This window comes from Micromonospora sp. NPDC003197, assembly GCF_053590565.1.
The window spans coordinates 282770-339291 of the sequence record NZ_JBSFTE010000003.1; the positions used below are offsets into that span (position 1 = coordinate 282770).

At 68.7% G+C, this 56522-nt stretch carries 55 protein-coding genes and 3 tRNA genes (2 of these 58 running past the window's edge); 30 read left to right on the top strand and 28 right to left on the bottom strand.

The window, feature by feature from the left end:
• The 3 genes from ACWDV4_RS05340 to ACWDV4_RS05350 form a co-directional block, all read left to right on the top strand.
• Positions 1-6, top strand: partial view of an Lrp/AsnC family transcriptional regulator gene (locus tag ACWDV4_RS05340; protein WP_449975032.1) — the 3' end only. 537 nt of this gene lie to the left of the window's left edge; the window shows 6 of its 543 coding nt (coding positions 538-543); its start codon lies off the left edge, out of view; it ends in the stop codon at positions 4-6.
• A gap of 35 nt (positions 7-41) precedes the next feature.
• A complete protein-coding gene (locus ACWDV4_RS05345) occupies positions 42-1469 on the top strand; it encodes an outer membrane protein assembly factor BamB family protein (RefSeq protein WP_449975034.1) in 1428 nt (475 codons plus the stop codon).
• 66 nt (positions 1470-1535) lie between these two features.
• On the top strand, positions 1536-3206 hold the full coding sequence (locus tag ACWDV4_RS05350) for a fumarate hydratase (protein WP_449975036.1): 1671 nt from the start codon (positions 1536-1538) through the stop codon (positions 3204-3206).
• Positions 3207-3303: 97 nt separating this feature from the next.
• On the opposite strand, the gene ACWDV4_RS05355 is transcribed toward ACWDV4_RS05350, so the two are convergent.
• Positions 3304-3495: a hypothetical protein gene (locus tag ACWDV4_RS05355; RefSeq protein WP_449975038.1), complete on the bottom strand. Its 192-nt coding sequence runs from the start codon at positions 3493-3495 to the stop codon at positions 3304-3306.
• A gap of 288 nt (positions 3496-3783) precedes the next feature.
• Here ACWDV4_RS05355 and ACWDV4_RS05360 point away from each other — a divergent pair, with 288 nt between their 5' ends.
• The 4 genes from ACWDV4_RS05360 to ACWDV4_RS05375 all read left to right on the top strand — a co-directional run bounded on the left by ACWDV4_RS05360 (position 3784) and on the right by ACWDV4_RS05375 (position 9216).
• Positions 3784-4509 (top strand): XRE family transcriptional regulator, encoded by a 726-nt coding sequence (locus ACWDV4_RS05360; RefSeq protein ID WP_449975163.1) that lies wholly within the window; start codon positions 3784-3786, stop codon positions 4507-4509.
• Between the two features lie 184 nt (positions 4510-4693).
• Positions 4694-5869, top strand: coding sequence for a Fic family protein (locus tag ACWDV4_RS05365; protein WP_449975039.1), 1176 nt, complete (start codon positions 4694-4696; stop codon positions 5867-5869).
• 116 nt (positions 5870-5985) lie between these two features.
• On the top strand, positions 5986-7386 hold the full coding sequence (locus ACWDV4_RS05370) for a class II fumarate hydratase (protein WP_449975041.1): 1401 nt from the start codon (positions 5986-5988) through the stop codon (positions 7384-7386).
• A gap of 117 nt (positions 7387-7503) precedes the next feature.
• Entirely contained in the window at positions 7504-9216 is a 1713-nt protein-coding gene (locus ACWDV4_RS05375; protein ID WP_449975043.1) for a S8 family serine peptidase, read from the top strand.
• A 111-nt stretch (positions 9217-9327) separates the two neighbouring features.
• On the opposite strand, the gene ACWDV4_RS05380 is transcribed toward ACWDV4_RS05375, so the two are convergent.
• Positions 9328-9975, bottom strand: a complete 648-nt coding sequence (locus ACWDV4_RS05380; protein ID WP_449975044.1) for an IclR family transcriptional regulator — start codon at positions 9973-9975, stop codon at positions 9328-9330.
• 61 nt (positions 9976-10036) lie between these two features.
• Here ACWDV4_RS05380 and cysS point away from each other — a divergent pair, with 61 nt between their 5' ends.
• From cysS to ACWDV4_RS05395, 3 genes are all read left to right on the top strand, one after another.
• Complete coding sequence (gene cysS, locus ACWDV4_RS05385) at positions 10037-11479, top strand: cysteine--tRNA ligase (protein ID WP_449975046.1); 1443 nt, start codon at positions 10037-10039, stop codon at positions 11477-11479.
• Positions 11479-12654, top strand: a complete 1176-nt coding sequence (rlmB, locus tag ACWDV4_RS05390; RefSeq protein WP_449975048.1) for a 23S rRNA (guanosine(2251)-2'-O)-methyltransferase RlmB — start codon at positions 11479-11481, stop codon at positions 12652-12654. The genes cysS and rlmB overlap by 1 nt, the downstream gene beginning before the upstream one ends.
• 132 nt (positions 12655-12786) lie before the next feature.
• Positions 12787-15444 carry an Hsp70 family protein gene (locus tag ACWDV4_RS05395; RefSeq protein WP_449975050.1) on the top strand — a complete coding sequence of 886 codons (2658 nt, stop codon included), beginning with the start codon at positions 12787-12789 and terminating at the stop codon, positions 15442-15444.
• An 85-nt stretch (positions 15445-15529) separates the two neighbouring features.
• Here the strand turns inward: ACWDV4_RS05395 and ACWDV4_RS05400 are convergent, their stop codons facing one another.
• Positions 15530-16621, bottom strand: a complete 1092-nt coding sequence (locus tag ACWDV4_RS05400; protein ID WP_449975051.1) for an ABC transporter ATP-binding protein — start codon at positions 16619-16621, stop codon at positions 15530-15532.
• A gap of 367 nt (positions 16622-16988) precedes the next feature.
• Between ACWDV4_RS05400 and ACWDV4_RS05405 the strand changes: the two genes are divergently transcribed.
• A tRNA-Thr gene (locus ACWDV4_RS05405) sits at positions 16989-17065 on the top strand.
• A 74-nt stretch (positions 17066-17139) separates the two neighbouring features.
• On the opposite strand, the gene ACWDV4_RS05410 is transcribed toward ACWDV4_RS05405, so the two are convergent.
• The 6 genes from ACWDV4_RS05410 to ACWDV4_RS05435 form a co-directional block, all read right to left on the bottom strand.
• On the bottom strand, positions 17140-17373 hold the full coding sequence (locus ACWDV4_RS05410; protein ID WP_449975053.1) for a tyrosine-type recombinase/integrase: 234 nt from the start codon (positions 17371-17373) through the stop codon (positions 17140-17142).
• Between the two features lie 34 nt (positions 17374-17407).
• On the bottom strand, positions 17408-17971 hold the full coding sequence (locus ACWDV4_RS05415; protein WP_449975055.1) for a dihydrofolate reductase family protein: 564 nt from the start codon (positions 17969-17971) through the stop codon (positions 17408-17410).
• Entirely contained in the window at positions 17959-18465 is a 507-nt protein-coding gene (locus ACWDV4_RS05420) for an SRPBCC family protein (protein ID WP_449975057.1), read from the bottom strand. The genes ACWDV4_RS05415 and ACWDV4_RS05420 overlap by 13 nt, the downstream gene beginning before the upstream one ends.
• Entirely contained in the window at positions 18462-18836 is a 375-nt protein-coding gene (locus tag ACWDV4_RS05425; RefSeq protein WP_449975059.1) for an ArsR/SmtB family transcription factor, read from the bottom strand. Before ACWDV4_RS05425 ends, ACWDV4_RS05420 begins: the two co-directional genes overlap by 4 nt.
• Positions 18837-19132: 296 nt before the next feature.
• On the bottom strand, positions 19133-19330 hold the full coding sequence (locus ACWDV4_RS05430; protein WP_449975060.1) for a hypothetical protein: 198 nt from the start codon (positions 19328-19330) through the stop codon (positions 19133-19135).
• 612 nt (positions 19331-19942) lie between these two features.
• Positions 19943-20545 carry a hypothetical protein gene (locus ACWDV4_RS05435; RefSeq protein ID WP_449975061.1) on the bottom strand — a complete coding sequence of 201 codons (603 nt, stop codon included), beginning with the start codon at positions 20543-20545 and terminating at the stop codon, positions 19943-19945.
• Positions 20546-20643: 98 nt separating this feature from the next.
• Here ACWDV4_RS05435 and ACWDV4_RS05440 point away from each other — a divergent pair, with 98 nt between their 5' ends.
• Positions 20644-21057, top strand: a complete 414-nt coding sequence (locus ACWDV4_RS05440; protein ID WP_449975062.1) for an ASCH domain-containing protein — start codon at positions 20644-20646, stop codon at positions 21055-21057.
• A gap of 176 nt (positions 21058-21233) precedes the next feature.
• Complete coding sequence (locus tag ACWDV4_RS05445; protein ID WP_449975064.1) at positions 21234-23459, top strand: S8 family serine peptidase; 2226 nt, start codon at positions 21234-21236, stop codon at positions 23457-23459.
• A gap of 35 nt (positions 23460-23494) precedes the next feature.
• Here the strand turns inward: ACWDV4_RS05445 and ACWDV4_RS05450 are convergent, their stop codons facing one another.
• The gene (locus ACWDV4_RS05450; protein ID WP_449975065.1) at positions 23495-24109 is read right to left on the bottom strand and encodes a CGNR zinc finger domain-containing protein; all 615 of its coding nucleotides are present in this window, start codon (positions 24107-24109) and stop codon (positions 23495-23497) included.
• Positions 24110-24215: 106 nt separating this feature from the next.
• Here ACWDV4_RS05450 and ACWDV4_RS05455 point away from each other — a divergent pair, with 106 nt between their 5' ends.
• The 3 genes from ACWDV4_RS05455 (at position 24216) to ACWDV4_RS05465 (ending at position 26880) form a co-directional block, all read left to right on the top strand.
• Positions 24216-24956, top strand: a complete 741-nt coding sequence (locus tag ACWDV4_RS05455) for a metallophosphoesterase (RefSeq protein WP_449975066.1) — start codon at positions 24216-24218, stop codon at positions 24954-24956.
• A 33-nt stretch (positions 24957-24989) separates the two neighbouring features.
• The gene (locus ACWDV4_RS05460; protein ID WP_449975067.1) at positions 24990-25664 is read left to right on the top strand and encodes a LysE family translocator; all 675 of its coding nucleotides are present in this window, start codon (positions 24990-24992) and stop codon (positions 25662-25664) included.
• A 91-nt stretch (positions 25665-25755) separates the two neighbouring features.
• Positions 25756-26880, top strand: a complete 1125-nt coding sequence (locus ACWDV4_RS05465) for a hypothetical protein (RefSeq protein WP_449975068.1) — start codon at positions 25756-25758, stop codon at positions 26878-26880.
• A gap of 45 nt (positions 26881-26925) precedes the next feature.
• Here ACWDV4_RS05465 and ACWDV4_RS05470 read toward each other — a convergent pair whose 3' ends face one another.
• The gene (locus ACWDV4_RS05470; protein ID WP_449975069.1) at positions 26926-27384 is read right to left on the bottom strand and encodes an NAD(P)-dependent oxidoreductase; all 459 of its coding nucleotides are present in this window, start codon (positions 27382-27384) and stop codon (positions 26926-26928) included.
• Positions 27385-27458: 74 nt separating this feature from the next.
• On the opposite strand from ACWDV4_RS05470, the gene ACWDV4_RS05475 reads away from it, so the two are divergent.
• Both ACWDV4_RS05475 and ACWDV4_RS05480 read left to right on the top strand, forming a co-directional pair.
• The gene (locus ACWDV4_RS05475; protein WP_449975070.1) at positions 27459-28046 is read left to right on the top strand and encodes a TetR/AcrR family transcriptional regulator; all 588 of its coding nucleotides are present in this window, start codon (positions 27459-27461) and stop codon (positions 28044-28046) included.
• Positions 28043-28882, top strand: coding sequence for an alpha/beta fold hydrolase (locus ACWDV4_RS05480; RefSeq protein ID WP_449975071.1), 840 nt, complete (start codon positions 28043-28045; stop codon positions 28880-28882). Before ACWDV4_RS05475 ends, ACWDV4_RS05480 begins: the two co-directional genes overlap by 4 nt.
• A gap of 37 nt (positions 28883-28919) precedes the next feature.
• Here the strand turns inward: ACWDV4_RS05480 and ACWDV4_RS05485 are convergent.
• The 4 genes from ACWDV4_RS05485 to ACWDV4_RS05500 all read right to left on the bottom strand — a co-directional run bounded on the left by ACWDV4_RS05485 (position 28920) and on the right by ACWDV4_RS05500 (position 30639).
• A tRNA-Arg gene (locus tag ACWDV4_RS05485) sits at positions 28920-28992 on the bottom strand.
• 76 nt (positions 28993-29068) lie between these two features.
• Positions 29069-29140: transfer RNA gene (locus ACWDV4_RS05490), tRNA-Gln, on the bottom strand.
• Between the two features lie 147 nt (positions 29141-29287).
• Positions 29288-29731 (bottom strand): HNH endonuclease, encoded by a 444-nt coding sequence (locus ACWDV4_RS05495; RefSeq protein ID WP_449975073.1) that lies wholly within the window; start codon positions 29729-29731, stop codon positions 29288-29290.
• A 419-nt stretch (positions 29732-30150) separates the two neighbouring features.
• On the bottom strand, positions 30151-30639 hold the full coding sequence (locus ACWDV4_RS05500; RefSeq protein WP_449975075.1) for an MSMEG_6728 family protein: 489 nt from the start codon (positions 30637-30639) through the stop codon (positions 30151-30153).
• 94 nt (positions 30640-30733) lie between these two features.
• Here ACWDV4_RS05500 and ACWDV4_RS05505 point away from each other — a divergent pair, with 94 nt between their 5' ends.
• Positions 30734-32551, top strand: a complete 1818-nt coding sequence (locus ACWDV4_RS05505; RefSeq protein WP_449975077.1) for a potassium channel family protein — start codon at positions 30734-30736, stop codon at positions 32549-32551.
• A 62-nt stretch (positions 32552-32613) separates the two neighbouring features.
• Here ACWDV4_RS05505 and ACWDV4_RS05510 read toward each other — a convergent pair whose 3' ends face one another.
• Positions 32614-33840: a DUF4032 domain-containing protein gene (locus tag ACWDV4_RS05510; protein WP_449975079.1), complete on the bottom strand. Its 1227-nt coding sequence runs from the start codon at positions 33838-33840 to the stop codon at positions 32614-32616.
• Positions 33841-33966: 126 nt separating this feature from the next.
• Between ACWDV4_RS05510 and ACWDV4_RS05515 the strand changes: the two genes are divergently transcribed.
• A complete protein-coding gene (locus ACWDV4_RS05515) occupies positions 33967-34740 on the top strand; it encodes a phosphatase PAP2 family protein (RefSeq protein ID WP_449975164.1) in 774 nt (257 codons plus the stop codon).
• A 10-nt stretch (positions 34741-34750) separates the two neighbouring features.
• On the opposite strand, the gene nagA is transcribed toward ACWDV4_RS05515, so the two are convergent.
• Genes nagA through ACWDV4_RS05530 form a run of 3 tightly spaced genes read right to left on the bottom strand, consistent with a single transcriptional unit; the run spans position 34751 to position 37730 of the window.
• Positions 34751-35857: an N-acetylglucosamine-6-phosphate deacetylase gene (gene nagA, locus ACWDV4_RS05520; RefSeq protein WP_449975080.1), complete on the bottom strand. Its 1107-nt coding sequence runs from the start codon at positions 35855-35857 to the stop codon at positions 34751-34753.
• Complete coding sequence (locus ACWDV4_RS05525; RefSeq protein WP_449975082.1) at positions 35854-36804, bottom strand: ROK family protein; 951 nt, start codon at positions 36802-36804, stop codon at positions 35854-35856. The genes nagA and ACWDV4_RS05525 overlap by 4 nt, the downstream gene beginning before the upstream one ends.
• Positions 36801-37730: an SIS domain-containing protein gene (locus tag ACWDV4_RS05530; protein WP_449975084.1), complete on the bottom strand. Its 930-nt coding sequence runs from the start codon at positions 37728-37730 to the stop codon at positions 36801-36803. Before ACWDV4_RS05530 ends, ACWDV4_RS05525 begins: the two co-directional genes overlap by 4 nt.
• 187 nt (positions 37731-37917) lie before the next feature.
• Between ACWDV4_RS05530 and ACWDV4_RS05535 the strand changes: the two genes are divergently transcribed.
• The 4 genes from ACWDV4_RS05535 (at position 37918) to ACWDV4_RS05550 (ending at position 41793) form a co-directional block, all read left to right on the top strand.
• Positions 37918-38703, top strand: coding sequence for a DeoR/GlpR family DNA-binding transcription regulator (locus ACWDV4_RS05535; RefSeq protein WP_449975165.1), 786 nt, complete (start codon positions 37918-37920; stop codon positions 38701-38703).
• Between the two features lie 184 nt (positions 38704-38887).
• Positions 38888-39916 (top strand): ATP-binding cassette domain-containing protein, encoded by a 1029-nt coding sequence (locus tag ACWDV4_RS05540; RefSeq protein WP_449975085.1) that lies wholly within the window; start codon positions 38888-38890, stop codon positions 39914-39916.
• On the top strand, positions 39913-40923 hold the full coding sequence (locus tag ACWDV4_RS05545; RefSeq protein ID WP_449975086.1) for an ABC transporter permease subunit: 1011 nt from the start codon (positions 39913-39915) through the stop codon (positions 40921-40923). The genes ACWDV4_RS05540 and ACWDV4_RS05545 overlap by 4 nt, the downstream gene beginning before the upstream one ends.
• A 474-nt stretch (positions 40924-41397) precedes the next feature.
• Entirely contained in the window at positions 41398-41793 is a 396-nt protein-coding gene (locus tag ACWDV4_RS05550) for a DUF3263 domain-containing protein (RefSeq protein WP_449975088.1), read from the top strand.
• Positions 41794-41808: 15 nt separating this feature from the next.
• Here ACWDV4_RS05550 and ACWDV4_RS05555 read toward each other — a convergent pair whose 3' ends face one another.
• Positions 41809-42021 carry a hypothetical protein gene (locus tag ACWDV4_RS05555; protein WP_449975089.1) on the bottom strand — a complete coding sequence of 71 codons (213 nt, stop codon included), beginning with the start codon at positions 42019-42021 and terminating at the stop codon, positions 41809-41811.
• 225 nt (positions 42022-42246) lie between these two features.
• On the opposite strand from ACWDV4_RS05555, the gene ACWDV4_RS05560 reads away from it, so the two are divergent.
• On the top strand, positions 42247-42651 hold the full coding sequence (locus tag ACWDV4_RS05560) for a hypothetical protein (protein WP_449975090.1): 405 nt from the start codon (positions 42247-42249) through the stop codon (positions 42649-42651).
• A 184-nt stretch (positions 42652-42835) separates the two neighbouring features.
• Here the strand turns inward: ACWDV4_RS05560 and ACWDV4_RS05565 are convergent, their stop codons facing one another.
• Genes ACWDV4_RS05565 through ACWDV4_RS05575 form a run of 3 tightly spaced genes read right to left on the bottom strand, consistent with a single transcriptional unit; the run spans position 42836 to position 46927 of the window.
• On the bottom strand, positions 42836-43081 hold the full coding sequence (locus ACWDV4_RS05565) for a hypothetical protein (RefSeq protein ID WP_449975091.1): 246 nt from the start codon (positions 43079-43081) through the stop codon (positions 42836-42838).
• 12 nt (positions 43082-43093) lie between these two features.
• Complete coding sequence (locus tag ACWDV4_RS05570) at positions 43094-43819, bottom strand: helix-turn-helix transcriptional regulator (RefSeq protein WP_449975093.1); 726 nt, start codon at positions 43817-43819, stop codon at positions 43094-43096.
• Positions 43820-43828: 9 nt separating this feature from the next.
• Positions 43829-46927 (bottom strand): BTAD domain-containing putative transcriptional regulator, encoded by a 3099-nt coding sequence (locus ACWDV4_RS05575; RefSeq protein WP_449975095.1) that lies wholly within the window; start codon positions 46925-46927, stop codon positions 43829-43831.
• 207 nt (positions 46928-47134) lie between these two features.
• Here ACWDV4_RS05575 and ACWDV4_RS05580 point away from each other — a divergent pair, with 207 nt between their 5' ends.
• From ACWDV4_RS05580 to ACWDV4_RS05590, 3 genes are all read left to right on the top strand, one after another.
• Complete coding sequence (locus tag ACWDV4_RS05580; protein WP_449975097.1) at positions 47135-47347, top strand: hypothetical protein; 213 nt, start codon at positions 47135-47137, stop codon at positions 47345-47347.
• A 194-nt stretch (positions 47348-47541) separates the two neighbouring features.
• On the top strand, positions 47542-47838 hold the full coding sequence (locus tag ACWDV4_RS05585) for a helix-turn-helix domain-containing protein (RefSeq protein WP_449975099.1): 297 nt from the start codon (positions 47542-47544) through the stop codon (positions 47836-47838).
• Positions 47835-48698, top strand: a complete 864-nt coding sequence (locus ACWDV4_RS05590; protein ID WP_449975101.1) for a hypothetical protein — start codon at positions 47835-47837, stop codon at positions 48696-48698. Before ACWDV4_RS05585 ends, ACWDV4_RS05590 begins: the two co-directional genes overlap by 4 nt.
• Before the next feature lie 71 nt (positions 48699-48769).
• Here the strand turns inward: ACWDV4_RS05590 and ACWDV4_RS05595 are convergent, their stop codons facing one another.
• From ACWDV4_RS05595 to ACWDV4_RS05605, 3 genes are all read right to left on the bottom strand, one after another.
• The gene (locus tag ACWDV4_RS05595; RefSeq protein ID WP_449975103.1) at positions 48770-49597 is read right to left on the bottom strand and encodes a MetQ/NlpA family ABC transporter substrate-binding protein; all 828 of its coding nucleotides are present in this window, start codon (positions 49595-49597) and stop codon (positions 48770-48772) included.
• 88 nt (positions 49598-49685) lie between these two features.
• On the bottom strand, positions 49686-50342 hold the full coding sequence (locus ACWDV4_RS05600; protein ID WP_449975104.1) for a methionine ABC transporter permease: 657 nt from the start codon (positions 50340-50342) through the stop codon (positions 49686-49688).
• Positions 50339-51319, bottom strand: coding sequence for a methionine ABC transporter ATP-binding protein (locus tag ACWDV4_RS05605; protein WP_449975106.1), 981 nt, complete (start codon positions 51317-51319; stop codon positions 50339-50341). Before ACWDV4_RS05605 ends, ACWDV4_RS05600 begins: the two co-directional genes overlap by 4 nt.
• Before the next feature lie 239 nt (positions 51320-51558).
• On the opposite strand from ACWDV4_RS05605, the gene ACWDV4_RS05610 reads away from it, so the two are divergent.
• The gene (locus ACWDV4_RS05610) at positions 51559-52053 is read left to right on the top strand and encodes a GNAT family N-acetyltransferase (RefSeq protein ID WP_449975108.1); all 495 of its coding nucleotides are present in this window, start codon (positions 51559-51561) and stop codon (positions 52051-52053) included.
• A 252-nt stretch (positions 52054-52305) separates the two neighbouring features.
• Here the strand turns inward: ACWDV4_RS05610 and ACWDV4_RS05615 are convergent, their stop codons facing one another.
• Positions 52306-53370 carry a hypothetical protein gene (locus ACWDV4_RS05615; protein ID WP_449975110.1) on the bottom strand — a complete coding sequence of 355 codons (1065 nt, stop codon included), beginning with the start codon at positions 53368-53370 and terminating at the stop codon, positions 52306-52308.
• 125 nt (positions 53371-53495) lie between these two features.
• The gene (locus ACWDV4_RS05620) at positions 53496-55838 is read right to left on the bottom strand and encodes an AAA family ATPase (protein ID WP_449975111.1); all 2343 of its coding nucleotides are present in this window, start codon (positions 55836-55838) and stop codon (positions 53496-53498) included.
• Positions 55839-56015: 177 nt separating this feature from the next.
• Here ACWDV4_RS05620 and ACWDV4_RS05625 point away from each other — a divergent pair, with 177 nt between their 5' ends.
• Positions 56016-56522 carry the 5' portion of an alpha/beta fold hydrolase gene (locus tag ACWDV4_RS05625; protein ID WP_449975113.1) on the top strand. The gene runs 2307 nt beyond the window's last position, so the window shows 507 of its 2814 coding nt (coding positions 1-507); the start codon lies at positions 56016-56018; its stop codon lies off the right edge, out of view.

Here is a 56522-nt window from a genome sequence, read left to right on the forward strand (position 1 = left end):
CCTTAGCGCTTACAGACCTGAGCCGTCGTTACGGTGACCGGGTGGCGAAGGGGAGCGCCAAAAGCCGGCGCGTGAAGGGCTTTCTCGCCCTCGCGTTGGTGGCGCTTGTCGCCCTGGCCGCGACCGGCGTCTGGAACCCGTTTCCGGACGTCTGGCAGTGGGTCAACCGTAGCGAGCCGCTCTCCGAGCCGGATGGCGTCTGGCAGCAGCGGGTGGACGGCACCCCGAAGAGCGTCACGATCGCCGGCAACACCGTCGTGGTCGAACACCGTACGTCGGTGGAGGCGCGCAGCCTCGCCACCGGCGTACGCCTGTGGGACCGCAAGGCGGACTGGGTCGCGGTGGCCGGTGGCGAGCGAGACCCGGTCATCGCCGTCGGAAAGCTGCTGGTCAAAGGTTACGAGCTGATCGACCCGGAGACCGGTGCGGTACGCCGCAAGGACAACCGGGCGATCGCCGTCTGGACGTACCGCAACGCCCTGCTCGACGCCCGGTGCCCAGAGGCCCGGGAATGCACCCTGACCGCCTGGGACCCCCGGGGGGAGAAGCCGCTCTGGACGGCCTTCCTGCCCGGAGTCAGCGCCGGATTCTTTGCCGACAACCCGGAGCTGCTGGGCACCCGACGACTCACCACCGACGGCGTGCACCCGGAGGCCGGTGGTCCGGAGCTGATGCCGGGGCTGGTGGCCTTTCCCGTCGACGGCCGGGTGCACGTCGTCGAGACCGCCACCGGGCGGCTGGTGCAGGACCTCAAGGTCGACAGCGACGCCCGGCTCGTGGCGGTCGGCGGCCGGGTACTGCGCATCCAAGCCCGATCCGCAGACGGCACCTGCTATTTCACCGTCACCGCACAGGACCCGATCACCGGTCAGGAGGTCTGGCGACGGGCCGGGATCAACCTGCGTACCGCCAACGGGTCCGGCTGCGTACAGCGGGAGGATCCGCAGGGCGGCCGGAGCGTCATCGTCGGCGTCGGTCCGGACACCCGGGAGGCGGTCGTCGACGGGTACAACGGACGCTACCTCTGGGTGGGGGCGGAGGGCGAGAAACTGCTCGCCGTCGACGACCGGTACGCGCTGGCCCGAAGCGCGGACAAGGCGGCGGTCACCGGACGTACGCTGCCCAGCGGGCGGTCCCAATGGACCCGACCCATCAACCCCGACGGCGGGGCGGCGCTCGCCCGCGAGGTGGCGGTGATCGTGGACCGGAAACCGAACCGCATCGTCGTCCTGGATCCCCGTACCGGCCACGAGCTGCTGAACCTCCGTTCGTCGGCGGAGGTGCTCGCGGTGGGTCCGGCCGGTCTGGTCATCGGCGAGGGTCGGGACATCAGCTACGTACGGTTCGGCGCTCCGCTGGCCCCACCCGGCGGCACCGATTCCGCCCCCGAAGTGCCCGATGACGGTGCACCGCCGGACGGAAGCGGCACCGATGGCGGTGGTAAGGACGGCGGCGGCAAGGACGGCTGAGAGCACCGTCCCAGGAGTGACCGGCGGGTACGACTCCGCCAGCACCCTGCCCTAGGCTTTGCGGTTATGAGTAGTGCCGCCGACTTCTCCTACGCCCCTCTGCTGCCAACGGGTGGCGACCAGACCGAATATCGCCTGGTCACCGACGAGGGTGTCGACGTAGTACATGGTCCGGGTGGCCGGCGGTTCCTCACCGTGGAACCCGCCGCGCTGACCGCGCTGACCGCCGAGGCGATGCACGACATCGCGCACTACCTGCGTCCGGCGCACCTGGCCCAACTCCGGGCCATCATCGACGATCCGGCCGCGTCGCCGAATGACCGGTTCGTGGCGCTCGACCTGCTCCGCAACGCCAACATCGCGGCCGGTGGCGTACTGCCGATGTGCCAGGACACCGGCACCGCGATCGTGATGGGCAAGCGCGGCCGGCACGTACTCACCGACGGCATGGACGCGGAAGCGATCAGCCGAGGCGTCTACCAGGCGTACACCCGGCTCAACCTGCGCTACTCGCAGCTCGCCCCGATCACCATGTGGGAGGAGCGCAACACCGGCAGCAACCTGCCCGCGCAGGTGGAGCTCTACGCCGAGGACCCGGACGGGCACCCCGATGCGTACAAGTTCCTCTTCATGGCCAAGGGCGGCGGTTCGGCCAACAAGTCGTACCTCTACCAGGAGACCAAGGCACTGCTGAACCCCACGCGGATGATGCAGTTCCTGGAGGAGAAGCTGCGGCTGATCGGCACCTCGGCCTGCCCGCCGTACCACCTGGCGATCGTCATCGGTGGCACCTCGGCCGAGTTCGCGCTCAAGACCGCCAAGTACGCCAGCGCGAAGTACCTCGACAACCTGCCCACCTCCGGTTCGATGCAGGCACACGGCTTCCGGGACCTGGAGCTGGAGGCACAGGTCCTGGAGCTGACCCGCCAGTTCGGCATCGGCGCGCAGTTCGGCGGACGATACTTCTGCCACGACGTACGGGTGGTCCGGTTGCCCCGGCACGGTGCCTCCTGCCCGGTGGCGATCGCCGTCTCCTGCTCGGCCGATCGGCAGGCGGTTGCGAAGATCACCCCGTCCGGGGTGTGGCTGGAGCGCCTCGAAACCGACCCGGCCCGCTTCCTGCCGGACGTCACCGACGCCCAACTGGACCATTCCGCCGAGGTGGTACGCGTCGACCTCAACCGGCCGATGGACGAGATCCGGGCCGAGCTGTCGAAGTACCCGGTGAAGACCCGACTGTCGCTGACCGGCCCGCTGGTGGTGGCCCGGGACATCGCCCACGCCAAGATCGCCGAACGGTTGGACGCCGGCGAGCCGATGCCGCAGTACCTGCGTGACCACGCGGTCTACTACGCCGGTCCGGCCAAGACCCCCGAGGGCTACGCCTCCGGCTCGTTCGGGCCGACCACCGCCGGCCGGATGGACGCGTACGTGGAGAAGTTCCAGGCGGCCGGCGGCTCGCAGGTGATGCTCGCCAAGGGCAACCGCTCGGCGCAGGTGACTCGCTCCTGCCAGCAGCACGGCGGCTTCTACCTCGGCTCCATCGGCGGCCCGGCCGCCCGGCTGGCCCAGGACTGCATCAAACACGTCGAGGTCCTGGAATACCCGGAGCTGGGCATGGAGGCGGTCTGGAAAATTGAGGTCGAGGACTTTCCCGCCTTCATCGTGGTCGACGACAAGGGCAACGACTTCTTCGCCGAGGTCACCAAGCCGGTCCTGACCGTCGGCCGCCGCTGAGCGTACCTGCGTACTTGCCGGAGCCCTCGGTCATCGTGCCGGGGGCTCCACCATGTTCGGAGGTTGCCGACGCTGGTGTCGGACCGGTGTGTTCGGGTCACCTCCAGCAGTAGTCCGACTCGTACCCGTACAGCGCCGTCACGCCGTTCCCCCGGTCGAGAGCGGAGAGGGTAAGAGCCTGTACGGGGACCGTGACTCGCTGCCACGTCGAGCCGCTACCCGCGTCCATCAACACCTCGACCGTCCCTTTGCTCGGTAAATCGCGCGGGCCGACCACCAGGATCGTCATGAGATTCGCCTTCCGCTCGGGCACTGCCTGCCTGAGATTCGTTCCCCTTGGGCAGTCCGCGCGTTGTGGTCTGTCGGCAACCACCACAGGGGATGGGTCGTAGCTCCGGCCTGGGTGTTTGGGGCATGACCAAACCGAGCGCTGGGTACACGATGTCGCCGAAATATCGCCCAGTGCGACGACAATCGAGACGACATTTCGGCGACATCCACAGCGACATTTCGACGTCATTGGCGATAGGCTCACCAAGTGGAGATCACGCCAAACGCAACGCTGCGGGCCGTGCGAATGGGCCTGCTGATGAGCCAAGACGACTTCGCGCGAGCGCTTCGAGAGGCTGGCGACCGGGCCGGCGTGCCCAACGACGCATCCAAGCGTCTGGTCCAGCGCTGGGAGGCCGGGGTCATCACGACGCCTCGGCCGGCGTACGCGCGCGCCCTGGAGGCTGCCACCGGCTTACCGATCAGCGCGCTGGGCTTCAGCGTGGCCGTCCCCCAGGTTCACGTCTCAGACGATGGGCAGGGCGGCCACGACGTGGAGTCCACCGAGTCGGCCAGACCAGTGTCGAACGGTGGGCCGGCCCCTCGTACCGCCCCGGCCGGCAACTACTCAGGTGTGTGGCTGTCCCGGTACCAGTACTTCAGTTCGGGGCGAGACGACATGTTCACCGGCCTGCACTATGCGGTCATGCTTCAGCACGGCGACCGGATCACCGTACGCTCCCTGCCGCGATCGTCGGACTCGCCGCTGACCATGGATCTGACCGTGGACGGAAACGTCATTACTGGCACGTGGGTGGAGCAAACCGCGACGGAGGGCTATTACCGGGGGGCGCGTTATCACGGCGCGATCCAGCTTTTGGCCGAGCCGACCAGGCGCCGGTTGGCCGGCAAGTGGGTGGGCTTCGGCAAGGAGATGGACGTGAACACCGGTCCGTGGGAGTTGATCTTCCAGGACGCGAGCACGAACAAGGCGACGCTGGCCAAGTACGACCGGCGGCCCGAGTCGGATTGAGCCCCCGCCCTGTTGACGGTTGAGCCGTTCGCGACTCGTTCGGGCCGACCGCCGCCGGCCGGATGGACGCGTACGTGGAGAAGTTAACGTCGTGGGCAGAAAACCTGGAATCTTGACTTGCACATGGGGCTGCACTTGAAAAGCCAGGGTTAGTTTTCAAGTTTTTTGTGATTTACTTTAAATCGTGGATGACGCTATGTTCCGATCGTCACCTGTGGGGTCACTTGTCCGGATCGACGGGTGGGACCCTCGGTTCCAAGAGAGCTACGAGTGCTCAGCCTTCATCCCTGATCCACTGCCGACCAAGCTCGACCTAGCACAAGAGACCTACCTGGCAGTCACTCAGGCAGCCGTTGCTGTGGCTCGCCTTGACCAAGCCGCCTTCCGGCTACCCAACCCCGGACTCCTCGCGCGTCCAGCAATTCGACAGGAGGCCGTCAGTACGTCGGCGCTCGAAGGTACCTATGCGGCACTTGATGACGTCCTTGAGGCAGACTTCCTCAATCGCAACCAGCTCACCGCTTCGGTCGCGGAGGTCCACAACTACGTCGAGGCTGCAGAGCTCGCGTTCGAGTGGATCAAGGACAAGCCTGTCACGGTTGGCATGGTTGAGCAGCTGCAGAAGATCCTTGTGCGAGGGACCCGTGGCGATTCACAAGACGCCGGGCGGATCCGGACAACCCAGGTATTCATCGGCGCCGACGGTGGCCGGGTGAACGAGGCACGCTTCGTGCCGTCGCCTCCGGGGGATCAGCTACGCGCCGGCATCGACGGTTGGGCGTCGTGGCTTATGGCCGAAGACACGATCCCATTGGTGATCAAGATGGCTCTGGGCCACTACCAGTTCGAGACCCTGCATCCCTTCAACGACGGTAATGGCCGGCTCGGTCGCCTTGTGTGTGTCCTACAGCTGGCTCACCTGGGTGAACTGCGTGTGCCAGTGCTGAACCTCTCTCCCTGGCTCGAAAGCAGACGGCGTCAGTACCAGGACCACCTGTTCTCCGTCAGCGCCACCGGCGACTTCGAACCCTGGATCCGGTTCTTCTCCGAGGCCGTACGCGCGCAGGCGGTTCGCGGGGTCGAGAAGATCGATGCGCTGCACGACTGGCGAGATGAGGCGCTGACTCAGCTGCTTGATGCTGACGTTCGCGGTGTGGCCGTGCGGATCGTCGAGGACCTGCTCGGGTACCCATTGATCACGGCGACACCTACCGCCGAAAGATACGGGGTCTCGTACCAGGCTGTGAACACAGCGATCAGGCGCCTTGTTCAGCTGGGGATTCTGGAGGAACGCACAGGCCGAAAGTACGGGCGCGTCTTTGCGGCACGAAGGGTCTTGAGCATCATCAACGCCCCTTGAGCCTTGAACTGGCGGCAGTGGTACACCAAACAGGCTGAGCAAACCTGCCGTGGCTGCACTACCCAAGTGTTGTCACCTTCCTGCGGGTCCGGGCCGGGCGCGGCAGGATGGAACGCGTGACGACTCCTGAGGCAACCGGCTACCGGATCGAACGCGACACGATGGGCGAGGTCGAGGTGCCCGCCGAGGCACTGTGGCGGGCCCAGACCCAACGTGCCGTGCAGAACTTCCCGATCTCCGGGCGTGGCCTGGAACCGGCGCACATCCGGGCGCTGGCCCAGATCAAGGGGGCTGCCGCCCTGGTCAACGCCGAACTTGGCGTGATCGACACCGACGTGGCCGGGGCGATCGCCACCGCCGCCGCGCACGTGGCCGACGGCACCTACGACGACCACTTTCCGATCGACGTGTTCCAGACCGGGTCAGGCACCTCGTCGAACATGAACGCCAACGAGGTCATCGCCACCCTGGCCGCCCGGGAACTGGGCCGCGAGGTGCACCCCAACGACGACGTGAACGCCTCACAGTCCAGCAACGACGTCTTCCCGTCCTCGATCCACCTGGCGGCCACCCAGGCGGTCGTACACGATCTGTTGCCCGCGCTGAATCATCTCGGCGATGCGTTGGCGACCAAGGCCGACGAGTTCGCCGTGATCGTGAAGGCCGGGCGGACGCACCTGATGGACGCCACCCCGGTCACCCTCGGCCAGGAGTTCGGCGGGTACGCCACCCAGGTGCGCTACGGCATCGAACGGCTGGAGTCCTGCCTGCCCCGGCTGGCCGAGCTGCCGTTGGGCGGCACCGCCGTCGGCACCGGGATCAACACGCCGCTCGGCTTCGCCGCCCGGGTGGTCGCCAAGCTCCGCGAGGAGACCGGGCTGCCGGTGACCGAGGCACGTAACCACTTCGAGGCACAGGGTGCCAGGGATGCCCTGGTGGAGGCCTCCGGTCAGCTTCGTACCATCGCGGTCGGCCTCTACAAGATCGCCAACGACATCCGGTGGATGGGGTCCGGTCCGCGTACCGGCCTGCGCGAGTTGCAGATCCCCGACCTCCAGCCCGGGTCGTCGATCATGCCCGGCAAGGTGAACCCGGTGGTCTGTGAAGCCGTACGCCAGGTCTGCGCGCAGGTGATCGGCAACGATGCGACGATCGCGTTCGCCGGTTCACAGGGCGACTTCGAGCTGAACGTGATGCTTCCGGTGATGGCCCGCAACCTGCTCGAATCCATCCGCCTGCTGGCCTCGTCGAGCCGGTTGCTCGCCGACCGCTGCGTGGTCGATCTGGTCGCCAACGTCGAGGTCTGCCTGGCGTACGCGGAGGGCTCGCCCTCCATCGTGACCCCGCTCAACCGTCACCTCGGGTACGACGAGGCAGCCTCGATCGCCAAGGAGGCGTTGGCGAATGAGGCGACCATTCGGTCGGTGGTGCTCGCCCGGGGACATGTCGACTCCGGACGTCTTACCGAACGGCAACTGGATGAGGCGCTGGACGTACTCCGAATGACCCACCCCTGACCCGCTCCCGAGCCTGTCCCTGAGTGGAAAGGTCAACAATCCGGACAGCCCTCTAGCGCGCTGCGGCCTGATCAGGTGTGATGCTCCCACTAACCCCCAACGAGAGGATCCTCTGTGGTGAGCAGAAGATTCACCGCTGGAGCCGTCGCGGCCGCGACGACTCTCGCCTTCCTGGTTACCGCGCCCGCCGGCCCGGTTACCGCCGCGCCGGCCACCATCACCGAGTACACCGTGGTGGCCGAGGATGGCGTCTCCGCCGACGCGGCCATCGCCGCCATTCAGGCTGCCGGCGGCACGGTGGTGTCCCGTACCGACGGTGTGGGCATGTACCAGGTCACCAGTGACCGCAGCGACTTCGCGAGCCGGGTCACCGCGGCCGACGCGCTGGTCGGTGCCGCTGAGAAGAACCCCATCGGCTGGGCCCCGAAGAAGAAGATGGACCGGGTCGAGCAGGAGAACCTGCAGGCTGCGGCAGCGGCTGCGGCCAAGGGCGCCAAGTCCACCAAGGGCAAGAAGCCCGGCACCAAGATGGACCCGCTCGACGAGAAGCTGTGGGGTCTGGAGATGATGCGGGCCGACGAGGCCCGTAAGAAGGAGCCCGGCAAGAAGGGCGTCACCGTCGGCATCCTGGACACCGGAGTCGACGCCAGCAACCCGGACATCGCCCCCAACTTCAGCTGGTCGCTGTCGCGTAACTTCGCACCGGACATCGAGGAGATCGACGGTCCGTGCGAGGTGGCCAGCTGCCTCGACCCGGTCGGTACGGACGACGGCGGGCACGGCACGCACGTCGCGGGTAGCGTCGGTGCCGCCGCCAACGGCGTCGGTCTCTCCGGTGTCGCGCCGAACGTGACGCTGGTTGGCCTCAAGGGTGGCCAGGACTCTGGCTACTTCTTCCTCGACCCGGTGGTCAACGCCCTGGTGCACGCCGCCGACGTCGGGCTCGACGTGGTCAACATGTCGTTCTACGTCGACCCGTGGGCGTACAACTGCCTGAACAACCCGGCGGACTCGCCGGAGGAGCAGGCAGCGCAGCAGGCAACCATCCGGGCGATGCACCGGGCGCTCGACTACGCGCACAACCGGGGTGTGACCCTGATCGGCGCGCTCGGCAACGCCAACGAGGACCTGGGCGCGCCGCACGATGACACCTCCAGCCCGAACTACGGTGGCACGCCGCGGCTCCGGCAGATCGACAACAGCAGCTGCTGGGACCTGCCGATCGAGGGCCCGCACGTGATCGGGGTCTCCTCCATCGGCCCGTCCGGCAAGAAGGCGGACTTCTCCAACTACGGCACCGAGCAGATCTCGGTCGCCGCGCCGGGTGGCTGGTTCCGTGACGGGTACGGGACGCCGAGCTTCCGTACCGACGCCAACATGATCCTCTCGACCTACCCGAAGAAGGTCCTCCAGGAGGAGGGTTCGGTCGACGCGGACGGCAACATCGTGCCGGGCTTCGAGGAGTCGGTGTTCAAGGACTGCACCGCCAGTGGTGAGTGTGGCTACTACACCTACCTCCAGGGCACCTCGATGGCCGCACCGCACGCCTCGGGTGTCGCGGCGCTGATCGTCAGCAAGTTCGGCAAGCGTGACGTTCGGCGGGGCGGTCTGACCCTGGACCCGAACAAGGTGGAGAACCACCTGTACCGCACGGCCGCCGAGCACGCCTGCCCGACGCCGCGCCTGCAGCAGTACCGCAACGAGGGCCGGGACGAGTCGTACGACGCGTACTGCGAAGGCGACGAGAACTTCAACGGCTTCTACGGGTACGGCATCGTCGACGCGTACGCGGCGGTGACCACCCCGTTGCAGCCCTGGAAGCGGCCGTAGCTCCACCGCACCGAGCTAGCTTCACCGCGCTGAATAGTTGATCAAGAGGTTTGCGTCACCGACGGGGGCTCCGGTGACGCAAACCTCTTGATCAACCCGGAAGGGAAACGGTCAGGACAGGGCGCGGCTGACTGCTTGGGCGGCTGACCGGACCTGCTCGCCGACAGCGGCGATGTCCAGCGGGGCGAGGGCCACCACTCCGACACTCGCCTCCAGGCCGGGTACGCCGAGCACTGGCGCGGCCACTCCGTACGCGCCGGGTTGTAGCTCGCCGCTGGTCGCCACCGGCCGGGACTGGCCGGCTCGACCGGCCAGGATGGCCTGACCGGCGGCCCCCCGGTCCAGGGGGTGCCGCGATCCGGTCCGGTACGCCACGTGGAACGCGGTCCAACTCGGCTCGACCACCGCGAGCGCCACGCCCTCGCCGCCCTCCACCACCGTCAGGTGCGCGGTCGCCCCGGCCTGCTCGGCGAGCCGCCGCAGGGCCGGTAGCGCCCCCTCGGCGAGCAGCGGCTGGGCCCGCCGGGCCAGGTGCAGCACTCCGACTCCGAGCCGTAGCCGGCCAGCACCGTCCCGGCGGAGCATGCCGTGCCCGGTGAGCGGGCCGACGAGCCGGTAGACCACGGCCCGACCGACGCCGAGCCGGGCTGCCGCCTCGGTGACGGTGAGCCCGTTCGGTGCGTCGGCGACCAGGTGTAGCAGCCGTAACCCTCGGTCGAGGGTTTGTGCGGTTTCGCCGGCTCGGTCCGCGGTTTCCACAGCAGGCAGCGTACGACCGTGCAGGGCAATCATCGGAAAGCGTGACCGTTACCCTTGTACGGTGACGCTACGCCTGTATGACACCGCCACCAGATCGGTGCGGGACTTCGTCCCGCAGGAACCCGGCAAGGTGGGGATCTACCTGTGTGGTCTCACTGTCCAGTCTCCGCCACATATTGGCCACCTTCGTTCCGGCGTGAACTATGACGTACTGCGTCGCTGGTTCCTGCGCACCGGTTACGAGGTCACGTTCATTCGCAACATCACCGACATCGACGACAAGATCCTGGCCAAGTCGGTGGAGCAGGGCCGACCGTTCTGGTCGATCGCCTACACCAATGAGGTGATCCTCGGTGCCGCCTACCGGACCCTCAACGTGCTGCCGCCGACGTACGAGCCACGGGCGACCGGGCACATCCTGGAGATGCAGGAGCTGATCCAGAAGCTGATCGCCGACGGGCACGCCTACCCGGCCGAGGACGGCTCCGGCGACGTCTACTTCGACGTCCTGTCCTACCCCGAATATGGTGCCCTGTCCGGTCAGCGCCCCGAGGCGATGCAGGCCGCCGGGGATGCCCCCGAACGGGGCAAACGGGACCCGCGTGACTTCGCGCTGTGGAAGGGGATCAAGCCCGAGGAGCCGGCCGACGCGTCCTGGCCGTCGCCATGGGGGCCCGGCCGACCGGGCTGGCACATTGAGTGCTCGGCGATGTGCTGGCGTTACCTCGGGGCCGAGTTCGACATCCACGGTGGCGGGGTCGACCTGACCTTTCCGCACCACGAGAACGAGATCGCCCAGTCGAAGGCGGCCGGGCTGCCGTTCGCCCGCTACTGGGTGCACCACGGGCTGCTCAACCTCGGCGAGACCAAGATGAGCAAGTCCCTGGGTAACGTCCTCGACCTCGTGCATGTGGCCGCACTCGGCATCCGCCCCGTCGAGCTGCGCTACTACCTCGTCGCGCCGCACTACCGGTCCCGGATCGATTACTCCGACGAGTCGCTGCGCGAGGCGGCGGTCGCGTACCGGCGGATCGAGGGGTTCGTGCGCCGCGCGGCGGAACACCTCGGCCCTGGCGAGATTCTGGGCGCCGAGGGTGGCCAGCCGACCGGTGATCTTCCGGCGGCGTTCGGCGCGGCCATGGACGACGACCTGAACACCTCGGCCGCGCTGGCTGTGCTGCACGACACCGTACGGGACGGCAACCTGGCGCTGGCCGACGGCGACGACGCCGCTGCCCGTACCGCGCTGGTGGCGGTTCGGGGGATGCTGGATATCCTCGGTGTCGACCCCCTCGACGAATCCTGGTCCGGTGACGGCCAGGAGGACAGCCTGCGCGGCGTGGTCGACGCGTTGATCGCGTTGGCGCTGGAGCAGCGCACCCAGGCACGGGCTCGCAAGGACTGGGCCGCCGCCGACGCGGTGCGCGACCAGCTCAAGCAGGCCGGTGTGGTGGTCGAGGACACCCCGCAGGGACCCCGTTGGACAATCGGAGAGCAGGACTGATGGCCGGCAATTCGCAGCGCCGTGGCCGGCGTGCCACCCCGAAGAAGGGCGCCGCCGCCGGCTCCGGTGGCAAGAACCGAGGCAGCCTCACCGGCCGGGGCAGGACCCTGCCCGCCGACGAGCGGCCGTGGCACAAGGGCTACTCGGGCACCGAGAAGCTGCCGCAGCGCACCGCCTGGAAGCAGGAGAAGGAGCGTCGCGCCGCCGCCGAGGAAGGCCGGGCACCGAAGGTCGGTACGCCGGGCGCGAAGGACACCACCTGGGGGGCCGGCTCGGCCACCGGCAAGGGCGGCCGGGGTACGGGCGCTGCCCGTACCGGTGGTCGGGGTGCCGCACCCGCCCGAGGCGCAGGCGGCCGAGGTACGGGCGGCAAGGTGCCCACCCGGACCGGTCCGCGGGTCGCGCCCGGCCGCAAGTCCATGCCGGCCAAGGACGCCCCCGAGCTGCTCGTCGGGCGTAACCCGGTGCTGGAGGCGCTGCGCGCGAACGTGCCGGCAACCGCGCTGTACGTCGCCCAGGGCATCGAGATCGACGACCGGGTCAACGAGGTGGTCCGCACCTCGGCGGACCGGGGCATCGCGATCCTGGAGATCAGCCGGGCCGAGTTGGACCGGATGACCGGTGGCGTGCTGCACCAGGGCGTGGGCCTGCAGGTGCCGCCGTTCGCGTACGAACAGTTCGAGGACCTGATCGCGGCGGCTCTGGAACAGCCCGCCCCGCTGCTCGTCGCCCTGGACGGGGTCACCGACCCGCGTAACCTCGGCGCGGTGATCCGTTCGGCGGCGGCCTTCGGCGCCCAGGGGGTCTTCGTACCGGAGCGGCGGGCCGCCGGCATCACCGCCACCGCATGGCGGACCAGCGCCGGTGCCGCCGCCCGGGTGCCGGTCAGTCAGGTGACCAACCTGACCCGCGCGATCAAGGCCTGCCAGCAGGCCGGCTTCATGGTGGTCGGGCTGGACGCCGACGGTGAGACCGACCTCTACGACCTGGAGGTCGCGGTCGGCCCGCTCGTGGTGGTGGTCGGTTCGGAGGGCCGGGGCCTGTCCCGCCTGGTCGGGGAGACCTGTGACCTGCGGGTCGGCATTCCGATGGCCTCGACGGTGGAGTCACTCAACGCCAGCGTCGCCGCCGCCGTGACCCTGGCCGAGGTGGCCCGCCGCCGTACCGCCGCCTGACCCGTACCAGCAGTTTGCCTGACCCGTACCGGCAGCCCGCCTGACCATCCGATCAGTGGACTGGTCAGGCGGGCTGCGTCCTCCCCGTAACATGCAATGCCGGGCATCCCCTCGCCCCGGAGGAGACGGCACATGGCATGGCAGGCCGGCGGTTACGCGATCGGCGTCGACCTTGGTACGTCCAACATCGTGGCGGTGCTCCGCTGGCCGGACGGTCGTACCCGACCGTTGCTCTTCGACGGGCAGCCGATCATGCCGGCGGGTGTCTACCTGGACGAGCAGGGCCGGCTGCACGTCGGGCGGGACGCCGCCCGGCTCGCCCAGACCGACCCGGGGCGCTACGAGCCCAACCCGAAACGGCGTGTCGACGAGCCAGCGGTCCTGCTCGGCGACCGTGAAGTGCCCACTGTGGACCTACTCGGTGCGCTGCTGCGTGCGGTGGCGCAGGCAGCGGTTGAGGCGGTCGGGTTCCTGCCGCCCGCCGTGCTCACCTACCCGGCGAGTTGGGGCGTACGCCGACGCGAGGTGCTGGCCACTGCGGTGAGCCGGGCGGGCTGGCCCCCGGCCGACCCGACCACGACCCCCAGCGGGGCGGCCGGTGCGTTCGGCGGCACTGTGCTGGTGCCCGAGCCGGTCGCGGCGGCCCGCTACTTCGCCGACGTGCTGCGTCGCCCGGTGCCGGTCGGTGCCGCCATCGCCGTCTACGACTTCGGCGGTGGCACTCTGGACATCGCGCTGGTCCGCAACGAGGGCGTCGACCGGACCGGACGGGCCCGGTTCGCTGTGATCGGCTCAGGTGGGCTCGCCGAGCTGGGCGGACTCGACCTGGATGCGGCCATCGTCGAGCACCTGGGTGCGCTTATCGCCGCCACCGACCCACAGGCGCGGCAGCGGCTGATCCTGCCGGAGACGACGGCCCAGTGGCGGGACCGGCGTCGGTTCTGGGACGACGTACGCGGTGCGAAGGAGATGCTGTCCCGCGCCACCGTGGCCCCGATCGCGGTGCCCGGGGTGGAGCAGGCGCTCCACCTCACCCGTGACGAGTTGGAGCGGCTCGGCACGCCATTGCTGCGCCGAGGAGTGGCCGAGGCGGCCTCGGTGATCACACAGGCGGGGCTGGTCCCACACCAGCTCGCCGGACTCTTCCTTGTCGGTGGTTCGAGCCGGGTGCCCCTGGTTGCCCGGCTGCTGCACGCCGAACTCGGTGTCGCGCCGACCGTGCTGGAACAGCCGGAACTTCCGGTAGCCGAGGGATCCTTGGCGGAACTGGCCGTCCTGGCGGGCAGCCCGCCTGCGGGTGTCGGCGCGCCGCGGGTCGGCGTACCTCCGTCCGCGCCGGCTGGCGTGCCCCCGGTATCGCCCGGCGGCGTACCCCCCGTCCCGCCGTCCGCTGCGCCACCGGCTTCCGGGCTGCGCGGCCTGGTACGACGCCGGTCGGTCTGGATCGGAGCGGGTGCCGCGCTGGCCCTGGTCGGCGTGGTGGCCGCCGCCGTCCTCTACTTCACCCGGAACAGCTACGCCGAGATCGCCTTCCAGCCGTTCAGTGAGATCGGCGCGGTGCAGACCGGCGACGAGCAACCGACCCGAATGAGTACGGCGCTCGTCGGGGACCGGGCCTATCTCGCCTACGAGCGTGACGACGACCGGTTGCAGGTGATCGCAACCGAGGTTGGGTCGGCCAAGGAACTGTGGAAGTACGAGACGAGCAGTACCGCCAACCAGTGGGTCGGCATCTATGCGGTCCGGGACAAGGGCATCGGAATCCTTGCCGCTGAGTCGAGCGACAAGAAACCCCGCGATCTGATCGTCATCGACCCGACCAGCAAGGGGCGGGAACTGTGGAAACGCAGCGTCACCGGTAACGACTCCATCTTCTTCTACGAAGAGGTGGTGGTGATCGCCGACCGGACCACCCACCAACTGGTCGGGCTCAACCTGCGTACCGGGAAACAGACGTGGGCGACGGACCTGCCGAAGGACAGCCGGGGCGAGAGTGACGTGTCGGTCTATCGGGTGACGACGACCGAGATGCTGGGCGGTCCGAGTCATGCCGCAGCCGGGACCCATGACCCGTACCACGGTGACGAGCAGCGGCTCGTGCAGATCGGTGGGGACCGGCAGGTTACGGTCATTGACGCGAAGTCCGGTGCGAAGCTGAAGAGCCGCCCCAACGTCGCTGATGTCGACGACTACGTGGTCGCCCATGACGGCCGGCTCTTTGTCGCGCCGAAGGATGGCGGCTACCGCCTGGTGTCGTACGACCTGGCGAGCATGGGTGAGCCGACCAGCCTCTACACCGCGCCGAACAAGGAACACACGGCGAAGGCGCTGGTGGCCTGCGGCCAGGATCGGGTGTGCCTGTTGGAGCGGAAGGGGTACGAGGCGGCCAACACCGAACTGGTAGCGGTCAGCGCTGACAAGGACGTCCAGCCGTGGCGTAAGCCCGCGCCCTCAGCGGAGACCATCCTGTCCGTGGGCGAGCACATCATCACCCGTACGGCCGGGTTGCCGGTCAAGACCACCGTCTTCAAGCCGGACGGCGGGCAGTTGCTGTCCCGGGAGGGCCGGTCGGTACGCGTGGACGGGGGAAACCTGCTGCACTTCGCCGAGAACCTGTCGGACTATCCGGACAACGTCACCGTTGCCGGTCTGCCGGTCGGCTCGGGCGACAAGCCGATCGAGCTGGGACAGTTGACGGAGGTTCGGTCGTCGAGCTGTTCGTGGAACACGTCGGTCATTGTTTGCGGCGCGAAGGCGAAGTTCGTCTTCGTACGGTTCGCCGACGCCTGAGCCAGGACCCGAGCGTCGGCGACCTGATTGAGAGACGGAAAAGGGCGGTCCGCCGATCGCGGACCGCCCTCTCTCCGTACGCGATTCAGATGCGCTTGCCGGTCACGGCGTGGAAGGCGTGGTTGCGGCCGGCGCGGGGCTTGACGTAGACGGTGTCGCCCATGTTGGGCATGTGCTGCCGGTCGGTACGGACGACGAACCGCTCCGAGGCACCGTCGAGCGCGGCGTGCCCGTAGATGTTGGCGTCCGAGCCCAGGTCCTCGACCAGCTCGACGACGACCGGCATGCCGCCCTCGGTCGGGCTGACCAGTTCACAGTCCTCGGGACGGAAGCCAACGGTCACCTTGCCGTCGCCGTCCTCGGCCTTGGCTGCGGCCACCTGCTCCCGGGTGAGCGGTACGACCATCTCGGCGAAGAGGGCACCGTCGTCGGTCAGGGAGACCGTCTTGATGTTCATCGCGGGCGAGCCCATGAACCCGGCGACGAAGACGTTGGACGGGGTGTCGTAGAGCGCCCGGGGGGTGTCCACCTGCTGGAGTACGCCGTCGAGCATGACCGCGACCCGGTGGCCCATGGTCATGGCCTCGATCTGGTCGTGGGTGACGTAGACGGTGGTGACGCCGAGCTTGGCCTGCAACGACGCGATCTGGGTACGGGTCTGTACCCGGAGCTTGGCGTCGAGGTTGGACAGCGGCTCGTCCATGAGGAAGACCTGGGGCTCCCGGACGATGGCCCGGCCCATCGCGACCCGCTGGCGCTGACCGCCGGAGAGGGCCTTGGGCTTACGGCCGAGGTACTCCTCCAACTGGAGCAGGGCTGCGGCTTCCTTGACCCGCCGGTCGATCTCGGACTTTGAGGTCTTGCGCAGCTTGAGCGCGAAGGCCATGTTCTCGTAGACCGTCATGTGCGGGTAGAGCGCGTAGTTCTGGAAGACCATCGCGATGTCGCGGGCCTTCGGCGGGAGGTGGGTGACGTCCCGGTCGTCGATGTGGATCGAGCCCCGGTCGACGTCCTCCAGGCCGGCGAGCATGCGCAGGCTGGTGGACTTGCCGCAACCGGAGGGGCCGACGAGGACGAGGAACTCGCCGTCGCCGATTTCGAGGTCGAGCTCGTTGACCGCAGGCCGTTCGGAGCCGGGGTAGATCCGGCTGGCCTTCGAGTAGGTGACCGTAGCCATCGCTGGGTGCTTCCTTTCACCGGCAGGAACGTGCCGGACGATCCGAGTGGAAGGAGCGGCCGGCACGTGGTGTGCCGGTCTCACGGGACACTCCGGGCGACCAGGGGGCAGCTTCGGAGTGTCGTTCGTGTCACGTCACCGTAAACGCCGTTGGCTCAGCTGCCAAGGTCAGGTCCGGTTTCTTGGACGCACCGCATTCACAATTCGGTCATCCGAGCACGGCAGGACATCAATTGCCATCGGGGTCGTTGCGCTGCGTGACGGGCTGTAGTGCCAGCGGTACGCCGTAGCAGATGATCTTTTCCGCCAGGGCCCCTGGTTGCCGTGATATCCGGACGTCAGTAGCTATGCTGACGTCGAACGCAGCGCCCCTGTAGCTCAGTTGGCCAGAGCACTCGCCTTGTAAGCGAGATGTCGCCGGTTCGATCCCGGCCGGGGGCTCCAACCAGATCAGGGCTTCCGGGCGTTGGCCGGGACCGAACCAGACGCCTTGACAGCCACGATGACAGCAACCGGCTTCACGATAGCCGCCCATCGAGCTTGCCGATGGCTTGGCACATCGCGTCGAGGTTCGCATGCGCGTAGACCTTCAGTGTGATCTTCAGGTCTGTATGCCGGGCGATGGCCTGACCGACGTGCGGCGGTACGCCCAGCTCCATCAGCAGGGAGACGACCGCGTGCCGCAGGTCGTGCAGTCGTTCGCGTTCGGCCCGTTGGCGTTCCGAATCAGTCGTCAGCGCTCCGCCTGTCACGCAAGCGCCGCCGGCGATCGGACAGGGCCGTCGTTCACTGCCCGAGAGGGCGGTAGCGGAGGTGTACGACGCCGTTTCGGAATCGACGCTCATCGAGGAGCTCAAGGTCGGTGCGCATGCCGGTCGGCAGCCCTGGCTTGCCCCCGCCGACGACGATGGGCAGGATGAACAGCTGGCACTCGTCGACCAGCCCGGCCTTGAACGCCTGCGTCGCGAGGTTGGCACCTCCTACGGTGAGATCGCTGCTGGCCGTGGCCTTCAGTTCCTGTACCGCGGCGGGGTCGAACCGGCGTTCGAGTCGGGTGTCGGCAGTTGACACGGCAGCGAGGGTCGTGGAGTACACGACTTTGCTCGCCGCCTGCCAGGCACTCGCGAAGTCGGCCATGAGGTCGGACTGAGCGGCCAGGGTGGCGTCGGTCTCCCAGACGGCCATCGCCTCGTACAGGCGCCGCCCGTAGAGAAACGTGCCCACAGACCGCAGGAGGTCGGTGGTGAACGCGAATACCTCGTCATCGATAGGGAACCAGTCGAACGCGCCGCGTTCGTCCTCGATATAGCCGTCAAGCGACACGTTCGTCACGTAAATCAGCTTTGCCATGCCTCTACCTCTCGATAATCGGCTGCAACAGCCTGGGCATTCATCAGCGTCGCGTCCAGCTTGGTAAACGCTTGGCGCCAACCCTCCTCGCTGGGGTGCGCCAGATGTTCGGGGAGCCACTGGCGGATCTCCAGTCGCGTCCGTCCGTCAGCCTCCTCGTAGAACTCGACCCGCAGTCTCGTCTCGAACGGCTCGATGCCCTCCTGCAGCCGGCCACTGACGTGCATGACGCCTTCGAGTAGTTCGCCGTCGGCGACGTCGGTGAGGTCGACGTGGACGTGCACACGAAGCTCGGGTTCGGCCGCATTGACCTCTGTCCACCGTTGAAAGCCGCCGGGGCGTACGTCGAACTCAATCTCATCGCGCGGCAGTGAGTTGCCGACCGGACCCCACCACGCCGCCAAGTGGTCGGGATCGGTGAAGGCTCGGTAGACGAGCTCCCGCGGCGCGTCGATCACACGCGAGATGGCGATCTGCGGAGTTTTCGTTTTCATTCGAGCTCCCTGGGGTCGTCGACCATCCGGTCCGTTGCCCGTCCGGCGGCCTGCACCGCAGCGAGGTGGGCATCGAGGCGGGTGAGGGACGAGTCCCAGAACCGCCGGTAGCGCTCGATCCAGTCGGCCGCCTCGCGCAGCGGGGCAGCCTCGAGACGGCTCGCACGCCACTTGCCCGACCGCGACCGCGAGATGAGCGCGGCGCGCTCGAGCACTTTCAGGTGCCGTGACACCGCCGGCATCGAGATCGACAGAGGAGCGGTGAGCTCGGTGACCGTGGCGTCGCGTGTAGCCAACTCGGCGATGATCGCCCGTCGAGTCGGGTCGGACAGCGCTGAGAACACCGCGCTGAGCTGATCGGTGCCAGCCATCGGAAGCTCCCTTCACTTAACCACCATGTTAAGCGTATTGAGGTGCGAGTGATGTTGTCAATGAACGGGTCGCCAGGTCGGCTCGGTCCCGCCACCAGCGCTGACGTGTGGCCGAACAACCTGCGGCAAGACGGTGCACAGTCATCCAATAAGGTCGCCTCGGCATCGGGCTACAACAAGATCACCCGGCACAGATCCGGCATAACTGAGGCCGAAAACGCGTGTAGAACGCTGGAAGGCGGTGAAGGATTGCCACCATGGTCAGCGGCCGGATCATGTGTGTACTGCGGTGGCGGTCAGGGGCCGCTGTCATGGCCATGTGCGTTTCGGGCGCGAACGGCGGCCTCCAACCGTAGGCCAGTACCGACGAGGACGAGCAGCAAGGCAAGCATGAACGGACGATCGGTGGTGGTGCCGAGGGTCAACGCGGCGATGAGCAGGCCGACGACGATGGCGGCCGTGCCGACGTCCCGCAGAGTGATGGTGATGAACACGCCGCTGAGTGTGTCAGGGCAGCCGTTCGCTCGCCGTCCTGCCGCTGACCGTGCGATTCGGCAATCATCTGGTCGAACGCGATTGTCAGGCATGTCCCGCGACAGGACACTATGGCCGGAGCGTAGTTCGAACTATGGCGAGCGGCTGCAACCGAACGACCTGGGCCGTCCAGCAGTCAGACGATTCGGTCGCGAGCTCTGCCTTACAGCTGCACACCAAGTTGGGGCCGTCGAGACCGTCGAGGCCGCAGCAGCCGTTACGGCGACCGGCGTTCGGGTGCAGACGGCGCACAAGTAGGTCGTCTGGATTGATCAGGACAGCGTCCTGGGGCCCTGCGGAGACCGGGAGTTGCTTGTCCGTGGCGCTCGGTACGCGAGGTGGCCCGAACGGGTCGGCCTCGACTGCGAACTTGCCCGCTGGCACCCATGCCGGACATGGCTCGTCCTCTTGTAGCTCAGACGGCGTGACCGGTTCCGGCAACTCCGCGAACGGCATCTCGTCCAGGTCATTCGTCAGGGGAGTTTTGCAGCGACGGCACGCGAACACTGTCATGGAGCGATCATTGCGCGGTTGCCGACTCCATGGAAGGTTGGCACCATCGGGTTGCTCGTTCAGCGGGCGCTCAGAAACTCCTCGGCCGCGTTCCGAGCCGTACGCGCCAAATCCTGATCGCTTTCTTCGTTTGCCATGCGTGACAGCGGCTCCAGGTAGGCAGCCCCCCACCATGGGTTGTAGGTGGTTGCCCAGATCGCAGCCTCTCGCACCATCGGCGAGTCGCTTTTCATCGCGGCGGTTATCTCAGTGAAGAACGCGTTGTCGAATTCGGTAGGAGAGCCGATGCCTGCCTGAAGCACCGCGTACGCAGCGTCCTCGGGGTCTGCGGCCCTCTGGACAGCCTGCAGCAACTCCGAGGGTCGAATGGTGTTCAATGCCTGCTCCGCCAGCTCAGTAGTCATCCGAACCACATTCGGGTCGGTGCCCCTGATCGTCACGTAGACAGTGTCGGAGAGCATGTCCTCCATGTAGTTCAGCACGATGCCCGGTCTTGCGTACCAGGTGACCTGGCGGGGTGACCATCGTTCCCGGTCTTCCGGGTAGTCGTGCCGCCGTGGCCAGCCTAGGCGCGTCGCTGCGAAGGCTTCAACGGACTCTTCGTCATCACCGTCGCGAAGCACGAGCCTACGGCTGTTGCGCATCTCGCCTGCTTCACTCATTTGCAGCCCCAAATCAGTACGGCCCGTCGGCTTGTCTTCTGGGCACCGTCCCCGCTTAGCCATCTCGGATTTTGATGCGTGGCCAGTAGTCTCGCCAAATGCATGATCTACCACAGGCCGAGTTCGGATTCCCGGGGCCACTGCGGGACAAGCTGGTCGCGGCGATTCTCTCTGGTGAGAAGACCTCGACCACCGGCCTGCTCGCCGACTACCAGATCGAGGACGAGCCGCTGCCCGAGGTTGGCCAGCGTTCCGTGGTCGTCGACTCCGCTGACCGGCCGGTGGCGATCATCGAGATCACCGAGGTACGGGTGGTCCGGCTCGGTGACATCGACTTCGCCCACGCAGTGGACGAGGGGGAGGGGTACGAGAGTGTCGCCGACTGGCGGGCCGGGCACGAGGGGTTCTGGCACGGCCCGGATTACCGGGGCTTCCGTGGTGACGATGCCTTCACGGTGGACGATGACACGCTCGGCGTGGCTGAGCGGTTTCGGCTGGTCGAGCGGCTCTGAATCATGCGGTGAACGCTAAGTGACCATGTGGAACCGCTAAGCATACGGGATCGAAATCGATAATGATATATCTCTACATCTGAGGTCGGCCGGCCTAGCATCTCCTCAACTGATGCATGAGCATCGATCGACGCGCCGACGGCGCTCGATCAAGTCAGCAGAGGGGAACAGGGGAGATGACAGTTGCACATTCGTCCCGGCGCCACTGGCGCTACGGGGCGGTGGCCGCCGCGACGGTGGCCGTAGCGGCGTTCGGCACACCCGCCGTAGCCGCGCCCGCCGAGGGGCAGATCCTCCAGGCGGGCGGTGCCACCGCAGTCGCCGACTCGTACATCGTCGTGTTGAAGAACGACATGGTGACGAGTAGCGACGTCACTGGCAGCGCCAACACACTGGCCAGCCGGTACGGCGGCACCGTAGCCCGGACCTACCAGCACGCGCTGCGCGGGTTCGAGGCGAAGATGACGGCCGAAGAGGCCCGGCAGCTGGCGGCGGAGCCGTCAGTGAAGTACGTCCAGCAGAACCACACCGTGTCGATCTCCGGAACCCAGAACCCGACCCCCTCCTGGGGGCTGGACCGGATCGACCAGCGCAACCTGCCGTTGAACAGCACGTACACCTACCCGAACACCGGTTCGGGGGTGCGGGCGTACATCATCGACACCGGCATCCGCTTCTCGCACAGTGACTTCGGCGGACGCGCGGTGACCGGCTTCGACGCCATCGACGGCGGCTCCGCCGACGATGGCAACGGCCACGGCACGCACGTCGCCGGCACGGTCGGCGGTAACGCCTACGGCGTTGCCAAGACCGCGACCCTGGTCGGCGTCCGGGTGCTGGACAACTCTGGTAGCGGCACCTACGCACAGGTCATCGCGGGTATCGACTGGGTTACCGGCGACCACGACCCGGGTGAGGCCGCGGTAGCGAACATGAGCCTCGGCGGCGGCTTCGACCAGGCCACCAACGACGCGGTGACCGCCTCCATCGCCGACGGCGTGACCTACGCGCTCGCGGGCGGTAACGAGTCCACCGACGCCTGCACCAGGTCGCCGGCCAGTACGCCGAACGCGATCACGGTCGGCGCGACCGACTCCGCCGACGCGAAGGCCAGCTACTCCAACATCGGCACCTGCCTGGACATTTTCGCGCCGGGCAGCAGCATCACCTCGGCGTGGTACACCAGCGACACCGCCACCAACACCATCAGCGGTACGTCGATGGCGTCCCCGCACGTGGCCGGCGCGGCGGCGCTGGTGCTGGCGGCCAGCCCGTCGTACACCCCGCAGCAGGTGCGCGACAAGCTGGTCAACGACGCCACCAACGGCGTGGTGACCAGCCCGGGCACCGGCTCGCCGAACAAGCTGCTCTACGTCGGCAACATCACCCCGCCGACGCAGGACTTCTCGATCAGCGTCACGCCGAACTCCGGCACGGTCAACCCCGGCAGCTCGCTCACCGCGACGGTCGGCACGACCACCACGGTCGGCGGCGCGCAGACGGTAGCCCTCACCGCCAGTGGCCTGCCCAGCGGTGCGACGGCGAGCTTCAGCCCGTCGTCGGTCACCTCTGGCAACTCGGCCAGCCTGACCATCAGCACCACGGCCAGCACCGCACCGGGCACCTACACGGTGAGCATCATCGGTACGGGCACCGTGACCACGCAGAGCACGACGTACACGCTGACGGTGAACGGCCCACCCGGCTGCTCGCAGACCAACGGCACGGACGTCACCATCTCCGACAACAGCACGGTGGAAAGCTCGATCACCATCTCGGGCTGCGCCGGCAACGCCGGCTCGGGCAGCACGGTCGCGGTCGACATCGTGCACACCTACATCGGTGACCTGGTGGTCACCCTGGTCGCGCCGGACGCCAGCACCTACCCGCTGCACAACCGGACCGGCGGCTCCGCCGACAACATCAACCAGACCTACACGGTGAACCTCTCCAGCGAGGTGTCCAACGGCACCTGGAAGCTGCGGGTACAGGATGCGGCCGGCGGCGACACCGGTTACATCAACAGCTGGACGCTGAACCTGACCGGCACTGGGACCCCCGGCTGCACCGGCACCAACGGCACCGACGTCACGATCCCGGACAACAGCACGGTGAACAGCACCATCGCCATCACCGGCTGCTCCGGTAACGCCTCGGCGAGCAGCACCGTGGCGGTGAACATCGTGCACACCTACATCGGTGACCTGGTGGTCACCCTGGTCGCGCCGGACGCCAGCACCTATGTGCTGCACAACCGGACCGGCGGCTCCACCGACAACATCAACCAGACGTACACCGTCGACCTCTCGTCGGAGGCCCGTAACGGCACCTGGACCCTGCGGGTGCAGGACGCCGCTTCGGCCGACACCGGTTACATCAACACCTGGACGCTGACCCTGTAACCCGAACCAGCGATCAGCGTGGCCGGAGCCTCGACCTATCGTCGGGGCTCCGGCTCTGTTGGTGACCGGTGGCGCTGATAGTGCCGGGCAGCGCGGGCCCGGTTACCGCAGGACGCCTTGCACCACTCCTGCCGCCCATGCTCCTTGACGAAGTAGCGCACACAGCGGGGTGCGGTGCAGGCGCGAAGCAAAGTCCGCTGTGGACCGGACAGGAAGTCGATGGCGGCCCGGGCCAGGGTGGCGGTCAGGCCGACGACCGGATCCGGTTCGGTGGACCGGAGTGTCGACTTCGGGTCGCCGTCCTCGGGCCAGTCCAGCATCGGGGTGACCGGTTGTCGGGCGGCGGCCGTGTTGATCCGGGCGAGCGCCTCGTCGACCGGGAGCAGCCGGTTTGCGTCGGCCGGGCTCGGCGGGCCGGGCCGCACCGTACGGGCGAACAGGGCGCGTACCGCCGCGCGTACCGCGACCACCTCCGACCTGGCTGCCTCGGTCACGGTGATGTTCGCGATGCCGCCCCCGTCGGCGAGCAGGTCCGCCTGGTCATGGAGCCAGGCGACCAGACCCTGCGTGTCGGCCAGGTCGTCGATCACCCCGCCGTGGCCGTCGTGGCGGATGGTGCTCGCCAGTTCGAGGGCCAGATATCGCTCCACTGCCGCTCCCGCCTGGGTGTCGTAGCTGCGGCGCCTTGCCTACAGCCTCAGCTTTACTCTACCGTTCTAACGGTTAGAGAAATTTTACCGTTAGAACGGGGTGTGTATGACTCTGCTGGCACACATCAGCGACCTGCACCTGGACGGCACCGAACGCGCGACCGAGCGGGCCGCCCGGGTGATGAACTACCTCCGGGCGTTGCCCAGGCCGGTCGACGCGGTACTGGTCACCGGGGACATCGCAGACAACGGCGACCCCGGCGAGTACGAAGAGGCCGCACGACTGCTCGACGCACCGTTCCCGGTGCTGCCCTGCCCGGGCAACCACGACATCCGGGCCGCCTACCGTACGGCGCTGCTGGGGGACCCGGCAGCCGACGGACCGATAAACCGACTGCACCAGGTCGGTGACACGGCGATCCTGATGTGCGACTCCACCATTCCCGGCAGCGACGCGGGGCGGCTCGATGCCGAGACCCTCGGCTGGATCGCCACCACCCTCGACGAGTTGGCCGGCGACGCGCCGGCCCTCATCGCCTTCCACCACCCACCGGTCGACCTACACCACCCACTGCCCGACGCCGGTCGACTACGGCCGACCGACGAGTTTGCCGAACTGCTGGCCGACCACCCCGAGGTCGTCGCGGTCCTGACCGGGCACGCACACACCGCGGCCGTGTCCACCTTCGCCGGCCGCCCCCTGCTGGTCGGCCCTGCGATCACCTGGACCCTGCGGCTGCCCTGGGAAGGCGACAAGCCGGCGGATCGGGAGCAGCCACCGGGGATCGCCTTCCATGTGCTCGACGACGATCGACAAATCACCACCCACTTCCGCGTCGTACTCTGACCAGCACTCCGCACGGATCTGGAGCTATGCACCATGCGCGTCACCGCCATTCTGGGATTCCTGGCGGCGGTCCTGCCGTTCGTCGTGACCCCGGGAGCGAGCCTTACCCTGCTCACCCAGCGGGTCGGCAGTGCTGGCCGCAGAGCGGGCCGATCGGTGATCCTGGGCACCACCACCGGCCTGTACGTCCACGCGATGCTCGCGACCGCCGGCCTGTCCGCGCTGGTCATGCGCTCCAGCCAGATGTTCACGGCGGTCAAGCTGGTCGGCGCGGTCTATCTGGTCGCCCTCGGCATCTGGACCTTGCGCCTGGCTGCCCAGGCCCGCCGGTCCACGTCGGCACGACCGGCTACGTCGCCCCCGTACCCGGCACCGACCGGGGTGCCCCGGACCGGCCGGGCCGCCATCGCCCAGGCGAGCCGGTCGACCTACCTCCAGGCGCTGCTCGGCACGGTGCTCAACCCCAAAGCCGCCGCGATCTATCTCACCCTGGTTCCCCAGTTCCTCGATCCGCATCGTCCGGTGGTGGGCCCGGTTCTGATCCTTGCCACAGTCCACGCGCTGCTGATCGTTTCCTGGCTGCTGCTCTGGACCGTGCTGATCGGCCGGGCCACCCGGCTCCTGAAGTCCCCGAGGTTCAAACTGGTCCTCAATCGGATCACCGGCAGTGTGCTCGTCGTGCTCGGGCTGCGTACGGCGTTGTCCTGACCGGACCGGATGTCGGTGGTTCGGGCTAGATTCGCCGACCGCCGACCGCCGACTCGATCGGTCACAGTTGGTTGGCCGAGGAGGGACAAACATGCGGACGTTGTTCAACGGGGAACCATATGTCCACTATGGTCAAATCTATGTCGCGAGCAGTCCCGACTGGGCTGAAGATGGCGTACCCGAGTTCTTCGCCGGCCAGTCGAACGGGCTCTGCGGTGCGGCCGTACCCGGGTTTCTCTACCTGGCGACCGGCCTGCACACCGGAGGCATCGGGCTCACGATCGAGCAGCACGACGAGCCACCACCCGTGGACGATTCCTGGCAGGAGATCGTCGAGGTCTCGTTCACGCCGGAGACGTCGGAAGTGCGCCTCGTACAGTGGGCCGCCGAGGCGTCCTGGCCGCTCGACCTGGAACCGGTCGACTACCGGGTCCGATACTGCGGCACCGGCCTGGACGAGGCGCGGCTGCTGGACACACGGGCCGCCGACACGCCATCGATCGACCGATATCTCCTCCAGTTCTGGCCGAGCCAGGTACGGCCCGACGAGGTGGTGAAGCAGACCAGCGACAGGGCGGCCCGCCGGCATCAACACGCCAGGTCGCTGCCGCCACCGCCCAGCCCCGAGGAGAAGGCCGAGGCCACCCGCCGGGCGGAGGAGGAGGCGCGACGCGTACGCGAGGAACAGCAGCGTCGTGCGGAGGCACGCCGCTGGGGTGGCCGCCTGCCGACCGACCGGCTCCGTAACGTCGGTGGGAACGTGCGCCGCATGGTGAAGCTGGATCCCGTACTGGTGCACGCCATCGGAGACGCGGACCCGCAGGTGCAACGGAGAATCGCCCGGTGGGCCGCGCGGCGTGCGTATCAGGAGGCAGGACTGGCCGACCTCGGCTGGGTAGCACCCGCCCTCGACGCGCTCGACCGAGGCCACGACCTGCCGTGGCCGTTCCGAGACGAGGCCGAGGCGTGGCGACTGCTATACGACGACGAGCAGGCCCCCAAAACTCTCGTGACCTCGCCGGACGGGCGCCACGACAACATGTTGCAGCAGGCCATGGCGTTGCCCGCGCTGTTCGGCGCAGCCGAGGCCGACCCGCTACGGGCGGCGCTGGACGCGCTGTACGCGGCGGCGGTGTCGGTGGGCCGGGACGCCTATCGCGACCTGTTCAACGAGGTACGCCGAGCCTTCCTGGGTACGACTGCCACCGGCCCGTGACCGGTGTGGTGGGTGTCCCGCCCACCCCACCGATCCTCCGAGTGCCTAGCCCACGGCGACCAGCGCCCGATGGTGCTTCGGGGTCAGGGCCTCGTCGACCAGGGCGACGGCGAGATCGGCGTACGAGAACGGGGCCGCATCCGCCTCGGCGGACAGCACCTGGTTTCCGCCGGTCCGGTACCGACCGGTCCGCTCGGCGTCGGCGTCCAGCACAACCGGCGGTGGGGCGAGCACTACCCAGTCGACCTTGGTGTCCGCCGTACACAGCGCCTCGAACTCGGCCGCGTGCCCGAGGGAGAACGCCCGACCTTCCGCCGGGAAGCCAGGTGCGTCGTGCACCGGCACGCCCGGCGCGGTCTCCAGCATGCTGCCGATGCCTACCAGCACGAGCCGGCCGACACCAGCGCGGGCCAGTCCGGCCAGCAGGGCGCGGGCCGCGCTGACGTAGAACTGCTCTGACGGTACGTCGAGTCGGGCGGCCGTACTGATGGCGGTGTCACGCACCCGACCCGGGCGTGTGGTCGGCGTAGTGGTAACTTAGGAGCCCTAAGTTATTAGTTAGTGCGGGAAAGGTCGGCATGTCGCGACAGGGGTTGACGAGTGGGCGGGTCTCGGCTGCCGCAGCCGAGTTGGCAGACACGGTCGGGTTGTCGCGGTTGACCGTCGCGGCAGTCGCCCGGCACTTCGGGGTTTCGGATGCCGCCCTGTACGCGCATGTCCGCAGCCGCGACGCGCTGATCGAGCAGGTAGCGGTTCGGGCAGCGGCCACCTTCGCCGACCAGCTTGCCCTTGCCGTGGCTGGACGAGCCGGAAGGCAGGCGCTCGTTGGGTTCGCCGACGCCTATCGCGGATTCGCGGTGGCACATCCGGGGCAGTACGCCGCGACGCAGCTGCCGCTGCCGCCCGAGGTCGGCACGAACTCGGCGGGGCACCTACGAATGATCGAGCTGAGCTACGCGATGCTTCGCGGGTACGGGCTCGACGAACCGGGCCTGACCGACGCGATGCGTTTCGTGCGCAGCACCTTCCATGGGTTCGCAAGTCTCGAAACTACCGACGGATTCGGGCATCCCCGCGACATCGACACGTCGTGGAACCGCATCCTCGACGCGGTACACGCCACCCTGAGCAACTGGCCGACCGGCACAGCGGAGGAGCAAGCATGAACAGTCACCAGAGCCACGACCAGTACGTCCGGTCGGCAGACGGCACCCGCCTGGTGGTCCGGCGCGTGGGCTCCGGTGACCCCGTTGTCCTTGTACACGGCTCCGGGGGTGGGCTGCATTCCTGGAATACCGTCGCTGACCAGCTTGCCGACGACTACGAGCTGTGGATGCCGGCCAGGCGCGGCTACGGTCCCAGCGACGTCCCGCCCGGTATCAAGTCGTTCAAAGTCGAGGTCGCTGATCTGATCGCTGTCATCGAGGCGGCCCGTGAGTCCTCGGGTAAGCCGGTGCATCTCGTCGGGGCCTCCTACGGAGCGACCCTGTCGTTGCACACCGCCTCGACAGAGCCGCGTGACCTGCGCTCGCTGGCCATCTTCGAAGCCCCGCTCTTCGCGGCTGGGCCGGAGACCGTACCCATGCTCGATCGCTACCGTGCTGCCTTCGATCGGGACGATGACCAGGCGATGGCTGCGGCGTTGAACGAAGTGACGCGGGTTCCGGCCGAGATCGTCGCGGCATTCGCCGCCGCAGCGGGTGACCGGACACCCAACCCGGTCGAGGCGCGGCGCTCGGCAGTCGGCTGGCTGCACGATCTCGAAGCGCTCGCCGAGGACAGCACCGACATCGCCCGGTGGTCCGCAATCACCATGCCGACCCTGCTGATGCAGGGTGCCGACACCTGGGAGCCGATGCCCATCACGATGAACGCCCTCGCCGAGACGATTCCAGGCGCGCGTCAGATCATCTGGCCGGGGCAGTCGCACTTCGTGACCATGACGGCACCTGCCCTGGTCACCGACGCCTTGCGTCAGTTTTTCACCGAAGTCTCGGCGTAGTCGGCTACTGGACGACCAGCGAGTGGGATTCTCTGCGTGCCCCGGGCAGGATTCGAACCTGCGACCTCCTGGTTCGTAGCCAGGCGCTCTCTCCGCTGAGCTATCGGGACGTGTTGGCGGATGCTGCGGATGGTGTGCGGATGCTGCGGATGGTGTACGGATGCTGCGGGTGGTGCGGATGCTGCGCTCCCGGATGAGGATTCGAACCTCAACAACGTGCTCCAGAGGCACGGGTCCTGCCGATTAGACGATCCGGGACTGGAGGTCAGGCGTGCGGGGGTCTGGCCCGAGGCCGGCGGGCCCCCCGTTCCCGCCGGCCGGCTCAGGTATGGTGCGTCAGCGTCGATCCGTGGTGCGGCAGCGTCGATCCGTGGTGCGTCAGCGTGCGTCGCGTCGACCCGCGCCTCATCGGGCGAGCGCGGCCCAGGTGGGGACCGTCGGAGCGCCGTACCGGATTGGCATGCCGGCCTCGGCCGGGGTCCGGTCGCCCTTGCGCTGGTTGCAGTCGTAGCAGGCGGCGATCGTGTTCTGCCAGGTGTTCCGGCCGCCGCGCGAACGGGGCAGGACGTGGTCGATGGTGGTGGCGGGCGCGGCGCAGTAGCCGCACCGGCGGTCGTCCCGGGCGTGTACGCCGGACCGGGACCAGGCCGGTCCGGACGAGAACCGCCAGCGGGGCACCAGGTAGCGCACGAGCCGTACGACGCGCGGCATCGGGAAGATGCCGATGAGCCGGTCCGGCTCCGCCTCGTGTATTTCCGCCACCCGGCGGCACAGCATCCGGATGGCGTGCTTGACGCTGACCCGGTGCAGTGGGCCGAGATCGGCGTTGACTACGAGTACGGCGGTCATCGGGCCCTCCCCTCGATGTCTGGATACGAATGAGCCACCCGATTCGATCATCGAATGGGTGGCTCCGCTGGTCGACGGAGTCCTATTCGTGGCGCTCGTTCAGTTCGTGCTGGTAGTGGCGTCGGCTGTCGGCCTGGTTCGCCAGGCTCGGTCGGTTGTAGCTGGCCAGGTCCAGTGGTGACGATGCGTGGCGAGAACACGGCATTGACCGTGTCGATTCGCTCGACGTGTATCGCCACATGGCTTGCTCCGTTGTCGGTTAGGTGACCTTGTATACGTACGGTAGATCGTTCTGCCGGGGCAGGGCAACGGATTTCACTCCGCTGGGCGAAAAGATCGCGGTGGGCGGGGGTGCGGGCTTGCTGAGGTGTTAGGAAGGGCCCCTTTATAGGCAGAAAGCGATAACAAGGGGCCCTTCCTTACACCTCGGCGGGGCGGCAGGTGGGTGGGCGGTCCGACGGAGGCCAGACGTACGGCAGGTCGTCGGGGAGGTCGCCGAAGAGGGGACGGTAGAAGTCGGGGTCCTTGCGGAGCAGGGACGATCGGTGGCTCAGGTGCAGGTCCTCCCGGCCGAGCCAGGGTGGCAGTTCGTGGGCGGAGGCGAGTTCGGCCTGGGGGCGTACGAGGGTGGTGCCGCAGGCGGCGGCGTAGTCGCCGATGATGCTGGTCGCGCAGGTGTCGGCGCGTCCCGGCTCGACCCACACCGAGCAGATGTCCAGGCCGTACCGGACCAGCGCCTCCTCGTACCCGGCCCACATCTTCACCGCAGGATGGTTTCGCCAGCCGTACTTCGGCCAGGTCAGGGCGCGGAGCACCTGCAACGTCTCGACTCGCTGCTTGCCGAGCCGTCGAGGGTCGAGACTCCGGGCGCTGAGTACGAAGTCCGAGTACGGCAGAAATGTCTGCATGGTTCGGTTTTACCGGACATGGGGGCAGCATGTGCTCTGCAGCTCATGATCGAACGGGCTGCGCGAGGATGATCTCAACGAATACGATCCGCACATGGTGGACCCCTGGCGTTTCCGGGCGCGGCGCGCGGTCGAGACGAAGCTGCGCGACGGACTACGCCCGAACGGCGATCCCCGTCCACATTATGTCGTCTGTGGACAGGATGCCCTGGCGTTCCACCTGGTCAACGCGTTGCTCGGCGACGACATGCAGGCCGGCTCGGTACGGGTCACCGTCATCGTGCCGCATCGCCGTCGGATGGACGGGCCGGACATCCGTACCATCCGGGGAATCCGTCTGATCAAGTCGGACCGGCTGGACGAGGAGACCTTTCAGGCCGCCGGGCTGATCGGGGCGAGCGGGCTCGCCCTGCTGCACCAGGACGACGTGGGCAACATCCATGCCGCGCTCTGTGCCCAGGAGGTCGAGCCCCGCCTGCGGGTGGTGATGCGGATGTTCAACACCAACCTCGGCAACGGAATCCGCCAACTCTTCCCCGACTGCGCGGTGCTTTCCGACGCCTCGATGGCCGCCCCCGCCTTCGTCGCGGCAGCGCTCGGCGAGGTGGCCCCGACCTACTTCCGGCACGGTGGCCGGACCCTCTACGTCGCTCGGCGGGCGGACGTACGACCCGAGCAGGTGGTCTGCGGCCTGGCGGACACCCGCGACACCAACAACCTCCGGGTGTTGCCGGAGGACGAGGAGCAGGACGACCTGGTGTTGGCCGAGGCGGTCGGGCAACCCCCGGGCACCGAGTTGGCCGCCCGCCGGATCTGGCAGGGTCGGCAGCGGCGGCGCCGGCAACGGCCGTGGAAGCTGTTCCAGCAGGCCGTACGGTCGTTCGCCACCCGCAAGATCGGTATCGCCACCATCGTGGTGCTCGCTGTGGTGGCACTCTTCGGCGTGGTGCTCTCCTGGGCAGAGCATGTGAACGTCTGGGAGGCGCTCTACCTGACCCTGGTCACCACGGTCAGCGGGGCCGACCCGGATGTGCAGAAGAGCGAGGCCGGGCAGGTGATGCAGGTGGTGCTCACCCTCGCCGGCCTGGCGCTGATCCCGCTGATCACCGCCGCCGTGGTGGACGGCATGGTCAACGCCCGGTTGGCGCTGGACGCCGGTCGACTACAGACCCCGCGCGAGGGGCACGTGATCGTGGTGGGACTGGGCAACGTCGGTACCCGGGTGATGGGCCAGCTCAACGACCTCGGCATCGAGGTGGTGGCGATCGACAAGGACCCGGCCGCCCGGGGTGCGGCGCGGGCCCAGCGGCTGAACATCCCCCTGATCATCGGGGACGGGGCTCGGGAGGAGACCCTGCACGCCGCCTCGGTGAACACCTGCCATGCGCTGGTGGTGGTCTCCACCGACGACGTGACGAACCTCCAGGCCGCCCTCAACGGGCGGGCGGCCAACCCGGACCTGCGGGTGGTACTGCGCCTGTTCGACGGCGACTTTGCCGCCCGGATCCAGAAGGCGTTCAACATCGGCACCTCGCGCAGCGTCTCGTACCTGGCCGCGCCGTCGTTCGCTGCCGCGCTGCTGAACCGGGCGGTGATCGCCACCATCCCGGTCGACCGGCACGCCCTGTTGGTCGCCGAGGTGCCGGTGACGGCCGGGTCGCCGCTGGCCGGCGGCAGGCTTGGCGCGGTCAGTCAACCCCATGGGGTACGCGTCATCGCGGTCACCCGGTCGGGCCAGACCCGCCTCGACTGGTCCCCGTCGGCCGAGGAGCCGATCAACCCCGGTGACCGATTGACCGTGGTGGCCCGCCGGGCCGGGCTGACCTGGCTACTGCGGCAGGCGAGCCCGACGCTGGTCGTACCGGCCCAGGCGAAGGGGCCCACGGAGGCCGGTGACTCGCCCGGTCAGTAAACCGCCGCCGGGGGCGAGCTGCTCGGTCAGTAAACCGGCCGCAGCCGGGGCGAGCTGCTCGGTCAATGGGCCGCTGCGGGCACCTCGACGCCGAGGATGGCCTGCTCGTCCGGGCGGTGCACCAGCACGTCGGAGAGGAACGACTGCACCGCCGGGGCGAGGCCGACGTCCCGGCCGGCCTGCTCGGAGAGCCGCCACCGGTGCTCGATGACCTGCGCGAACAGTTCCGCCGGCTCCAGCTTGCGGCGTAGGTGCGCCGGTACGGCCCGAACCACCGGCTCGAAGACCTCGGTCAGCCAGCGGTGGGCGGCCTGCTGCTCGTCGGTGAGGTCGCTCTCCGCCCGGTAGGTGTCCAGGTCGTTGAGGAGTCGCCGGGCCTGGTTCTCCTCGGCATCCAGCCCGGTGAGCCGGATCAACCGGCGGCAGTGGTAGCCGGCGTCGACCACCTTGGGGCGGACCAGGTACCGACCTTCGTCCATCATGGACATCGCTACCTCGGCGACGTCGAAGCCGAGTTCGTTGAGCCGCCGGATCCGGCCCTCGATGTCGTGCCGGGCCTCCCGCTCGATCTGCTGCTCGTAGGTGATCTCGTGCCACAGCCCTTCGTAGCGGCGTACCACCTCCTCACAGACCACCTCCGGGTCGATGGATTCGTGTAGCAGGCCGGCGGCCTGGAGGTCGAGCGCCTCACCGAAGATGTTGAGCCGGGCGATTTCCAGATCCTCGCCGCGCTGGCCGTTGGAGAGCTGCCGGTGCAGGGCCCCGGTCTCGGCGTCCACGAGATAGGCGGCGAACGCTCCGGCGTCACGCCGGAACAGTGTGTTGGAGAGCGAACAGTCGCCCCAGAAGAAGCCGGTCAGATGCATCCGGACGATCAGGGCGGCGAGCGCGTCGAGGAGCCGGTTCATCGTCTCCGGGCGCAGCGTGCCGGAGAACAACGCCCGGTACGGCAGGGAGAACTGGAGATGCCGGGTGATCAGCACCGGGTCGAGGGGGTCACCGTCGGCGGTGTGCCGGTCGGCCACGATGGCCACCGCCTCGACGGACGGGAAGTCGATGCGTTCCAGGGCGCGCAGCAGGTCGTACTCCCGCTCGGCGACTCGCTCGCCGGTCTCCTTGACCGCGTACACCGTGCCGGCTAGGCGTACGAATCTGACGATATGCCGCGAGATGCCCTGAGGGAGGGCTACCAGATGGTCTGCGGGCCACTCCTCCAGCGGGGTCGACCACGGTAGGTCGAGCAGCGCCGGGTCAACGAGGGCCGATGTGATGCGCACGGGAACAAGCATGCCGGCTCACGTTCTCCTACGCTCGTCGCCGTGGTTGGGCACACACCGGCGTCCCATCGATGAGGTTGTGGAGATCCCGGGGAGGAGGCGTGCGGACCTGCGGTGTGGGTCGCCGTGGGCGGTAGCGTGGGCCGGGTGCGGAAGACCATGACAGCGTTACGACAGGTACGCCTCCGGCCGGTCCAGCCGGCCGGTTGGTGGTTCGACGGCCTGCTGCTGGTCGGGTTCGTGGCGACGACCCTGGCCCTGGTCAATGGTTACCTGCTCGGAACCGACCTGGCGATCCGTGACTGGGTGAACGCGCACCGTCCTGACGTCGGCTACTGGATCGCCTTCGTGTTCAACTACCTCGGGCAGGGCGGTCCGCTGACCCTGATCTCGTTCGGGCTCGCCGTCCTGGTCGGCGTACGGGCCCGCTCGATCCGGCCGCTCCTCGTCCCGGTCGTCGCGTTCGTGCTGACCTACGTCACCATCGGCCCACTGAAACTGTGGACCGATCGGGCCGCCCCGTCGTCGAAGACCCTGCCACCCGAAGAGTCGGTGCTGATCTTCAACATCCTGCCGGCGGACGAATACAGCATGTCCTACCCGTCGGGGCACGTGGCCAACGCGATCGTCTGGTACGGCGTGATCGCGCTGCTGCTCGCGGCGCTGCTGCGTACGCTGGGCCGCCCGGACGTTCCGCCGAAGCTCTACCAGGCGATCCGGATCGCGCCGCCGGCCATCGTCTTCGTCACCACCACCTACCTCGGCTTCCACTGGCTGACCGACTCGATTGCCGGGCTGCTGCTGGGGTGGTTCCTGGATCGGCTGCTGGCCCGGGTGCCGTGGGACGACGTACCGCTACCGGCCCTGCCCAGGGGACTGGACCGGGCCGGGGTATTCGCCACGGGGAGTTGACCGGCGCGGGTCAGACCCAGGCACCGGCCCGCATCACCCGGACGACGTTCAGGTCGTCGTCGAGCTCCAGCAGGTCGGCCCGGCAGCCGGTGGCGAGCTTGCCCACCCGGTCGGAGAGGCCGATCGCCCGGGCCGGGGTGAGGGTCGCCATCCGGATCGCGTCCGGCACGGACACTCCGGCCCCGACCGCCTGCCGTACGGCGGCGTCCATGGTCAGCGTGCTGCCGGCGATCGCGCCGTCCCGGGCCAGTCGGGCCACCCGATCGGCGACCACGACCGCCTGCCCGCCGAGTTCGTACTCGCCGTCGGGCATCCCGGCGGCGGCCATCGCGTCGGTGATCAGGGCGGCCCGGTCAGGACCGGCGGTGGTGGCGGCGAAGGCGAGCGTGCCGTCGTGCAGGTGGATCCCGTCGGCGACCAGTTCGCAGATCACGCTGGGTGCGCCGAGCAGGGTGAGCACCGGGCCGGGCTCCCGGTGGTGCGGCGGGCGCATGCCGTTGAACAGGTGGGTGGCGACCGTCGCCCCGGCGTCGATCGCGGCCTTGGTCTGGTCGTACGTGGCGTCGGTGTGCCCGACCGCGGCGACCACGCCCCGGGAAACCAGCAGCCGGATCGCGTCCAGCGCACCGGCCCGCTCCGGGGCGATGGTGATCATCCGGACCGCGCCGTTGCCGAGGTCGAGCAGTTCGGTCAGCTCGTCGAGGGCCGGGTCGCGCAGGAATTCCGGGTTCTGCGCCCCGCAACGTACCGCCGACAGGTACGGCCCCTCGTAGTGGATTCCGGCCAGCACCCCCTTGTCGACCAGGGGGGCGAACGCAGCGGTGGCGTCGCGCATCAGCTCGTACGGGGAACTGACCAGGCTGGCCAGCAGGGTGGTGGTGCCGTGGGCGAGGTGGAAGTCGGCGGCCTCCTGGGCCGCTTCGGCAGCACCGGTGGTGAAGGTGTGTCCGCCCCCGCCGTGGGTGTGGATGTCGACGAAGCCCGGCACGATCCAGTGCCCGTCGCGGTGGGACGGATATTCGGCGATCGCGGTGATCCGGTCCCCGTTGATTTCCACACAGCCCTGCTGGATGACCCCTGTCGGAGTCACCACCCGGCCACTGACCCGTACCGTCATCGGACCTCCGCGTTGTCGAGCGTGAGTAGATTGTCCAGGGCGAGCAGGGCGGCACCGAGGCAGCCGGCCTCGTCGCCGAGGGTGGCCGGCACGAGTCGGGGTTCCCGGTGGAAGGTGAGCCGCTGGCGGAGTGCGGTGCGCAGCGGTTCGAGCAGGTCGTCGCCGGCTTCGGCGAGCCCGCCGCCGAGCACGATCCGTTCGACGTCGAAGAGGGCCTGGGCGATGAGCAGCCCGTCGGCGAGCGCGTCGACGGTCTCCTGCCACACCCGGCTGGCCAGCTCGTCCCGGCCGACGCGGCCGGCGACCTGGGCCGCGGTGGCCGGTACCCCGGCGAGTTCGGTGTAGCGCCGGCCGACGGCGGCGGCGGACGCGACCGCTTCGAGGCAGCCGACCTGACCACAGTCGCAGCGCGGGCCGCCGGGGCGTACGACGATGTGCCCGATCTCGCCGGCGCCGCCGTGCGCGCCGGCGAGCGTCGCGCCGTCGATCAGGTGGGCGGCGGCGATGCCGGTGCCGATGGCGACGAAGAGGACGTGCCGGTCGTCCCGGCCGGAGCCGAGCCGCGCCTCCGCGATCCCACCCACGCGTACGTCGTGGCCGAGCGCCGCCGGCAGTCCGAGCCGCGCCGTCACCAGCGCCCGCAGGGGTACGTCCCGGAAGCGAAGGTTGGCCGACCAGACGGCGGTGCCGGTGGTTTCGTCGATGACCCCCGGTACGGCGATGCCCACGGCGACCGGGGTGAGCCCGGTGGCGGTCGCCTTGACAGCCAGGTCCTCGGCAATGCCGAGGATGGTCTCGATGACGGCCGCTGGTCCCTGCTCGGCCCGGGTCGGGTGCCGCTCGGTGTGGTGGCTGGTGCCGTCCCGGCCGACCAGCGCGCACTTGATCCCGGTCCCGCCGACGTCGAGCGCGACGACGACGTCGGTAGTGATGTCTGCTCCGGTCAAGTCAGGACCACTGAGCGGGTGAGATGCCGGGGGGCGTCCGGGTCCAGTCCCCGGCTGGTGGCGAGCGAGACGGCGAACCGCTGGGCCAGGATCAGGTCGGCCATCGGGTCGAGCGGGGTACGTCCGGCCGCCCAGCCGCCGATCATGGCGTGCCAGCCGTGGGTGCGGCTGTGTACGAACGCCGCTCCGGTGGCCATGATGTCCTCGGCCAGGCCGGGCGGGATTTCGCCGAACGCCCAGACCAGCCGGCCGGGGCCGGCGACCGAGATCGGGCCGTGCCGATAGTCCATGGCCGGGTACGCCTCGGCCCAGAAGGTGGCCGCCTCGCGGCATTTGAGCGCGGCCTCGTGAGCGAGCCCGATGGTCCAACCTCGTCCGAGGAAGGTGACCTGCTCGATGCGGGCCGGGTCGATCGGCAGCGGTGTGCGTACGGCCACCTCGGCGTCGGCGGCCAGCGCGCCGACGTTTTCGCCGAGGTGGGCGCGGAGCAGCGCGAGGGCACTGGTGGCGAAGCGGGTCTGCACCACGGACCGCTCGTCGGCGAAGGGCATCGGGACGGCGTGGGTGGCGAGCCGGGCGGCGGGTGAGTCGACGTCCCCGACGATGGCGGTAGTGGTGGTCTCCGCCGGCAGGGTGGCGAGCAGGTCGAGGACCTCGGTCGTGGTGCCGGATCGGGTGATCGCCACCACCCGGTCGTAGCGCCGGCCGGCGGGAAATTCGGAGGCTTGGAAGGCGTCGGTCTCACCGTGGCCGGCCTGTTCGCGCAGTGCGGCGTACGCCATGGCGATGAACCAGGAGGTGCCGCAGCCCACGACGGCTACGCGCTCGCCGGGCTGCGGTAGGGCGGCGGCTCGTTCGACCGCGAGTGCGGCGGCTTGCCGCCAGCAGTCGGGTTGGCTGGTGATCTCCGTGTCGACGTATGCCATGAGTGCTCCTCGCGGACGAGATGCTGCGCAATACGGTTCGGTTGGACCTTCTTTCGAGCGTCATTCTGCGCGAAGTGAGTGGGTCGTGGCAACAGTGTGCAGGATTGAGCAGGTCAACGGTTTGCGTCGGGTAGTTTTGCGCACTATCGTGCAGCAAACTCATCACCGTACGCGCATGGAGGCCGCGGTGGACCGGTACGCGAGGTGGAACGCGCTGCTCGAACTGCTGACCGAGAGCGGTCGGGTCAGCGTGGAGGATGCGGCTGCCCGGCTGGACGTCTCCCAGGCCACCATCCGGCGGGACTTCGACCAGCTTGCCCAGCAGCAGATGATCACGCGTACCCGGGGTGGTGCGGTCGCCAACGGCGTCTCGTACGACCTGCCGCTGCGCTACAAGACCGCCAAGCACTCCGCCGAGAAGCAGCGGATCGGGACGGCCGCCGCCGCGCTGGTCTCCTCCGGGATGGTGGTCGGCCTCAACGGGGGCACCACCACCACCGAGGTCGCCCGGGCGCTGGCCATCCGGCCCGACCTGAACACCAGCGCCGACGGGGCACAGCTGACCGTGGTGACCAACGCGCTCAACATCGCCAACGAGCTGCTGGTCCGCTCCCGGATGAAGGTCGTGGTCGCCGGTGGCGTGGTTCGCCCCCAGTCGTTCGAGCTGGTCGGCCCGCTCGGCGGGGCGCTGCTGCGGGAGGTGACCCTCGACGTGGCACTGCTCGGGGTGGACGCCATCGACCCGCAGTTGGGGGCGGCGGCCCACCACGAGGGGGAGGCCTCGATGAACAACCTGATGGTGGCTCGGGCCAAGCGGGTCGTCATCATCGCCGACTCCTCCAAACTGGGCGGCCACGCCTTCGCCCGGATCTGCCCGGTGGACAAGGTGGAGACCCTGGTCACCGACTCCAACGCGGACCCGACTGTCGTGGCTGCCTTCCGGGACGCCGGAGTCCACGTCATCTGCGCCTGACCGGCCGGCTGCAGTTGCACCTGAACCGGTAGGTCGGTTCTGTGCCTGATCGGTAGGTCGTCGCTCCGGTAACGAAGGTTTCGTGTGGATCGGCGCGTCGGCATGCCACTATTACGCATAACGCACTATCGTCGCTAGCGTCATACACGCCTGTGTCCCATACGTATGAGCGGGGAGGCCAGCTTTGCCGGCGGTCTTGGAGATAGAAGGTCTACGTAAGACGTACAAGAGCAAACGCCGGGGCACCCGGCAGGCGCTTGACGGTTTCGACATGCAGGTCGAGGCGGGCCAGGTGCACGGCTTCCTCGGGCCCAACGGGTCGGGGAAGACGACGACCCTGCGTACGCTGCTCGGGTTGATCCGGCCCAACGGCGGCCGGATGGCGATCCTCGGCCAAGAGGTGCCCGCCGCTCTGCCGGCGGTCGCCAACCAGGTCGGCGCGATTGTGGAGAGCCCACAGTTCTTCCCGCACTTCTCGGCGCAGGACACCCTCTCGCTGCTGGCCGGTGCCGGTGAGGTGCCCCAGCAGCGGGTTACCGAGGTGCTGGAACTCGTCGGTCTGCGGGACCGGGCCAAGGAGCGGGTCAAGACGTACTCGCTGGGCATGAAGCAACGGCTCGCCGTCGCGTCGGCCCTACTGAAGAACCCGAAGCTGCTGATCCTCGACGAGCCGGCCAACGGACTCGACCCGGGCGGCATCCGGGAGATGCGGGCGTTGATGCGCAACCTCGCCGAGTCGGGGATGACCGTGGTGCTCTCCAGCCACATCCTCGGCGAGGTACAGCTGATCTGCGATTCGGTCACCATCATCTCGCTGGGCCGCCGGGTCGCGGCCGGTCCGGTCGCCGAGGTGCTTGCCCAGCACTCCAGCGGCGGCCTGCGGGTACGCCTGGAGGCGGTCACCGACCTGCCGGCGGCTGCCGAGGCGCTCACCCGGGCCGGCGGTCAGGTCACCACCAACGACGACCACCTGATGGTCCGGGGCATCGACAAGCCGGCCCTGGTCACCCGTACGCTCGCCGGCCACGACCTGTACGTCAGCGAGCTGGCACCGGTCACGGTGGACCTGGAGAGCGTCTTCCTGGAGTTGACCGCCACCGCCCCGGTGCCCGGTCAGCACCGCCAGGTCGACCAGTCCGCAATCGTCGGCCAGCCCGAGGCGGGCGCCTCGTCCGATCCGTCCGCACCGGCCCAGGGGGGTTGGGGAGTATGAGCCTCTACGTCACCGAACTGCGCCGGCTCTTCAAGCGCCGGCTGACCCGGGTCATGCTCGTCCTGCTCGTGCTCGGGCTCGCCGCGATCACGGTCTCCTTCTCGGTCGCCAGCCACAAGATCGACCCGGCCCGGATCGCCGCCGCCGAGGCCCAAGCGGAGCAGGACTTCCAGCGGCAGATAAAGCTTCACGAGCAGATGGTGGTCGAGTGCGAGGCGGCTAAGGCCCGTGGTGAGGACGTCGAGCGGTACGGGCCGGACTGCGGTCGGGAGTACCCGCCGCTGCGGGAGCACTTCGAGGCCGAGTGGTACCTGCCGTTCCAGTTCGAGTTCCGGGGACAGTTCGGAATTTTCATCTCGGTCTTCTGCGGCATCCTGGCCCTCTTCGCCTTCATCGTCGGGGCCTCCTACGTTGGCGCCGAGTGGAACACCGGCGGGATGATGAACCTTCTGCTCTGGCGGCCGAAGCGGCTGTCGGTGCTCTTCGCCAAGCTGGGTGCCCTGCTCAGCAGCGTGGTCGGGATCGGTGTGGTGCTCGGTGCCCTGTGGACGACCGCGTTCTGGTTGATCGGGAAGTACGACGGCATCACCGGCAAGATGACCCAGGGTGTGTGGGAGTCGTTCGCGATCAGCGGGGCCCGCGGGCTCGGTCTGGTGCTGGCGGTCGGGGCGATCGCCTTCGGCCTCGCCTCGCTGGGCCGGCACACCGCGATGGCGCTCGGGGTCGCGGTCGGTGTCGGTGTGGTCAGCGAGATCGGCCTACGGATCGCGTTGCAGATCGCCGGGGTCCGATTCGGCGACCGGTACGTCCTGTCGACCTATGCGTTGGCCTGGTTCGACAAGAAGTTCACGCTGTACGACTACCGCGCGTGCGACTTCGCCATGGGCGAATGTAAGCCCGCCGAGCTCCTGATCACCTGGCAGGACTCCGCACTGGTCTTCGGGGTCGGTACGGCGGTGGTGTTGGCAGCGGCCATCTGGGCGATGCGCCGTCGCGACATCACCTGACGGGTAGGGGCATTACCTCAGGCGGGGGGTAGGGACCCTACCTGAGGCGGGGGCCGCGACGGGCGGGGTGGAGCTGCCAGCTCCGCCCCGCCCGTCCAGTTGGAGGGCCGTAGGGTGCTCCCCGACCGCGCTGGCGGTCGGCCGGGGGAGTCGGCCGTCAGCGCGGCGTTTCGAAATCAAAATCTCATTACTCTAGTTTTCGAGACAGCGGTAGACGGTGGCCCGGGATACGCGACCGGGTCCTGACCGACCAGATCGCCTTCTACCGCCGCCACCTGCCCGCTCCACCACCTGATCCCGGCTGGGAGCGCGGCCTTTCAAGCGTCGGCAGCATGGCCTGGGCGGTCGCAGGCGAGCGGGGAGATGTTTCCGACAGTTCTGCCCCGTCGTCGTCCGATGCGCTCCTGAGCTGGTGCCGCTAGGCTGGTGGAGCCCGCTGGCACGTTCGTGCTTTTCGATGTATTGGGGAGCGTCATGAAGCCCGTCGTTGACGCTGCGGCGGTCGACGGTCCTCCGGTGGTGCCGGCGCCACGCAGCGAAGCGCTGCCGGTCGTCGACGAGGTGTCGACCGCTCCGATCATCGACGACGATACGGACGCGGATGTCGAAGCCGCCGACGTTGCCACGCCGTCGGGTGCCGCCGCTCTGACCGAGCGGGAACGGGAGATCCTCGCGTTCGAGCGGCGCTGGTGGAAGCACGCCGGGGCCAAGGAGCAGGCCATTCGCGACGCCTTTGACCTCTCGACCACCCGCTACTACCAGCTGCTCAACGGGCTGCTGGACAATCCGGCCGCGCTCGCCGCCGAGCCGATGTTGGTTGGCCGGCTGCGGCGGTTGCGCGCATCCCGTACCCGCAACCGCCGGCGCTGATCCGGCCGGGCCGGGCTATTTTTCGTACGTGCGCAGGCCGTTACCGAGCGCGAACAGGGTGGGTGCCCACTCGCCGATGAAGATGCCCCACCGGTCGGCGCGTTCGACCTCTCCATTCTGGTGCTGACGGCACACCGCCCAGCTCAGGAACGAGATGCCGATGCTGACCACGCCCGCCATGTAGCAGTGGTCAGATGTCAGGCCCATGTCGTGCAGCTTCTTCAACATCAGCGCGATCCCCCTGTCGCCCGGCTGCCGATAGACCTGACGCTAACCCCTGGTCAGGGGTCTAGTACGCGAGTTTGCCGAGAGTGTGCGTCGAGGATGACACATCTTGCTATTGACAAGATGGGTTCCCTTGGGGAATCTTGACGGTGACAAGACGGTGTTGTGTCTGGCGTGTTCCCCTCCACCGTCCCGATCCACCGTCCCGCTCCCGGAAGGCAAATTGAGATGTCCCCCGAAACCCGTATCACTGCGGCCATTCTGCTGATCACCGTCGGCACGATCGCCTTCGGCGGACTGTCGCTGCTCATGCAGATCGTCCGGCGGATCCCGGGCTACCTGGACAACCCCACCCGCCGCGCGCTCTGGACGGCCGGGCACGCCCATGCTGGCGTACTGGTGCTCTTTGCCCTGGTAGCACTCTTCTATGTGGACCAGGTCGACTACTCCGACGGTCTGCGCACGCTGATCCGTGCGCTGTTGGTGGCCGCTCCGATCCTGATGCCGCTCGGCTTCTTCCTGTCGATCGTCCGACCCACGGCCACCCGTCCCAACAAGCTGATCTGGCTTGCCGGGGTTGGCGGCCTCAGCCTGGTAGCCGCCACCTTGCTGCTCGGGATAGGCCTGCTTTGAGTCGGCTGCACTCTCCGTCGCTGGCCGACTGTAACTTCCGGTGCTGGTCCACTTCACTCGCCGACGCTGGCCGACTGCACCTGCTGGTGCGGCCGGCCAGCGCCGGTCAGAAAGAAGCGAGGATCAAGCCTGCGGAGCGGTGCTCATCGCCTGCTGGGCGACGATCATGCCGGGTGGATGGTGGTCAACGCCCGGTGGGCGGTGGGGGCGGGCCGAGAAGGCCGGTGATGTCGACCCGCTCGGTGCGCGTACGCGTGCTGAGTCGGAGGGAGCCCCACCGGCTGCGTAGCGCCAGGCGGAATCGGGTTGGACGGTGGACGACGTAGTCAGGGTTGAGGGTCATGTCGCAGCCTCCCTTCGTCCGGGGCGGAGGCAGCCGGTCGCTACCGCTGGCCGGGTCGCGCCGTGCCGCGTCCTGCGTCACCTCCATCGTCGCGAGGTATCAGGACAACCCCATGTCCGCGTTTCCGAAGCAATCGAGACTGGTCCGAGGCGCGCCGGTGCGCCGCAGGGTGAACGGTCGGGCCGGGGCGACCTCGGCGGTCGGAACGGCCTGACGGATCCGGTCCAGACGGAACTCTCGTACGCCGGACCGCAGTCGGCACCAGCCGACCAGGTACCACTGGTTGTCGGAGCCCAACAGCCCCAACGGTTCCACGTCCCGCCGTGACGAGGTGCCGCGCTGGTCGACGTAGTCGAGGACCAGCACCGCGCGCCGGTGCAGCGCCTGCTCGGCGACGGCCAGAATCCGCCGATGCGGGCCGGTGGACGGGCTCGGGGCGGCGGTGAGCTGCACCCGGGCCGAGATCTCCCGGACCGTCTGGACGTCGTAACCGGGCAGCACGGTGATCAGTTTGTGCAGGGTCGAGCGGGCCGCGTCGAGGAACGGGGTGCCGGCGAGCGCGTGTAGCGCCACCGCCATGGCGATCGCCTCCCGGGGAGTGAAGTTGATCGGTGGCAGGGTGTGCCGCTTGTCCAGGATGTAGCCGCCGTATCGACCCGACTCCGCGTAGATCGGCACGCCCGTCTGCTGTAACGCGTCGATGTCTCGCCGGATGGTGCGCTCACCGACCGTGAAGCGCTCCGCCAGCCAACGTGCACTGCGGGGACGTGGTGCCACCGCACGCAACTCCTCCACCAGGCCATAAAGCCGATCAGTTCGGTTCACAATGGAACATTAGTCGCGGGGTATGACATTTTCGGCCTCGCTTCGGCCGTCCCCGACGAGCACCGGCAGTCGATCCGAACGCGGCACCGCAGCCAGTCGTAACACCAGCGAGGATAGGACCAGCGCGCGACTGTCCCGACCCTCGACCAGCCGGGTGGCCTGCTGCCGGGCGGTGTCGGCGGAAGCTTGGTCGCCGAGCACCTCGTAGGCGTGGGCGAGCAGCGTCAGAGTCGTCGCCTGCGCCGACCGAGACCCCAACTCCTGAAACGTACGCAGACAGCGGCGCAGCGTGGCGACGGGCTCGTCGGCCTGCTCATCGGCCTGGCCGGCACCGATCCGGCTCGCCGCGAGGTCCCGTTCCAGCCCGGTAGCCCCGATCCGGTCACCCAACTCGACGGCGATGCCATGGCCCTCGGCGAGCAGCCGTACCGCCTCGTCCCGGCGATCCAGACCGGCGGCGGCCAGCGCGAGATGGTGCAGCGCCGGAATGAGTACGTAGCGTTCGCCGCTGGCCCGCAGCAGCTGTACCGCCCGGTCCGCCGTCGTGTACGCCTCGGGCAGTTGCCCGATGAGCAACCGGGTCAGGGCGAGTGCGTTCAGGCAGCGGGCCACCACCACCGGGGCGACGTCGAGTTGAATGGCCCGGCCGGTGGCGGCCTGGTCGATCACCAGCGCCTCGCCGAGCCGGCCCAACTTTCGTAGCGCGGCGGAGAGCCCCGGGGCGGTCAGGATCGCGGCGAGTGGATCGCCCTCGGCCTCGAACAGCTCGATCGCGCGTTGGGCCATCCGTACCGCCTCGTCGGCCCCATCCTGGTAGTTGCTTCGCAACACCGCCTGATCGGCGAGTACGCAGGCCAGGCCATGCCGGTCAGCGAGCTGTTCAAACCCGGTACGGCTGGCCGCGAGGCTGCCATCGGCCGCGGTCACGTCCCCGGCGACGACGCTGAGCACCCCGGCGACGAGGTCCATCCGGGCCTTCTCCCGATCGTTGCTGGTCCGCTCCGCCGCCTGCCGGGCCACCCGCTGCACGCTGCGCAGGTCGGCCCAGTGCCCGCCGATCCACAGGTACGGGGCCAGCCGCTCGGTCAATTGGAGAACGGCTCGATCGGTTCCTTCGGCATGGGCAGTGGCGATGAGAGCCACCAGATACGCCCGCTCGGTGTCGAACCAGCCGAGCGGATCGGCGGCCGGCGGCTCAGTCGTACCCGTCGGCAGTTGCGCACCGGGCACCGGTTCGGTCGGGCGGGACCAGGTCAACGTACGCGGGAGCTGGGCGGCTGCCGCACCGGCCAGGAAGACGGTCGTGGCCAACAGCCGTTCCAGCGCGACAGCGTCGGTCGTACCGGCCAGCTCGGCGCTGTAGACCCGGAGCAGGTCGTGCAGCCGGTATCGGGTCCCGCCGTCATCGAGGTGGACCGGCTCCAGAAGGCTGGCCTCGACCAACTCGTCGAGGACCCGATCCGCCTCGGGGCGGCCGAGCAGCGCCGCCACCGCCCAGCCGGCGAAATCGACCGGCCCGAGCAGGTGCAGCAACGCGAACGCCGTCCGGGTCGGGCCGGAGAGCGCCTGCACGCTCAGCGCGAGGCTGGCGCGTACCTGCTGGTCGCTGACGGCCAACTCGGTGAGCCGGCGGTGCTGGTCATCGAGCCGATCGGCGAGGGTGGCGACGCTGGACATCCGGGTGGCCAGCCGGGTGCCGGCGATGCGTAGCGCGAGGGGCAGATTTCCGCAGGCGGCGGCGATCCGGGCCGCCTGCCCGGGTTCCCCGGTGACCTGGTCCGGCCCGGCGACCTGGCGGAGCAGTTGGTGGGCTTCGTCGTCGGTCAGCGGGCCCAGTTGCAGGTGCGCGGCGTCGGTGAGGCCGGAGAGCCGGCTTCGGCTGGTCACCAGCACCGCGCTGCCGGGGGTGCCGGGGAGCAGGGCCCGGACCTGGGCCGGGTCGGCAGCGTCGTCCAGCACCACCAGCACCCGGCGGTCGGCGAGCCGGGCACGGTAGGAGTTGGTCAGGGCCGGGAGGCTCTGGGGTACGGCTCCCGCCGGCACGCCGAGCGAATGGAGCAGGTCGGTCAGTACCGCCGCCGGATCGCGGCGGGCGGCGGCCCCGGCGAGCTGGGCGAAGATCTGCCCATCCGGGAAGTTGGCCCGGAGCTGGTGGGCGACCCGAACGACCAGGGCGCTCTTGCCGATGCCGGGCGGCCCGGAGATGGCCAACAGTGGTACGGCGTTCGGCCGGGGCGTCACCAGCCGGAGCACCTGCTCGACCACGTCGGTACGGCCGACGAACCCGGCCACCGGCGGGGGTAGCTGGCAGACCGGGAACACCGACTGGGGCTGCTGCGCCGGTCGAGCCGCCTGGATCGCGAAGGTCACGTCCTCGCCGCGCAGGATCGCCTGGTGCAGCCGGCGCAACTCCGGCCCGGGCTCGATGCCCAGTTCCATGATCATTACGTTGCGGACGTGCTGGTAGGCGGTCAGTGCGTCGGCCCGTCGGCCGGCCAGGCAGAGCGCCACCATCAACTGCCCATGCAACCGCTCCCGAAGCGGATGCTCCACGACCAGCCCATGCAGCTCCGCCAGCAGTCCGGTGCGGTCGCCGCCGTCGGCCAGGGCGAGCTCGGCGTCCACACAGTCCTCGATCGCGCCGAGCCGTTCGGCCGAGAGCTGGGCCAACTGTGGGTCGAGCGGATCGATGGACAGATCGGTGAGTGGCTCACCACGCCACAGGGCGAGACCTCGGCGGAGCCGCACGATCGCTGCTGCTGGATCGCCTTCGGTCAGCGCCGCCCGGCCGGCGGCGAGTTCCTGCTGAAAGACCAACAGGTCCAGGTCGTCGGGGTCGACCTGAAGCCGGTACGCACCGTTGACCTGCTCGATTGCGACATCCGGCAGCCGGCTGCGCAGCCGGGACAGGTAGGTGTGCAAATTGGACAGATAAGATGCCGGTGGACGTTCCGACCAGAGGGCCGCCACCAGTTGGTCGACGGTGACCGGCTGTCCGACCCGGAACAGCAGAATGGCGAGCACCGTGCGTTCGTGGCGACTACGAATCAGCACGTCCGCCCCGGCCGGCGTACGGATTCGCATCGGGCCGAGGAGTTCGAACCTCACGCGTCATTCCCCCTGGGTTTCGGCCGACCCAACCTACTACGGACCGTGGCCGGCCCAGCTCGACGTATGTCGGCCGTGTGGCGGCTGTGTGGCCGCGATCCCCAGACTTCTTTACCTCGCGGATGGCGACTGGCGGAGACCCGTCGCGCCATCGCACGGTTCCTGGTTGGACGAGTCGCTGGTACGCCAGCAGGAGAAAGGTAGTCGATGCATTCCCTTCCCGGAAACCCGTCGAAGTTCGGGCGACCGGTTGGTGACCAGGGGGGCCTGGTGCCCACCACCTACCGGGTGACGCTTTATCGGAGTGGGGCACCGACCGACGACCCGACGGGACACGGGACGGCGACCACCGGGGATCGGTTGTCGGATGACATCGACACCTCTCACGAGCTGGTGTTCTACATCGCGCCGATCAGGTAGCCGCAGCGAGTACGGCACAGAGGGGGGCGGTACGGCGGCGTCGGGGAACCGATTCCGCCGTACCGGTGTCGACCTGGTGCACGTAAGGGGTCACCGAGGCGGGGATGGATCCGTTCCGTGCCCGGGCCTGGGTCGGTTGCCATAGCATCGGGGCATGGCTGCCAACCGGGGAGGCTTCTGCCGAGGTGGGAGCCGTGAGCGAAGCTGACTGGTCCACGTTGCGGGACCGCCGGGCGACTGATCCGGGGGTCGGCGACGCCTACGAGGCGGCCCGGATCGCCACCGAACTGGGCCAAGCCGTACGCGAGTTGCGGGAAAGCCGGGGCTGGTCGCAGGCGCAGCTCTCCCAGCAGGCCGGGATGACCCAGTCGGCACTTGCCCGGTTCGAGGCCGGTGGCACGATGCCGACCCTGCTGATCCTGGTCCGGTTGGCCCGCTCGCTGGATGCCGGTCTCGCCGTCCGGCTACAGGGCACGGGGCCGGCCAGGTGACCGGGTCACTCCGCCCCCAGTCGCCGATGCGGGTCAGCGCGGCGACCGATCCCGCCCCGGACCAACTGGAGAACGAGGACCAGGTGTTCCAGTACGGCGAACTGGTCGGCGTACTGGATGGGGCGACCGTACCGGAGGGTTTCGAGACCGGATGTGTCCACGGACCGGCGTGGTACGTCCGACAACTCGCCGCGCGGATCGGGCTGGCCGCTGCCGGGCGGCCGGCGGCCACCCTGATGGGTAACCTCGCGGCGGCGATCCTGGCGGTCCGGGCCGATCACGACGGGCAGTGCGACCTCGACCATCCGGGCACCCCGTCGTCGACGGTCTGCCTGCTCCGGCACGGCGGCGATCACGTCGACTACCTGATCCTGTGCGACAGTCCGCTCGTGGTCGACCTTGGTGACGAGGTGCGGGTGATCTCCGACGATCGGCTGGTGACGGCGCTGGCCGCGCTACGGCAGAGCGCCGCCAGCGGCCCGGTGGGGTCCGGCGACGCCGATCCGGCGACCCGGTTCCACCGCAGTGTGCTGCTGCAACGGCAGCAGATGAACCAGACCCACGGCTACTGGGTGGCGGCGGCCAATCCGGATGCGGCGTACCACGCGGTGACCGGCACGTTTCCGCTGACCGGTCCGGGCCGGATCCGCCGCGCCGCGCTGCTGACCGACGGTGCCTCGGCCGCGGTCGAGGAGTTCGCCCTGCTGGACTGGGCCGGCCTGCTCGACACCCTGAGCCAGTACGGGCCGGACGAGCTGATCCGCCGGGTCCGGCGAGCGGAGGAGGGCGGCCAGGGCCGCCGTCGGCACAAGACGTACGACGACGCTACCGCCGTACTGTGCCACTTCGACGGCGGCTGAGTGGCCGACCGACCGTCCTGTCGACGGCGGCTGACTGACCGGCCGCCCTCCTCCGTTGGTGCTCGTTGCGGTCAGTACGCGGCCAGCACCGCGCCCTGGTACTTCTCCTCGATGAACTTCTTCACCTCGGGCGAGTGCAGCAGCTCCTCCAGCTTGGCCACCCGCGGGTCGGTCTCCCCGCCGGTACGCACGACGAGCAGGTTGGCGTACGGGTTGTCCTGCCCCTGCTCCAGGGCGAGCGCGTCGGTGGCCGGCTTGAGATCGGTCTCGATCGCGTAGTTGCCGTTGATCACAGCCAGTGCCGCGTCGTCCAGGCTGCGCGGCAGCTGCGCCGCCTCCAGCTCCTTGAACTCCAGCTGCTTGGGGTTGTCGACGATGTCCCGCTGGGTGGCCTTGACCCCGACGCCGTCCTTGAGCTTGATCAGACCGTTGTTGGCGAGCAGGTTCAGCGCCCGACCGGAGTTGGACGGGTCGTTGGGGATCGCGACGACGCTCTTGGCGGGCACGTCGGCCAGGTTCTGCACCTTCTTGGAGTAGACGCCCAGCGGCTCGATGTGCACCGGCTTCAGCGCGGTGAACTGGTAGCCCTTGGCAGCCTTCTCCTCCTCCAGGTACGGCAGGTGCTGGAAGTAGTTGGCGTCCAGCTGCTTCTCCGAGAGCGCCCGGTTGGGCTGCACGTAGTCGGTGAACTCGACGATGTCGATCTTGATGCCGGCCTTCTCGGCCAGGTTGTCCTTGACGTACTTGAGGATCTCAGCGTGAGGGACCGGGCTGACCCCCACCTTGAGCGCGGCGTCCGGCGGGGTCGCGGTGCCGTTGTCCTCAGCGTCCGCCCCACAGGCCGCCAGGCCCAGGACGAGCGCGGCCGCGGTGAGCGTGACGGTTAGGGCGCGTCGCACGAGTTACTGCCTCTCTTTGATGTAAGGAAGGGCCCCTTGTTATCGCTTTTTGTATAGGAAGGGCCCCTTCCTAACTCCCCTCCGGCGGTCACCGGTGGGACAGTCGACGGGCGACCAGGTCGCCCAGCATTTGGATGAGCTGTACGAAGATCACCAGCAGTACGACGGTGGCGATCATGACGTCGTCCTCGTAGCGCTGGTAGCCGTAGCGCAGGGCAAGGTCACCGAGGCCACCGCCACCGACCACCCCCGCCATCGCGGAATAGCCGACGAGCGCGACGATGGTGATCGTCAGCCCCGCCACCAGGCCGGGCCGGGCCTCCTGGAGCAGCACCTTGAAGACGATCTGCCAACGGGACGCCCCCATCGCCCGGGCTGCGGAGATCACATCCCGGGCGACCTCCCGGAGCGCCGTCTCGACGATGCGCGCATAGAACGGGATGGCGCTGACGGTGAGCGGCACGATCGCCGCCGTGGTGCCGATGGTCGTACCGACCACGGTCCGGGTGAACGGGATGATCACCATCAGCAGGATGATGAACGGCAGGGACCGGCCGACGTTGACGACAAGACCCAGGAGCGCGTTTACCGGCTTGGCCGCGAGCAGCCCGTCCCGGTCGGTCAGGATCAAAAGTACGCCGACCAGCAGTCCACCGACGGCGGCCAGCACCGCGGAGGCACCGACCATGTACGCCGTCTCCTTCAGTCCCTGCCAGAGCAGTGGGGCGAGGTCTGGGGAGATCATCGGACCACCTCCACGGGCAGCCCGGCGTCACGCAGGTGACGCAGCGGTGCCTCGTTGCGGTCGGCGGTGCCGGGTAGCGCGACCCGGAGTCGGCCGGCCCGGGTGCCGGCCAGCGTCTCGACCGCACCGCCGATGATCCGGACGTCCAGGTCGTACTGGCGGCTGAGGGTGGCGACGAACGACTCGTCGGTGGTGCCGGTCAGAGTGACGTCCAGGATCGTCGTGTCCGGCAATTCCGGTACGGGGCCGAGCGGGAACAGGTCCCGGGCGAGTTCGGAGTCGGGGCGGGCGATCAGCTCCGGTACCGGACCGGACTCGACGATCCGGCCGTCCCGCATGATCGCGACCGAGTCGCAGAGCCGCTTGACCACGTCCATCTCGTGCGTGATCAGAAGGATGGTCAGGCCGAGCCGCTGGTTGAGTTCGCGCAGCAGGTCCAGCGTGGCAGCGGTGGTCTCCGGGTCGAGGGCCGAGGTGGCCTCGTCGGAGAGCAGCACGCTGGGCCGGCCGGCGAGGGCACGGGCGATGCCGACCCGCTGTTTCTGGCCGCCGGACAACTGGGCCGGGTAGGAGTTGGCCCGGTCGGCGAGTCCGACCAGATCAAGCAGTTCGCGTACGCGGGTGGCCCGCTCCCCGCGCGGCACGCCCATCACCTCTAGGGCGAATGCGACGTTGCCGGCGGCGGTACGGGAGCTGAGCAGGGCGAAGTGCTGGTGGATCATGCCGATCCGCTGTCGAGCTGAGCGCAGCTTGTCCTCCCGCAGCGCGGACAGCTCGACCCCGTCAACGGTGATCGTGCCGGTGTCAGGGCGTTCGAGCAGGTTGACGCAGCGCAGCAGGGTGCTCTTGCCAGCGCCGCTTCGACCGACGACACCGAAGACCTCTCCGTCACGTACGGTGAGGTCGACGTTGTCGACCGCGGTGACGGTACGGCCACGGGAGCGGAAGGTCTTCCGGAGACCTTCGATGCGGATCACGATGGGTCCTTCTCGGGCGGGGAGGGGTGGGTTGACCGTTCTGCGGGTCCGGGTCTGCCCGCCGTGCGGGCGCAACGGTCAAGGATATGCGCTGGTCAGCAACGTGACGATATTGTCTATTGTTTTGGTAGGTTAATGGTTCGCGCAGGTGGCGGCAGCACAACGTGAGCCGAAACACTTTCCGGTCGGGTACGCCAAAGCGGTGGACGGGACGGCTCGGGAGGGGAAGACTCCGGCTCGTGACGGGCAAGGTGTGGCTGGCGCCGGTTGATGAGCAGAACCTGGAGTCGTTGCTGTCCGTAGCTGTCGCCGAGGCTGAGCCGCACGAGGTCATGCCGCCGGTGACGGCCCCGGCCGGCTGGTCCCAGGCGCGCCGTGACGCGTTCCGCGAGTTTCACCGGGCCAGTTTCGGCGGATTGTCCGGCCCGACCGGCACCCTGATGTACGCAGTGGTCAGCGACGTGGGGGTGCTCGGCGTGATCCGAATGGCGCGCCGCGACCCGGAAACCGTGGAGACCGGCATTTGGCTCGGGCAGTCCGCCCGGGGGCAGGGCATCGCGGCGACCGCCCTGCGGTTGCTCTTCGTCGAGGCGGCCCAGATCGGCGCGCGCCGAGTCGTCGCCGACACCACAGCGGGCAACGCCGCCGCGCTCAGCGTGCTTCGCCAGGTCGGGGCGGTGCTCGAGTCGGACGGCGACGGCGCCGTACGCGCCGAGATCCACCTTCCCGCCTGACTCACCCGCCCACTCACCCTGACCTCCCCCTGACCACCCCACCCTCCCCCGCCCGACTTCCCGGTTGATCAAGAGATTTACGTCACCCAAGGGCGTCCCTGATGACGTAAATCTCTTGATCAACGCGAACGGTCGGTGCCGTCTTAGGGGCCGCCGGTAAAAGATCGCGGTGACCCGGTCGGCTTGGGCCGACCAGATCACCGCGATCAGGAGTGCGAAAGGGGTCAGGCGAGCGTCAGCTCACCTTGCTGGTTAGTTCACCGGGACGTTCTTGACGATCGCGGGGAACTGCTCGCCCTCGGCGAACCCGACGAACCCACCGGCGAAGACGGTGTCGCTGCGCGGGTCGGTTGCCAGGTCCTTGATGCTCATGCCGTACGGGTTGTCGACCGCCGGGAAGGCCACCTCGCTCCACTGGCCGTTGGTGAGCCGGTAGAACTGGTAGTAGGTGCCGACCCATAGGGTGCCGGCCCCGTATGCCGCACCGTGGACGTACTTGGTGATGCCGGGCATCTGCTCGTGCACCCAGGTCGTCCCGTTGAAGCGCAGGTAGCCGGGGGCGGTGGTGGTGCCGAAGACGTAGAGGTTGCTGGCGGAAACCGCCACGGTCTCATTGAAGTACCCGGTGTACGTCGCCGGCAGGGTGCCCGACGTCCAGGTCGACCCGTTCCACCGGTACGCCACCTTGGTCAGCGACGAAACGGACTGGTAGCCCAGCAGCCAGAAGTTGTTGGTCGCGGTGCCCACCATGACCTTCGGCTGGATCGTCGGCATGGTCACCGCCTGCCAAGCGCTGCCGTTGAAACGGAAACCCTTGCCCTGGATCGTGTCGAAGGCCCAGATGTCGTTTGCGGCGAAGGCGCGGACAATTCCGATCGGATACTGACTGCCGGCCGCCGCATTCGACCAGGCGGTGCCGTTCCAGTGCCAGCGTTGCGGTGTGTCCTGCGAGTCGAACACGAAGAAATTGGTGCAGGAAACGCCGCCGAGCGCCGAATACCTTTCGCTTGTGGGAATATTCGGTTGGGGAATCTGGACCAATGCGGAACCATTCCAACAGCGGATACCGGCCTGGTATTCGTCGGCGAACAGAACGTCACCGGAGAGGGTCGGCTCGACGTAGTCGTAGGCGTTGGGCTTCGGCTCCGTCGGCGCTGGACCGATCTCCGCCACCTGCCAGTTCCCGGGCTGTGCGGCCTGGGCGGTGGGGGTTTCGGTGGCGTGGGCGGGAATTGAGATCGAGGCTAGTCCGATGAGTAGGCTGCCGGCGGTTGCCAGGCGGCCCCAGTTTTGTAAACGCAAAATGCTTCCCCTCATTTGCGCAGGCCACGGAGACCTGTCTCAACAGGTCCTGTTGTGGCTGATCCCCCGTGGCCCTATTGTTTCTCGGGCTAACCACAATCCTAATCGGACGATAATTGAGATACCAGGGTTGACATTCGTCAGCGAGCGGTCTGCTTTTCGGCGTACGCGGACAACCAGGCGACCTGCGCCGGATCGAGGGACGGCCGAACGCGTTCCCGGGCCGAGGCCACGTGCGCAGCCGTGACCGTGGACGCCTCCAGCGACTCCCGCATCGCAGCCAACGCTGCCTCCCGGACCAGCGCGGCACAGTCGGCGGCCGAGAAACCATCCAACGACTCGGCCAGTGCTGGCAGGTCCACGTCCTCGGCCAGCGGCACAGCCCGGGACGCGGCGCGCAGGATCTCGCCCCGGGCGTCGCCGTCCGGCGGCGGCACGTAGACCAGCCGCTCCAGCCGGCCGGGCCGTAGCAGGGCCGGGTCGACCAGGTCGGGCCGGTTGGTCGCCCCGATCACCACCACGTTGCGCAGCGACTCGATCCCGTCCAACTCGGTGAGCAGGGCGGCGACGACCCGGTCGGTGGTGCCACCGTCACTGGCCTGGCCGCGTACCGGGGCGAGGGCGTCCACCTCGTCGAGGAAGATCAACGTCGGGGCGGCCTCCCGGGCCCGGCGGAACAGTTCGCGTACCGCCCGCTCGCTCTCGCCGACCCACTTCGAGAGCAGCTCCGCCCCCTTGACCGAGAGCACGTTCGCCCGACCGGTGCCGGCCAACGCGGTGACCAGGAAGGTCTTGCCGCACCCGGGCGGGCCATAGAGCAGTACGCCGCGCGGCGGTTGCACGCCGAGCCGGGCGAAGGTGTCCGGGTAGGTCAACGGCCACAGCACCGACTCGGTCAGCACCTCCTTGACCGCCGCCATGTCGCCGACGTCGTCCAGCGTCACCGAGGCGACCTCCAACGTGGACGATGCCATCGAGGTGGGGCGGACGACTTCGAGGGCCGCCGTGAAGTCCGCCATCGCCACCACCGGCGCGGAGGCCGACTTCTGCCGCAGCGCCGCCCGTACCCCGGCCTCCCGGACCAGCGCGGCCAGGTCGGCGGTGACGAACCCGGGCGTACGACCAGCCACCTCGTCCAGTCGCACGTCGTCGGCGAGCGGCATCTCCCGGGTCAGTACGGCCAACTGCTCGCGGCGCAGCGCCGGGTCCGGCAGGGGTACGGCGATTTCCAGGGACAGCAGGTCAGGGGCGCGCAACGACGGGTCGACCGACTCGGGACGGCTGGTCGTGCAGACCACGGCTGTGCCGACGCGTACCGCCTCGGCCAGGGTCTGCCGGAACACGGTGGCCACCGGCCCCGGCTGGTCCCGGGGGGCCAGCGCCTCGACGTCGGAGATCAGCAGTACGCCGGGCGCGGTGGCCCGTACCGTTTCGGCGGCCTGCCGGAGTCGGCGGGCGGCCGCATCGTTGGTGAGCGCGGCGATCTCCGGGGCCCACAGCGTCTCCACTCGGGCCCCCACCTCCCCGGCGACCGCCCGGACCAGCGCCGACTTGCCCGAACCAGCCGGGCCGGTGATCAGTACGCCGAGGGAGACCGTGGTGCCCAGCCGGCCCAGCACCTCGCGATGGTGGAAGCCGAGGTCGAGCAACTCGGTCAACTCGTGTGCCTGCGCCTTCAGGCCGGGCAGGTCCTCCAGGCTGGGCGTCGGTTCGGCGGTCGGAGCCGGAGCCGGTCCACCGACCGGGGTGCCGACGGTCCCGATGCCGGGCCCGACCGTGGCTCCGATGCCGGGCCCGGCCCCGCCTCCCGCTCCGGCCGTGGCTCCCGTAGGCGGGGCGACGGTGGTCCCGATGGCGGCCCGGGCCGGGTTGGCGGGGCGTACCTCGGCACCGGTGGAGCCGTGGGTGACCTGCCCGGCTTGCCAGCCGACAACGGTGTCCATGGTGACCAGGGCCGCCTGCGCCGGTTCGGCGGTGGCGACGGTGAGCAGGGTGCTGGTCCAGGCATAGCCGAGGGTGTTGGAGAGGCTGCGCCTAGCCGCCTCGACCAGCGTACGGGCGGCCGCATCCGGCAGGACGTCCTGCGGCAGCAGGGACACGTCGTCCCCGGTGGTGACCATTTTGCCGAGTAGTGCCAGGCGCAGCATCTCCGGTGAGACGACTGCGGTCACCTCGGCCGGGCCGGTCAACGTCACCCGCTGCGCGGCGACCACCGGAACGGGGCTGATCGTGACCTGGCCGCCGTCGCGGATGCCGAGGTTGCCCAAAATCAGGTCGTCGGCGTAGAGCAGCGCTCGGCTGGCGGTGTTCTCGGCTCGGGCCGCGATTCCGGCGGTGACCCGCCGGCCGGCGAGCCGTACCGGGGCTCCCGGCTGTAGGCCCAGCGCGGCGAGCACCTCCGGGTGCAGCCGGACGATGCCCCGTCGGGCGTCCAGAGCGGCGGGTCGCAGGTTCGCGGTGAGAGTCAGGTCTGGATCAGCCACGCCGCCGAGCGTATCCGCCCTGCTCACCCCTGCTTGCCAGTTAGGAAGGGCCCCTTCCTATACAAAAAGCGATAGGAAGGGGCCCTTCCTAACCGCGCAGCGGAGCGGGCGGGGTGCGTATGCGACGTACGGCGGGATCTCAGGCACTCCACAGCAAGCGGCCCGTAACGTGATCCCATGCCTTCCCCGCTGTCGGCGCGGCTTCGCCGTGCCCTGCCCCGGATGACCCGACGTCGGGTCATCACCGCCTCGGTGGTGATTGTCCTGCTCGCCGGGGCGGTCACCTGGGCGGTGTGGCCCGAGAGTAAAGACTTCGGCGTACGAGATCAGATGATCACGGTGCGGTCCGGGCCAACCGGCGACGAGCCCGTTGACCTCGACACCCGATTTTTCCTGCCCGACGGCGCGTCGGCCCAGGATCCCGTGCCGGCGGTGTTGCTGGCGCACGGCTTCGGCGGGACGAAGGAGACGGTCCGCTCCGACGCGGAGGAGTTGGCCGGCCTGGGGTACGCGGTGCTGACGTACAGCGCGCGTGGGTTCGGCCGCAGTGGTGGCCAGATCCACCTCGACAACCCCGACTACGAGGTACGCGACGCCTCCCGGCTGCTCGACTGGCTGGCTGCCCGGCCGGACATCCGTACCGATGCTGCCGGTGATCCCCGGGTGGGCGTGGTGGGCGGCTCG

Excerpts from the sequence above, each read along its gene's own strand:
- ACWDV4_RS05350 (WP_449975036.1), top strand. The coding sequence starts at position 1,536 with ATGAGTAGTGCCGCCGACTTCTCCTACGCCCCTCTGCTGCCAACGGGT.
- ACWDV4_RS05355 (WP_449975038.1), bottom strand. The coding sequence starts at position 3,495 with ATGACGATCCTGGTGGTCGGCCCGCGCGATTTACCGAGCAAAGGGACG.
- ACWDV4_RS05360 (WP_449975163.1), top strand. The coding sequence starts at position 3,784 with ATGGGCCTGCTGATGAGCCAAGACGACTTCGCGCGAGCGCTTCGAGAG.
- rlmB (WP_449975048.1), top strand. The coding sequence starts at position 11,479 with ATGGCCGGCAATTCGCAGCGCCGTGGCCGGCGTGCCACCCCGAAGAAG.
- ACWDV4_RS05395 (WP_449975050.1), top strand. The coding sequence starts at position 12,787 with ATGGCATGGCAGGCCGGCGGTTACGCGATCGGCGTCGACCTTGGTACG.
- ACWDV4_RS05400 (WP_449975051.1), bottom strand. The coding sequence starts at position 16,621 with ATGGCTACGGTCACCTACTCGAAGGCCAGCCGGATCTACCCCGGCTCC.
- ACWDV4_RS05415 (WP_449975055.1), bottom strand. The coding sequence starts at position 17,971 with ATGGCAAAGCTGATTTACGTGACGAACGTGTCGCTTGACGGCTATATC.
- ACWDV4_RS05420 (WP_449975057.1), bottom strand. The coding sequence starts at position 18,465 with ATGAAAACGAAAACTCCGCAGATCGCCATCTCGCGTGTGATCGACGCG.
- ACWDV4_RS05425 (WP_449975059.1), bottom strand. The coding sequence starts at position 18,836 with ATGGCTGGCACCGATCAGCTCAGCGCGGTGTTCTCAGCGCTGTCCGAC.
- ACWDV4_RS05435 (WP_449975061.1), bottom strand. The coding sequence starts at position 20,545 with ATGAGTGAAGCAGGCGAGATGCGCAACAGCCGTAGGCTCGTGCTTCGC.
- ACWDV4_RS05440 (WP_449975062.1), top strand. The coding sequence starts at position 20,644 with ATGCATGATCTACCACAGGCCGAGTTCGGATTCCCGGGGCCACTGCGG.
- ACWDV4_RS05445 (WP_449975064.1), top strand. The coding sequence starts at position 21,234 with ATGACAGTTGCACATTCGTCCCGGCGCCACTGGCGCTACGGGGCGGTG.
- ACWDV4_RS05455 (WP_449975066.1), top strand. The coding sequence starts at position 24,216 with ATGACTCTGCTGGCACACATCAGCGACCTGCACCTGGACGGCACCGAA.
- ACWDV4_RS05460 (WP_449975067.1), top strand. The coding sequence starts at position 24,990 with ATGCGCGTCACCGCCATTCTGGGATTCCTGGCGGCGGTCCTGCCGTTC.
- ACWDV4_RS05465 (WP_449975068.1), top strand. The coding sequence starts at position 25,756 with ATGCGGACGTTGTTCAACGGGGAACCATATGTCCACTATGGTCAAATC.
- ACWDV4_RS05475 (WP_449975070.1), top strand. The coding sequence starts at position 27,459 with ATGTCGCGACAGGGGTTGACGAGTGGGCGGGTCTCGGCTGCCGCAGCC.
- ACWDV4_RS05480 (WP_449975071.1), top strand. The coding sequence starts at position 28,043 with ATGAACAGTCACCAGAGCCACGACCAGTACGTCCGGTCGGCAGACGGC.
- ACWDV4_RS05495 (WP_449975073.1), bottom strand. The coding sequence starts at position 29,731 with ATGACCGCCGTACTCGTAGTCAACGCCGATCTCGGCCCACTGCACCGG.
- ACWDV4_RS05500 (WP_449975075.1), bottom strand. The coding sequence starts at position 30,639 with ATGCAGACATTTCTGCCGTACTCGGACTTCGTACTCAGCGCCCGGAGT.
- ACWDV4_RS05505 (WP_449975077.1), top strand. The coding sequence starts at position 30,734 with ATGGTGGACCCCTGGCGTTTCCGGGCGCGGCGCGCGGTCGAGACGAAG.
- ACWDV4_RS05510 (WP_449975079.1), bottom strand. The coding sequence starts at position 33,840 with ATGCTTGTTCCCGTGCGCATCACATCGGCCCTCGTTGACCCGGCGCTG.
- nagA (WP_449975080.1), bottom strand. The coding sequence starts at position 35,857 with ATGACGGTACGGGTCAGTGGCCGGGTGGTGACTCCGACAGGGGTCATC.
- ACWDV4_RS05530 (WP_449975084.1), bottom strand. The coding sequence starts at position 37,730 with ATGGCATACGTCGACACGGAGATCACCAGCCAACCCGACTGCTGGCGG.
- ACWDV4_RS05545 (WP_449975086.1), top strand. The coding sequence starts at position 39,913 with ATGAGCCTCTACGTCACCGAACTGCGCCGGCTCTTCAAGCGCCGGCTG.
- ACWDV4_RS05550 (WP_449975088.1), top strand. The coding sequence starts at position 41,398 with ATGAAGCCCGTCGTTGACGCTGCGGCGGTCGACGGTCCTCCGGTGGTG.
- ACWDV4_RS05555 (WP_449975089.1), bottom strand. The coding sequence starts at position 42,021 with ATGTTGAAGAAGCTGCACGACATGGGCCTGACATCTGACCACTGCTAC.
- ACWDV4_RS05560 (WP_449975090.1), top strand. The coding sequence starts at position 42,247 with ATGTCCCCCGAAACCCGTATCACTGCGGCCATTCTGCTGATCACCGTC.
- ACWDV4_RS05565 (WP_449975091.1), bottom strand. The coding sequence starts at position 43,081 with ATGGAGGTGACGCAGGACGCGGCACGGCGCGACCCGGCCAGCGGTAGC.
- ACWDV4_RS05580 (WP_449975097.1), top strand. The coding sequence starts at position 47,135 with ATGCATTCCCTTCCCGGAAACCCGTCGAAGTTCGGGCGACCGGTTGGT.
- ACWDV4_RS05600 (WP_449975104.1), bottom strand. The coding sequence starts at position 50,342 with ATGATCTCCCCAGACCTCGCCCCACTGCTCTGGCAGGGACTGAAGGAG.
- ACWDV4_RS05615 (WP_449975110.1), bottom strand. The coding sequence starts at position 53,370 with ATGAGGGGAAGCATTTTGCGTTTACAAAACTGGGGCCGCCTGGCAACC.